A 40783-nucleotide genomic window follows, 5' to 3' on the forward strand; every position below is an offset into this window, starting at 1 on the left:
ATAATGGAAACGTAACGGTAAAGGAGGGAAGAACTTGAACAAATCCTCAAATATTCGAAATTGGATATTCAAGAGCTTTTTGATGATGTCTGTCATGGCTATTCTGCTATGCTTTATATCACTGCAAGTCTACCTGTATTTTTCAAACGATCCCAGTATCTCTCTTGAACTTTCCATATATATGACCATCTGGTTGGCCGGCATTCTATTAGTATTAAGCATTTATTTCGGGTTTCGTACTGGGTATACATTCAAAGGCAGGATCGATGATATTTCAACCTTCGTCACCTTATTGAGAAGAGGAAAGTTCTCTGCGAGGGTGGACCGATATGAGCATGACGAACTAGGGATATTATCAGACGAATTGAATCAGCTTGCCGTATTCATTCAGGAGCAGGTGAAGTCCCTTCAGCGCCTGGCAGATGAAAAATCTGAGCTTGCCGATCAGGCTCACCAGGCTGCTGTCATGGAAGAGCGTCAAAGACTTGCGAGGGACCTCCATGATTCTGTCAGCCAGCAATTGTTTGCATTAAATATGCTTTCTTCTGCGGCGCAAAAAAGCATCGGGACTGACTATGAAAAGGTGGAAATCATCGTCAAACAAGTAGCCGATATCGCGGGGAAAGCTCAGGGTGAAATGAGAGCACTTCTTCTTCATCTGCGTCCGATTGATTTAAGGGGTGAAAATCTTCGTGAAGCGTTATCAACCTTAATAAGAGAATTAAAGGAAAAAACGCAAATCGAGATCGAGGCCACCCTGGACGGAATGGATGAACTATCGAAAGGAACCGAAACTCATATGTTCAGAATCATCCAGGAGAGTCTTTCGAATATCCTTCGTCACTCTGAGGCTACCAAAGTAAAGATTATGACGGAGAAAAAGGGGGGCTATATCACATTGTATATTAGTGACAACGGCAAAGGGTTTAATATAAATGAAAACAAGATGACGTCTTACGGGCTACAAACGATGAGAGAAAGGGCAGAGGAAATAGGGGGATTATTTCAGATTCGATCCAAAGAAAAAGAAGGAACGTATATCGATCTCCGAATTCCGGTTTAATTCAAAGGGGGAAGACATTTGGAAAAAATTAAAGTGATGATTGTTGATGATCACGAGATGGTACGGTTAGGCATGAAAACCTATTTGTTGACAGAAGAGAGAATTGACTTTCTTGGAGAAGCGAAAAATGGTAATGAAGCGGCTCAGTTGGCTAAAGTATATATGCCTGATGTGATATTAATGGATTTATTAATGGAAAATGGGAATGGTATCGAAGCAACAACGAAAATTCTATCCTTTCATCCACACTGTAAAATTATCATTCTTACAAGTTATTATGATGATGAAAAAGTGTTTCCCGCCATCGAAGCGGGTGCTCATAGTTACTTATTGAAGACGGCAAGTGCGGAAGAAGTAACAGCAGCGGTTTATAAAGCGGTGAAGGGGGAATCTGTCATTGCCTCCAAGGTAGCTGATAAGATGATGAACCGATTCCGTCCGCAAGAAAGGAAGCCTCATGAAGAGTTAACGTCAAGGGAATTGGATGTCCTGAAAAGTTTGGGAGATGGGATGACGAATCAGGAAATTTCCGAAGAGTTATTTATCGGGATCAAGACAGTTAAGACCCATGTGAGTAATATTCTCAGTAAGCTTGGAGTCGCCGATCGAACCCAGGCAGCCATTTATGCGAATCGAAACGGAATCCTGCATAAGTCTGGCAAAGAGTAGAGACGTTTTTTATGATAAGAAGACGTATTGGAAAACGCAGAAGGGGCTTAGTCAAAGGGAATAAGACATTCACCTTGACTAAGCCCCTTCTGCTTAGAGCAGACAGGTTTATCAAAAAATAACCGGCTTGCTTAATTTCAATCTCGAGGATAGCAGGGATTCGGTTGAAGAGATGGTGGCAAATTCATGGTGTAGATTTGCCAGGGACAAGCCATGAACGATTTCAGCTGAAAATAGGGAGCCGTCATATGAATATGTTTCAAAACATGCAGTGGCGTCATATGGAACGGTTACATCATACCCCAGGTCAGCAGCCATACGAACCGTTGTCGATATACCATGGTTCGTCGTAAATCCCATAACCACGAGGGACACAAACTTTTCCCGTTTTAAATATAAATCCAGATCCGTATCGATAAACGCGCTGTTAACGTGTTTAATGATGTGCTTTTCATTTCGTAAAGGTCTGAAATCGTCTATAAAATCAAATCCTGCAGAGCTTGAATGCAGTGGTGAATCCATATTGAAAGAAGAATGTTGCACATGCACAACCGGCCAGTTTTTTTCTCTCCAACCGTGAAGAAGCTGAAAAGCGTTGGTTTCCATACTTGGATTATTTCGCTTTCCCCATGAAGGATCACTAAATGCCTTTTGAAAATCAATCAGAATCAGACATGTTTGACTCATCGGAACTCATCTCCTTTCATTCAGGATATTAGTGGCCAATACGATAAAGTATACTGTTAATTATTTGTAATTATGTATGTACACTTTAACTGTAATTGTTAAGATTGAATAATAAAGAAAGCTGCCGGAATTCAGGCAGCTTGTCCTTCAGGATTGACCCGATACGTAGTATTTACTTACATAGGAAGCTCGTGGAAAGATATCCTTTTGGTTATCGATCCCTTCTTCTGTCCCCCTCTTGGCATGGGCTTTCTCGTATTGCTTAGAGTCCTGCCAGTTAAGGAAGCTCTTCTCATCTTCCCACTGGGTCATGATCACATATGTATCGCTGTCTAGAGGTCGAAGGACCCGAATGGCTGTAAAGCCCGGTACTTCTTCAATCAATCCCGCGCGATTTTTGAAACGGTATTCAAATAACGGCCTGCCTTCGTCTGATACAGGGATGTTATTGAATACCACGTAACCTTTGCTTTCAAGTTCGCCTGATTGATCGACGATTTCATACCTGCGTGGAGACTCAAAGATACTTTCCCCACTGGATTCATGTAAAAGCAGCGCATCCTCTCCCTGCATTAAGATCATCTTTTCACCCGAATGCTGATCCAATATTTTCTGCAGGAAATTGTGGGTACCTGTCGTCATGTATAGCTTCATCCAAATCACCTCAATAAAGTAGTTACTTCTATTATACTCTTCCCTTTTCTTTCTCTCATGTAACATGATTTATGGATATTTTTTCTTTCCTTTTGAAAATCGGCAAATTTATGACATTTTCCCATGATAACTATACAATTCTTCCTAAAACGTCTATAGTTTAAAAGGGTTACAATTCGGACGGTCATAACGAAAGGCTTAATTCGGAAAAAGTTCTGCATAAGGCTATGTCAATTAGTGTGTGGTAGATGTTGAGGAGAACCGGTTTGCTTTCTGCGATGGATCATACAGCTAATATAAATGACAATTTTAGAATCTACTCAAATTAGTTTACAATAGGATTAATGGAGTTACATAGAAAGGTGGACGAACAAAGGTATGAAACAGATGAATGATACTTTTTTACGAGCGGCAAGGGGAGAGAAGACAGACTATACTCCGGTATGGTATATGAGACAAGCGGGTCGTTCACAGCCTGAATACCGTAAAATCAAGGAGAAATATTCTCTGTTTGAAATTACACATCAGCCTGAACTTTGTGCATATGTGACAAGGCTTCCAGTTGAACAATATGATGTGGATGCCGCTATCCTCTATAAGGACATCATGTCACCACTTCCTTCAATCGGTGTGGATGTAGAAATCAAATCAGGGATCGGACCTGTCATCGATAACCCTATCCGTACAACCGCTGATGTTGAAAGGCTGGGGGAGATCAACCCTGAACAGGATGTTCCTTACGTATTGGACACCATAAAATTATTAACAAATGAACAATTATCCGTTCCGTTAATCGGGTTTGCCGGTGCACCTTTTACTATGGCAAGCTATATGATTGAAGGCGGACCTTCCAAAAACTATAATAAAACCAAAGCGTTTATGTATGCAGAACCTCAAGCCTGGTTCGCTTTAATGGATAAATTGGCAGCGATGACAATCACCTATGCAAGGGCCCAAATCAAAGCCGGGGCTTCTGCCTTTCAAATATTCGATTCGTGGGTAGGTGCACTGAATGTCCAGGACTACCGCACATTCATCAAACCAGTCATGGAAAGAATATTTAATGAACTGAATGAAGAGAACGTTCCATTGATCATGTTTGGTGTAGGCGCAAGTCACCTGGCGAATGAATGGCATGACCTCCCTCTTGATGTGGTTGGTCTAGACTGGCGCCTGCCGATTAGCGAGGCAAGAGACAGAGGCATTTCCAAAACGGTAATGGGAAATCTGGATCCTGCGATTCTATTAGCCCCTTGGAACGTCATTGAAGAAAGAGCGAAGGCAATCCTTGATCAGGGAATGGAACTCCCAAGTCACATATTCAACTTGGGACATGGTGTTTTCCCACAAGTAAATCCCGATACATTAAAGCGACTAGCAGCCTTCGTACATGAATACAGTGCCAGGTAGAGCACATTAACAAGTGTCTATGAATGGATTCTATGAAAGAAACATGGCACAATGATGGAATGTATGAAACTGACAATGAGGTGAATTGATATGTCTAAGAAAAAAATGGGTCTGCTGGTTATGGCCTATGGTACGCCATATAGAGAAGAAGATCTGGAACGCTATTATACACATATCCGCCATGGAAGGGTCCCTTCCAGTGAATTACTAGAAGACCTGCGGGGACGGTACGAGGCAATCGGCGGGATTTCCCCACTGGCGAAGATTACGCTGGATCAGGCAAAAAGCCTTGAGGAACATCTGAATTCGATTCAAGACAATATTGAATTTAAAATGTATCTTGGGTTAAAGCATATCGAACCATTCGTAGAAGACGCGGTGGAACAAATGCATAAAGACGGCTTGAAAGAAGCGGTTTCGATCGTACTCGCCCCCCATTTCTCAACATTCAGCGTTAAATCTTACAATGGTCGCGCGAAAGAAACGGCGGAAAAGCTCGGTGGACCAAGGATCACATCGGTTGAAAGCTGGTATGATGAACCTAAATTCATCCAATACTGGGTGGATCAGGTAAAAGGAACTTACGAAGATATGTCCGATGAAGAGCGCAGCAAAGCTGTTCTGATCGTCTCTGCACATAGTCTTCCAGAACGCATCCTGCAATCCGGCGACCCTTATCCTAAGCAATTAGAGGAAACAGCGAAGATGATTGCAGAGGGAGCAGGTGTGACGGAGTATGCGGTAGGCTGGCAAAGTGAAGGAAATACACCAGACCCATGGATAGGTCCTGATGTACAGGATCTGACAAGGGACCTATATAAAGAAAAGGGCTACACTACTTTTGTCTATACACCAGTAGGTTTTGTAGCTGATCATCTTGAAGTACTCTATGACAATGATTATGAATGTAAAGTCGTAACAGATGAGGTTGGAGCTTCTTATTATCGTCCCGAAATGCCAAATGCCAAACCGGAATTCATCGATGCTATGGCAGATGTCGTGTTAAAACACCTTAAAAAATAATTTCTCGTTTTTTTGCTGCACAGAAAGGACTGAAGCAAATGAGTTGACCCTCACCGCTTTAGTCCTTCTCTATTATAGGAATGAAGATATTTTGTTAAAGAAGGCGATGAACGTGTTGGAACAACAAACCAAAAAGGTTGTAGTCGTTGGCGGGGGGATCACTGGATTAACGACGGTCTACTATCTGCAACAGGAAATAAAAGAAAGAAACCTCCCCATCGAAGTAAAGCTTGTGGAAGCCACCCATCGATTAGGAGGGAAAGTCCAAACCCTCCAAAAGGACGGCTATGTCATCGAAAAGGGACCGGATTCATGTTTATCAAGCAAAACGGAAATCTCCCGTTTAGCGGAAAATCTGGGTATAGCGGACAGGCTCGTTCGAAATCGTAAAGGAACATCCTACTGTATAGCCGGTGGTGAACTTTACCCTATACCTGGTGGATCCATTGTAGGGATTCCAACCCAAATCGCTCCTTTCATTACAACAAGTTTATTTTCACTATCAGGAAAAATGAGGGCTGCGGCAGATTTCATCCTTCCCCGCTCACAGGAAAAAGAAGATCAATCCCTTGGGAAATTCTTTAGAAGAAGAATGGGGGACGAAGTGGTTGACCATTTAATCGAACCGCTCTTAACAGGTATATTCGCCGGGGATATCGATCAATTAAGTTTAATGTCTACATTTCCACAACTTTATGAATTGGAACAGAAACACCGCAGCTTAATAGCCGGTATTAAGAAGAGCGGACAAGGAGCAGACTCAAAGGAAGAAGGGAATTTCCTGACCTTCACTGGGGGGCTCGAATCTCTGATTGACGCCATGGAGGCAAGCTTGGAACCACACACGGTATACAAAAGCATGAAGGTAACGAACATAGAAAAAGAAGCCGGAGACGGGTATACGATAACCTTCACGAACGGGGATCAGATGGAAGCAGACAGCGTAATCGTCACCACCCCCCATCATGTATTACAATCCATGTTTACCCCGTATCCATTCTTAACCTTTTTAAAGGAGATGCCTGCTACGTCAGTGGCGACCGTTGCTATGGGATTTTCACAAGAAGCCATAAAAAGAGACATCGCCGGAACGGAATTCCTGGTATCCAGAAACAGTGATTACTCTTTAACTGCTGGAACGTGGACCCATAAAAAATGGCCGCACACTGCCCCTGAAGGAAAAGCACTTCTCAGGTGCTACCTTGGCAAGTCCGGTGATGAAACCATCGTGGATTTATCCGATGACCATATCGAGCAAATCGTCCTGGATGATTTGAGTAAGATAATGGAAATTGAAGGGCCCCCTGATTTCACAATTGTCTCCCGTTACAAAAACTCCATGCCTCAATATACGGTTGGGCACAGGGAGCGTATTCAGAATATGTATAATCAGGCAGAAGCCACTCTGCCCGGGGTATTTATCTCCGGAAGTTCATATGATGGATTAAGTATTCCTGACTGCATCGGACAAGGGGAAAAGACCGTATCGAAAGTGTTGGATTATTTGATTTAGTTTTTCGAAGACTGCCGGGAGACTGGTGGTCTTTTTTTTGTGAGTTATATAATATATTGTGAATTTACTTTGTCCCCATATACTCATAAAGAGAGCACCTCCAATGGAAGGCGTCATCCTCACTTCACCACCCGATACCTGGAATGCTGAAGAAGCCAGTTCTGGGGGAAAGCAGAACCTAGAACCCAATAGCTTAGACCTCTTAATTTATAATCGTCCAGCACTTTTTGCTTGGCAAGCATGCTTCTGGCATCTTCAAACCAGACTTCATGCTGCTGTCCGGTTTCATCCCAATACGTAAAGAATGGGGACTGATATTGATCATTATATTGAATCCGCACCCCGTACTTACTTGCCAGATCAATTGCACCCTGAGGGGAAACAGTTTTTGCGAAAGTGCCATTCACCCATGGAACTTTCCAGTCACGTCCATACAGCGGGGTACCCATCATGATTTTGTTACGTGGTATGATGGTCACGGCGTAGTCCAGTACTTTTTTGACTTCATTAATGGGGGCGATTGCCCAGGGCTTACCGCCTGCCCATCCCCACTCGTAGGTCATCAGGACAACAAAGTCGACAATTTCTCCGTGAGCCTTATAGTCATGAGCTTCGTATAATAGTCCTTTTTGATCACCCTTAATTTTCGGGGCGAGTGCCGTAGAGACAGAATAGCCTTTTGGTTTTAATGCAGCCACGGTCCTTCTTAAAAAGGAATTGTAATTTTCCCGGTCCTCAGGGTAAACGTATTCTAAATCAATATTCAATCCTTTATAACCCTTTGTTTCCATCTTCTTTAGGATGGAAGAAATCAACGTATTTTGAAGAGGTTCACTTCTTAAAATCGTTGCAACAAGATCAGAGTTGAATTTTCCATCCACATAGTTGGTCAGAACCAATAACGGATCGACATTTTGATTATAGGCAGCTGAAATAAGGCCGGCATCGTTCAGTTCTGTAATGGTGCCTTCCTTTGTAATGGAGTGGGTAAAAGGAGCAAGATACGTGAAGTAGCTTCCTAACCCATTCACTTCAGCTACTCCTTCCACATCCGTCTTGGTCGTGTAGGAATTCACCTCAATCACGGGTTTCGTGTTTGGGATCCGAATCTGTTGATTGGGGTAGATAAGGGATGGATTCGATATCGCATTGGAATGTAATATTTCTTGCATGGGCACTTTATAATTATATGAAATGGTATAGAGTGTATCTCCTGATCTTACGTTGTGAATGAAGGCAGGCATCACAATCAACTGACCAATAAATAGAGTGGAAGGATCAGAAATTTGGTTAAATGTCTGTAATTCATTCAGATCTGTTTGATACTGTTGACTGATTTTATATAACGTGTCCCCTGGTTGCACAATATACTCCTTTAATGGTTCCGGGATGAGAAGACTTTGTCCGATAACGAGTATATTGGGGTTCTTTAATTGATTTCCGTAAGCGATCTGGTTCACTTCAACCCCGTACCTCGATGCAATCGACCAGAGTGAATCCCCACTTTTTACTACATAAATATTCATATTCCACCTCCTGGCAAACCTTATACCTATAGCCTATTCAAGAGGGCTTATTCGATATGAAGAAACGATGATCAGGAAAATGAAAAATATCACTTGTGTCATACTTAAAGATGTGATAAATTTATCTATGTTAACAAAATGACTAAATTTCGAATATAGTCAAACGGTCAAGTTGAGGAGTGAGTTCATGGCGGTTGATCGAAAGAAACAAATATTGGAGGCAGCTACCAATTCGTTTTCATTGTTTGGGTATAAAGCCACTACGATGGATCAAGTAGCTAAATTAGCGAATGTGGGTAAAGGAACGATTTATACGTTTTTTAGAAACAAGGAAGAATTGTTCGATGAGATTGTTTCATCATTGATTAATGAAATGACGTATGAAGCGGAAGAAGTGATAGATCCGAAAGCTACATTTTCCGAAAATGTTCATCGCGCGCTGTTTCGATTGCTCGAATTTCGCAAAGAGCATAAACTGACGATCAAGCTATATCAGGAAGCCCGGGAGATGGGAACACTTGCTGTATCAGAGGTCATAGATCGCATGGAGAAAGTGGTCATTGAATTCTTGAGTATCCGAATTGAAAAGGCGATTGCCTCAGAAGCGATTAAGCCCTGCAACCCGGAAATGACAGCTTTCGTTCTGCTGAAGCTATACGTTTCTTTAATCTTCGATTGGGAACGTACTCATGGTCCACTTGATAAAGACGAAATAGCCAACTTGTTTGAACTGTATATCATTAAAGGGTTATCGAATTGATAGTCCTTCATTTTCAGTTAATAATGACTAAAATAATAGAATAGTCATTTATTTTTTGTTATTAAATGACCGTTTGGGTTTATTAGTCAATAGTTCAATTTTGAAAATAATAGGAGGAAAAACATGAAGAAATCATTTATTGGTTCAGAATTCAAAGCGATTTTTCGCAATAAGAAACTGCTCATCCCGATTCTTGCCGTGCTCTTTATTCCTGTACTATACAGCGGTATGTTCCTTTGGGCATTCTGGGATCCGTACGAGCAGCTTACAGACCTGCCGGTAGCCGTGGTAAACAACGATCAGGGGGCAGAGTTCGATGGGAAGGAATTGCATATCGGCTCGGATCTGGTTGATAAGTTGAAGGATAGCGAACAATTTGATTTTCACTTCGTCGAAAAAAAAGAGGGATATAAGAATCTGAAGAAACAGGATTATTACATGCTTGTAGAAATTCCAGAAGATTTCTCTGAAAATGGAACAACATTGTTAGAAGAAAATCCTCAGAAGCTATCTCTGAAATATGTACCAAATGAGAGTTTTAACTTCCTATCTTCTCAAATCGGGGATACGGCCATGAAAGAGATTAAAGCAAGTCTCTCTAAATCGGTTTCCGAAACGTATGCTGAAACGATGTTTGAAAAAATTCAAGAAATGGGAGACGGTTTCCAAACTGCAAGCGAAAAAGCGGGAGAAATCAATAATGGGGCCATTGATCTATCTCAAGGGGCCAATAAGCTTAAGGACAATTTAGCAGTTCTTGCTGAAAAAAATGTAGAGATGACAGACGGTGTGGCAAAAACCCGTGCAGGTGCTGAGAAACTGGCAAAAGGTTCTCAGGAATTATCTGACGGTGTCGGGGTCATGACGGATAAATCCCAACAATTATATAAAGGTACACAGGATATCCAAAAGGGAGTCAATTCCTTGGCAGCCGGTATCGATAAAAGCAAGGCAGGGGTGGAACAGGTCGATGCAGGGCTAGATAGTGCAGTAGACAATACCGCTAAATTACAGGCGGGATCTCAAAACCTTGCAGATAAGATCGGTGCCTTGAAAGGCGGTGCGGATAGTGCACAAGCAGGGGCAAAAGATATCGGAGCTGGTGCAACAAAGCTTGAAGACGAACTGGCCCCATTTATGGGAAGCCTGCCGAAAGATAAACAGGCTGAACTACAAGCTGCCATCGACCAAATCAAACAAGGTGCATCCGGACTTGAAGCGGGCACCGGGGCTATAAGTAATGGTGCCATTGAGCTTCAAAAAGGAGCGAACTCTCTTGCTGGGGGAATTGGTGCATTAAATGAAGGTCAGAAGAAACTGCAAGGTGGTGTCCATCAGCTTGCAGCAGGATCAGCTCAGCTGGATGAAGGTTCTAATCAGCTTGTAGCCGGTCAAAATAAAGTGGTGGAAAACTACGGTTTATTAAATGAGAAACTTGGAGAAGTATATCAAGGTACGATAGGTCTTGCTTCAGGAGCCGATGAACTAAGCTCAGGTCTCAATCGGGTATACGACGGCTCAACTCAGCTTGCTGACGGCTCCAAAAAGCTTGCCGACGGTTCAACAGAGTTGGCAAATGGATCTACGAAACTATCAGATGGAACAACAGAATATGAAACGAAATTAAAAGACGCCGCAAAAGAAGCAAATAGCGTCAAAGCGGATGACGATACGTACGACATGATGGCAGGTCCGGTAGATGTGAAAAATGAAAAAATCAATCATGTTCCTAACTATGGAACCGGATTTGCTCCTTATTTCTTATCTCTGGGACTATTTGTTGGAGCGTTATTGATTTCCATTGTGTATCCACTCCGGGAACCATCTGACCGTCCATCAAGCGGAATGAGCTGGTTCCTGGGTAAATTCACTGTCCTTACTTCAGTGGGGGTCATCCAATCACTGATTGCAGCAGCCATTTTACTCTTTGGATTGGGTCTTGAAGTGGAAAGTGTACCATTATTTTTACTTTCTACTATTATTACGAGTCTTACATTCCTGGCGCTGATTCAGATGCTCGTTACAACCCTTGGTGATCCGGGACGATTTGTAGCTATCATCATTTTGATTCTACAGTTAACAACGAGTGCGGGTACTTTCCCACTCGAATTAATTCCGACTGCTCTGCAACCGATCAGTGCACTGTTACCGATGACGTACTCGGTATCAGCATTCAAAGCGATCATCTCAAGCGGTGACTTTGCATTCATGTGGCAGAACCTCTTCATCCTTCTGGGGTACTTCATTGTGTTTGTTGCATTGACTGCTGTGTTCTTTGTAGGACTATTCAAGAAACAATATACGAAAACGTTAGAGGCTTAAGGAAAAAAACGGTAGATGTTACACACATCTACCGTTTTTTCTTCATGAAATGGACAAACCTTTCGTAAACATGAGTGTGTATACTTATTGGGGAGAGGTACATAATGGTGATACACTGAAAATAGAATGGTAGAAGGAGTGTGTATAATGAAGAAGACTAGCTTTTTTATGCTGGTAGGGTTTCTAGCATTGTTTATTGCTGCATGCGGTAATTCAAAAGAAGATAACGGAGCGAAGGACGACGAGAAATTAGAACCAATCGAGGCAAAATTAGACGTACCTGAAAAGGGGGAGAAGGGTCAAACCGTTTCTCTTTCCACGAAGGTCACACAAGGTGATGAGAACGTCGAGGATGCTGGTGAAGTGAAATATGAAATATGGAAAAATGATCATAAAGAAGAAAGTGAAATGGTCGAAGCGAAGCACGACAAAGGTGGTGTATACAAAGCTGAAAAGACGTTTGAAGAAGACGGAATGTATACAGTACAAGTTCATGTAACGGCCAGGGACATGCATACGATGCCTAAATCAGAAATTGCGATTGGCGAAGTGGAAGCAGGAGAGGATCATCAACATGGTGATCATGAAAGTACCGTGTCGATTCACCTGATGAAGCCTGACAGTGTTACAGCAGGTGAAGAAGCAGAAATGATGGTGCATGTTGAAAATCAAGAAGCTGCACTGGACGATGCCAGAGTGCGTTTTGAAATTTATCAAGACGGTCAGGAGAAACATGAGTGGGTGGATCTGGCTCCTGGTGAAGCCGGCAAGTATAGCGGTTCCTATACATTCCCGGAAAAAGGTTCATATAATGTACAGGTCCATGTAACCAAAGGAGAAGAAATTCACGAACACACAATGGAAACAGTAGTAGTACAATAACATAAAAGGATGCTCTTCAAGGGAAGAGCATCCTTTTTATTAACCCTTGATTCACCTGTTTTAGTATTCGTAGTCAGTCGTACATTTCTCGCAATAAATGCCGTAGCATTCATGTTGTTCCTCAATTGTATCTCCACATTGTGCACAAGACTTAGGCGGCAAATTTCGAAAGAACTCAACAATATTTTTTACCATGTTCATCACCCTCCGTAAATTTGTATTCACCCATCAATTGTTTGTGTTATATAACTGATGTGTTAATTTATTTTATTGTATTATAACAGTATAAGTTTCGTCAACAATTAATTCTAAAATGGGCGGAAAAAATGAAAAAATAGGCACAATGAAGTATAGTAGGGGTGTACATACTAAAGTGAAAGGCGATGTTCAAAATGAAGCTTACCGTTATTGGCCAATGGGGCGGATATCCGAAGGCAGGAGAAGCAAGCACCGGGTATTTACTTCAGCATAATGACTATAACCTCCTTATAGACTGTGGCAGTGGCGTACTGTCCCATCTGCAGCATCACGTAGAGGCAACAGACCTGGATGCGGTCCTCTTATCTCACTATCATCCGGATCATGTGGCAGATATCGGTGTACTACAACACGCTTTGTTGATTCAATATTTCCTTGGGAAGAATAAAGGTACATTACCCGTATATACCCATAGGGAAGATCAGCGGGGGTTTGAAACGATTACATATAAGGATTTAATGAAAGCCCATGAATATAAGGAAGATTCATCACTATCGATTGGCCCCTTCACCGTAACATTTGTGAAGACCATGCACCCTGTTCCATGCTACGGAATGAGAATCCAAGCAGACGGTAAAGCGCTGTTTTATACAGCAGATTCTGCTTACAGAGAAGAATTCGTTTCATTTGGACAGGATGCTGACGTGCTTCTGTGTGAATGTAATTTTTATGGGGGAATGAATTCCTCGAACGCTGGTCACATGACAAGTCTAGACGCAGGGAAGCTGGCTCATAAAACCAATGCCGGGAAGCTCATCCTCACTCACCTGCCTCATTTTGGAGATCTCTCCAAGCTCGTGACTGAAGCGAAAAGTGTTTACAACGGGGAGGCAGTATTAGCGGAAAAAGATATGGTAGTAGAAATGTAGGAGGAAGAACAATGTTATTTATTGATAATAAAGGGATCACAGATCCGCGGATCAATCTTGCTATAGAAGAATATGCACTGAAGAACCTTGATATTAATGAGAGTTATTTATTGTTTTACATTAATGAACCATCCATCATTATCGGGAAGAACCAAAACACGGTTGAAGAAATCAATACAGATTATGTGGAGAAGCAAGGTCTCCATGTTGTTCGCCGCCTTTCTGGGGGAGGAGCAGTTTATCATGACTTGGGGAATCTTAATTTCAGTTTTATCACGAAAGATGACGGTGAGAGCTTCCATAACTTCAAAAAATTCACAGAGCCTGTTGTAACAGCTCTTCATAAGCTTGGGGTAAAGGCAGAGCTGAGCGGTCGTAACGATATTATCGCAGAAGGCAGAAAGATTTCCGGTAACGCCCAGTTTTCCACTAAGGGACGCATGTTCAGCCACGGCACACTTCTGTTCGATTCGGAAATGGAGAACGTCGTTTCCGCTCTTCGTGTGAAAAAGGACAAGATCGAATCGAAGGGAATTAAATCCATTCGCAGCCGTGTGGCCAATATTTCCGAATTCCTCAATGAACAAATGAGCATAGAAGAATTCCGCTCAACCCTGCTCGATTATATCTTCGAGGGAAGCGACGTAGAAGAATATGTCCTGACAGAAGACGACTGGAAGAACATCCATAAGCTTTCAAAGGAACGCTATCAGAACTGGGATTGGAACTACGGTAAATCACCGAAATTCAATCTTCAGCATTCTCACCGATTTCCGGTCGGATCCATCGATGTACGTCTGGAAGTGAACAAAGGGAAAATTGATAACTGTAAGATTTTCGGTGATTTTTTCGGAGTCGGGAATGTAGAGGACATTGAAGAAAAGCTGACAGGTACCCGCTATGAACGGAAAGACATCGCCGGGGTTTTAGAGGGTGTTGATATTCAACACTATTTCGGAAATGTGACGAAGGATGAATTTGTGGACTTGGTGTATTAAAAAATAAATGGGAAAACCGTCCAGAATGGGCGGTTTTTTTATATCAAGATACTTGTATTAATACTATTCTTTATATAAAATATATTTTGAATACTTTTAATAGTGTGATGAATGACCATTCATTCAGTTTTTCGGAAAGGGGAGGGATACAATTGAATATCGCAACACGGTTAGATCATATCGCTCAAGAGAATGCAGATAAAACAGCCTATCATTTCTTGAATACCTCAAGTACATATGGGGAATTGAATGATGCTGTATCAAAATTTGCAAGCGGCTTAGAGCAATTAGGTCTGAAAAAAGGTGATCATATCGCGCTTGTATTAGGGAATTCTCCACATTTTGTCATCGGATTATATGGTGCTTTGCGTCTGGGGTTGAAGGTCATTCCGATCAACCCGATCTACACGCAGGATGAGATTGGCTACATTCTGAATAATGGTGACGTGAAAACAATAGTTACACTGGATTTGCTTGTACCATTGATTGGGGAAATGCAGCATCTATTAAAGGGTGTTGAGCACTTCATTCTGTGTGAATCAGGGGATGATCGGGCAAAGGATATTGATTTAGAAAAGATTTCTCTTGCTTACCCTAAAATGAAATCGTTTACAGGCGTTTTGGGGAATGGGAATCCTGGATTTCAAGGGGAGACAGTGGATGAAAATGAAGTAGCCATCATCCTCTACACTTCCGGAACGACAGGGAAACCGAAAGGCGCCATGCTCACACATAAAAATATTTACTCCAATGCGACCGACGTCGGCAGCTATTTACGAATGAATGAAGACGACACCGTCATTACAGCTTTGCCAATGTTTCATGTCTTCTGTTTGACCGTTGTCCTGAATGCACCACTTTTGAGAGGAGCGACTTTATTAATCGTTCCCCGCTTCAGTCCTAAGACTATTTTCGAGTTATCGAAGACCTATCAGCCCACCGTATTCGCAGGTGTACCGACCATGTACAACTTCCTGTTCCAGTATCCAGAAGGAAATCCAGAAGATTTATCATCTCTCCGTCTCTGTATTTCAGGCGGCGCTTCCCTGCCGGTGGCCTTATTGAAAAACTTTGAGAAAAAATTCAGCGTTATGATTTCTGAAGGCTATGGACTATCAGAAGCGTCACCCGTGACATGCTTCAACCCATTGGATAGACCAAGAAAGCCAGGATCAATCGGAACATCGATTATGAACCTTGAGAATAAAGTCGTCAATGAAATGGGGGAAGAAGTTCCTGTAGGACAAGTCGGTGAACTGATTGTGAGAGGACCAAATGTCATGAAAGGCTATTACAAAATGGAAGAAGAAACCGCCGCGACGATTCGAGACGGCTGGTTATACACCGGAGATCTTGCCCGTATGGATGAAGAAGGGTATTTCTATATTGTAGACCGGAAGAAAGAGCTGATTATCGTAGGGGGTTACAACGTTTATCCACGTGAGATTGAAGAAGTGCTGTACGAACATCCTGGTATCATGGAAGCGGCAGTCATCGGTGTTCCACATCCCGAACTGGGTGAAGCTGTCAACAGCTATGTTGTAAAAAACGATCCATCTCTAACAGAACAAGACGTGCTGGAGTATTGTAAAGAACATCTTGCGAAATATAAGCTTCCCGCTTCCATCGAGTTCCTCGATGAACTGCCGAAAAACACCACTGGTAAAATTTTAAGGAGAGCGCTGAAAGAGCAAGTGCTTCAATCATAGAAAAAAAAGATGTTCAGTGGATCACTGAGCATCTTTTTGTTCCATTTCAGGTACTGTTGTAGATGCAGGAGGTCAGTATGGGTAGGCTGATTCACAACCGCAAAAAAAATCGGCTGTTAATACTGAAGGTATTTATTTGTCTATTTCAGGAACCTGCGCTTAGAAAGTTGAATGGAGCGGAAATCAACCTGCACTATTCTTTTAAAAACAATAAAGTTTACGAATACAGCCTAAAAAATGAAAGGGTTTTCTCGATTCTTGTCGAATCATACATAAGGAGGAAACACTTATACAAAGGGGAGAACAAACATGGAATCCATTTTACTAGAACAAAAGGGTCACGTTGCAACGGTTACCATCAACCGACCGGAGGCAATGAACGCCTTTAATTACGATACTCTGAATGAACTCCAGCAAGTAGTCGAAGCCCTGCGCATCAACCCGGACATCAGAGTCGTCATCTTCACAGGAAGCGGAGAAAAAGCCTTCTCGGTCGGTGCCGACTTAAAAGAACGAAAGACCCTTACGGAACAACAAGTCATCCGCAACGTCTATAAAATCGGCGAAGTCTTCCAATCCGTCGCCACCCTCCCACAACCTACCATTGCTGCGATGAACGGCTACGCATTTGGTGGAGGGATGGAACTGGCCCTGGCTTGTGACTTCCGAATTGCTGTAGCAAGTACGACAATGGGACTGACTGAAACAAGCCTTGCCATCATCCCGGGAGCAGGGGGTACCCAGCGTCTTCCAAGATTGGTTGGCGAATCCAAAGCCCTCGAGCTTATTTTGACGGCTAAGCGATTAACTTCAGAAGAAGCGTTGAACATCGGACTTGTTACAAAAGTAGTAGAAAAAGAGAATTTCTTGGGTGAAATGCATGCATTCGTGGAACCGATGTTAGTGAACGGGCCAATTGCCTTGCAACAGGCAAAGTTTGCCGTGAAGAATGGGATGAATACAGATCTGCAGACGGGTTTGCAGATTGAAAGAAAAGCATATGAAATCACGATTCCCACTGAAGACCGGGTGGAGGCTTTATTGGCATTCAGTCAGAAGAGGAAGCCGGAGTTTAAGGGGAAGTGAGAAGATTGGTTCAAAAGAACTCCTTTGAGGGTTCTTTTTTTTTAATAGCTTTTCCATTAAAATTCATGAAAGGGAGGATCACATGATACAAACAGTACTTGAACTCAAGGCAAAAAAGACATGGAAATGGACCACCAAAACCATACCCCCACTAAAAGAAGATGAAATTCTAATTAAAACCGTTGCAGGAGCCATCAGCATCGGGGCAGAACTTCCTCAATATAATGAAACCGATCTTACCGATGATCCACCGTCGTACCCTAAAGAAACAGGATATGAAAGCTTTGGGAAAGTGATAGCCATTGGGGAGGCAGTCAAAGGCTTTAAGATTGGTGACCTGGCGATTGCGTTTTATGGGCATAAGGATTACGGGGTTGTAAAAGAGAGTAAGGCCATTTTTGTGCCGGTTGGTATCCATCATGCTGATGCTTTGCTCGTCATATTGTCATGTGATGCAGCGAAAGGATGTCTCAAGTTGAACCCGAAAGCGACTGATCGTGTGGCGGTTACAGGTGCCGGCACTATGGGTCTATTGGCTGTCTATTTTTTGAAAGAGTATATGAACGTAAGGCACATTGATATGATAGAACCTCGTGGTACCAGAGGCAGACTAGCAAGGAAACTGGGTGCAGAAACCATTTATCATAATGTAAATGCATACCCAAGTAACTACTATGATTACGGGTTAGTGTGTTCAGGTTTTAATAAAGGATTCAAGTTTCTTCAAAAATCCCTTAAGCAGGAAGCTGAAATTTGCATATTATCCGACGGAAATAAGGAGCCTTTTGTACTGCAACCTGACTTTTACCGTAAAGAACTTAAGGTTGTTGGTTCAAGTGATGGCTGGGATTATAAAAAGCACTCGAAATGGTATTTTGAACAGATCAAAGATAAGAGTTCCGGATTACGCGAGTTGTTTGAGAAAACGATTAACTTTGAGGAGCTACCCGAGTGTTTTGAAGAGTTGGATACAGGAAACAGTTCTCCTATAAAGGTTCTGGTGAATTATCCCTAGAATCATTCTTTCAAAAGAGGTTTTGAAACGGTGCCACTTTATTTTCGAGAGTCTATATAAAACCAATAATCATGTAAAATACAATCATAGCAAACTACACAGGAGGACTCCCGTGAAAATGAAAAAGCTTAGATTAAGTACCCTTATCATCCTCTTTGTCTGTGGTGTTGTCCTTATTTCCCTTGTCATAACCGACCTGCTTATTTCAAGGACCATCAATGACAATATTGAAGCAAATATTGAAGAAAAAGCCAAGATCGTTTCAAGGACAGTGGCTCACTCAACCATTGTAAAGAGTGGTCTTCAGAAACAAGAAAGTGAAGAGAGCATTCAAGAATACGCACTGGATATTCAAGAATCAGCAGACGTCTTGTTTGTTGTGGTGATGAATATGGAGGGCATACGTAAATCCCACCCTGATCCTGAACGAATTGGCAAGCACTTTGTCGGCGGGGATGAAAAAGACGTTCTGGAAGGAAAAGAAAGCTTGTCCATTTCCGAGGGGACTCTTGGTAAGTCTGTCAGGGCATTTTCTCCCGTTTATAATGAGCAGCATGAACAAATCGGAGCAGTGGCAGTCGGGATTTCCCTGAATAGTGTAGAGGAAGCATTGAATCAAAGCCACTCGAACATTTTATTGGGATCGGTCATCGGAGTTGCTGTGGGGATCATTGGAGCTATTATCATTGCGAAGTACATAAAGAAAATTTTATTCGGGCTTGAACCTATAGCAATCGCTAAGATTTTGGAGGAACGGAACACGATGCTCCAGTCTGTTCATGAAGGAGTGGTGGCTGTGAATAAGGATACTACCATTTCCCTGGTGAATATATCAGCACTGAAAATTTTCAATGAAGCTGGTCTGAACTCAGATCCGATAGGAATGCCCATTAAGGAATATATGCCTTATACAGGGCTTGAACGTGTCATGGAGACGGGAAAATCTGAGCTAGATGAAGAGCAGACAATCAATGGGGTAGCTATACTCGTGAACCGGGTTCCATTAATCGTTAACGATGAGGTAGTTGGAGCGATCTCTACTTTCCGGGATAAGACGGAAGTAAATCAATTGGCGGAGCAACTAACAGGTGTAAAATCATATGCGGAAGCGCTCCGTGCCCAGTCCCATGAGTTCATGAATAAATTGCATGTGATCCTGGGATTACTTAAGATGAAGGATTACACCCATTTAGACCGGTATGTGAAAGAGCTTGTTTCCTTACGTGTTGATGAAGTGAGCATGGTGACGTCGAAAGTGAAAGACCCTGCCCTTGCCGGTTTTATTATGGGGAAACTAAGCTACGCCAGGGAAAAGAACGTATCATTAACCATTGAATGCCATGACGTCATTCCAGAACCCTCGGATCCAGGCGTTACCCATAAGCTGATTACCGTGATCGGAAACCTCTTGGATAATAGTATTGAGGCAACCATGGAATGTGATGAAAAGGAAGTATTGATGGAGTTATTTTATCGGGAGGATCAGTTTGAAATGGTTGTAACCGATACAGGAATCGGAATGCCGGATGATATGGTAGAGGATATTTTCACCAAAGGGTTTTCTTCCAAGGGGGAAGAACGGGGGTATGGCCTTTTCTTAGTGAAAGAGTGCCTCGGCAAACTCAATGGGAGTCTTCATGTTGAATCAAAGGTAGGCTCAGGAACGACACTGATTGTTCAAGCTTCATATAAGGAGGGGAAGAAAAGTGATTAATGTATTGATTGTAGAAGACGATCCCATGGTAGCCCGATTTAATCAAAGTTATCTGGGGGAAATCAAAGGGTTTCAATTAATCGGGATTTCGAATTCGATTGAAGATGCCATGGTGAAATTGAAGGAATGTAAGATTGACCTGATTTTATTGGATGTTTATATGCCCGGGGAACGAACAGGAATGGATTTATTGGAGCAAATACGCAAGGAGCAGAGGGAGACAGATGTCATTCTCATCACAGCCGCATCAGAAGCCGATAATATCCAGAGTGCTCTTCGCATGGGGGTAGTGGATTATTTGATCAAGCCTTTCGAGTTTGAACGGTTTAAAAAAGCATTGACGACTTATCGGGAGAGTAATCACCTGCTCCAAAGACAATCTACTGTCGATCAGAGTGAGTTGGATTTACTTTTACTCAGGGATGTACAAGAAACCTTAGAGAAAGTGTCCCTTCCAAAAGGATTGACGAGAAGCACGTTGGCGTCTATCTATGAGGAGATTGTGAGTTTTGAAGAAGAGTCTTTTTCGACAGATGATATTGCAGACGTGACGTCTATTTCAAGGGTGTCAATCAGAAAGTATCTCAGGTTTTTGAAAGATATCGGTATTGTGGATGAAACCCTGGTCTATGGAATCGGAAGGCCGGTCTATCAGTATACCTTGAATAGAAGGAATATCTCCAGAATGGAAAGTTATTTATAAGCAGCTACGAGGCTGCTTATTTTAATTTCAAAAAACAAACAATAGTTTCATAATCTATGAAACGGTTAAACGGTTCAATAAAATGAGCATATAGTGTAAGCGGTTACGAAATAACAAGTAAGGGTGCTGGATAAAACGGCACAGTAAATAGTTCGGTCGTACTTTTTATTACAATAAAGGGGATGAGGAAATGGGACAAGCAGCGTCAACACTCTCATATAAGAATGAGGAAACGAAAGAGAACGTAACTCTTGCGAAAGGACGTTCTCTACAGATTTTTAATATGCCGATCCTTTGGTTCCTGGTCTTTACGGGAATAACGCTTGCGAGCTTGTATACGGGAAACCTTCCGGGAGGAATGATTGGAAGTCTTCTCGTCATGATGGTTCTTGGTGAGTTATTTGGATGGGTAGGGGACCGCACGCCGATTGTAAAAACGTTTCTCGGTGGTGGGGCGATCATTGCCATATTCGGATCTGCATTTATGGTCTATTCTGGTATATTGCCGGAGACAACGGTTACATCCATGACAGACTTTATGAAATCAGGCGGATTTCTGAATTTCTATATTGCTGCCTTAATTACCGGAAGTATTTTAGGAATGAACTCAAAGGTTTTGGTTAAAGTGGGACTGCGCTATTTCCTTCCGATATTTGGAGCGGTAGCCGGAGCCGTGGTTGTTGCAGGAATATTTGGGTCTCTTGTCGGATTTACCCTACAAGAATCCATACTCGTCATTACGATGCCGATCATGGGGGGAGGAATGGGAGCAGGAGCTGTTCCCATGAGTCAGATTTATTCTGAAATGATGGGGAATGAGCCGAGTTATTATATTTCCATGCTTGTACCCGCTTTGGCATTAGGAAATGTATTTGCTATCATTTTAGCAGCGGTCCTTGATATTATCGGAAAAAAAGTCCCTTCCCTGAGCGGAAACGGACAGTTGATGAAAGGTTTCACTTATGAGAAAGCAAAGCAAAAGTATAATATTGACAAGATGGGAGTAGGATTACTTGCTGCCCTGACATTCTTTACGGTTGGTTCCTTGCTGGGCTCCATTCTCCCGCTCCATCCTTACGCGATCATGATCATTCTTGTAGCTGTTGCTAAGATTTCAAACCTCATTCCTCAAAATGTAGTAGAGGGAGCGAGTCAGTGGTATCAATTTGTTGCGAGTAACTGGACCTTCGCTTTATTATTTGGAATCGGTGTCGCGTACACGGATTTGAATACGGTCCTTGAAGCTTTGACTCTTCAATATATCCTGACCGTACTCGGAGTGGTATTAGGGGCGATTATCGGTGCGGGAATCCTTGGAAGATTGGTTGGTTTCTATCCGATCGAAGCAGCAATCACTGCGGGACTGTGCATGGCGAATATGGGAGGAACAGGGGATGTGGCCGTGTTGTCAGCCTCCAAACGAATGGAGCTTATGCCATTCGCCCAGATTTCCTCCCGACTTGGCGGTGCGCTGATCCTGCTCCTCGCAGGTTTGATTATCCCATTGTTGTGAATATGGTACACTTAGGCTTGACTCGAGTAGTCAAGTCTATCTTTCATTTTAATAGATTGTGGTGACATAAATGGACGTAATATTAATCGTACTGCCCGCATTACTAGTCTTTCTCGTTGGATTTATCGGCCAAAAGAAACTGGGATTCGAGATCAACTCGATATCCAAGATGGCCATCTATTTAATGTATCCATTTCTCGCATTCAAGACCTTTTATGAGAATGAACTGAATTTGGATTATCTTTATATCTTTCTTTTTTGTATTGCCCTTTGTATGATATTGATTCTTTCTATTAAAATAGTAGCGGGGATCAGGAATTATTCAAAACCGAGAGCATCGGCTATGATTCTTTCAGGGGTATTCATGAATTCCGGTAATTACGGCGTACCGATCATCCTGTTCGGGTTCGGGGAGATCGGTTTCCGCTATGCGGTTATCATGATGGTGATTCAGTCGTTTCTTATGAATACGATCGGCCTGTATTATGCCATCAGTGGGAGTGACAAAGCGAGGGACTCGAAGGAAATCTGGATGAAGATCCTTAAAATGCCGATCCTTCATGGAGCGTTCATCGGGCTTGTTTTTCAGGTTTTGCACCTGAAGGTTCCTTTGTTCTTAAGTCAAACCATCGACTTGATTTCACAAGCGACGATTCCTACGATCATGGTGGTTCTCGGAATGCAGCTCGCCACTCTTGGAGGGAAGAAAGTGGAGAAAAGTGCATTATCTTTCATTGTGATCATGAGAATGGTGGCTTCACCCATCCTGGCAGTGGCTATCGTTTCCCTGCTGCCTATTTCCTCGACACTGGGTTCAATCCTCATCATATTGGCCAGCATGCCGACTGCAGCGAACACGACGATGTTTTCCCTGCAATTCAATACAGAACCTGATTTAGTGTCGGCAAGTACTTTGGTCACGACCCTTCTGAGTATCGTGACGATTCCTGTCATGTTGGCGCTTGTTTCGTGATTAAAAACCGCTTTCTCAAGCGGTTTTTTTATTGGAAACTATTTTTTTTGACAGATGTCATAGAATCTATTACGATTGTAAAATAAATTCCAACCAAATCAATAAGATTAAGGAGGATTATTTATGGCTGGCTATGTTCAACCAATCAATGAACAAAAAGGACCGGAGAAAGCGAGTACCGAATTGGACTCGCCTCAGACTTCACTAGTGGCCGGTGGGATCATCGTCACAGCGGTTCTTGGCATCTACCTGCTCATTACACAAGAAATGGCCCAAACCGTGCTTCTTGTTCTTGGACTGCTGTTAGGCTATACATTATTTCATGCGCGATTCGGATTTACTTCTGCCTTCCGCAGGGTGATGTCTGTAGGGAACGGGCAGGCAATGCGATCCCATATGTTGATGCTTGCCGTTGCCGTGACTTTATTTGCGCCCCTCCTTGCCACTGGCTACACATTTTTTGGCGGGGAAGCCACTGGCTATGTTTCACCGGTCGGTGTCAGCCTGATTATTGGGGCTTTCCTGTTCGGAATCGGTATGCAGCTGGGAGGTGGATGTGCTTCTGGCACCCTTTATGCGATTGGAGGGGGGCGTTCAGTCATGTTCATCACACTTTTATTCTTTATTGTGGGTGCAACAGTGGGAGCGGCACATCTTCCATTCTGGACGGAGGAGCTTCCTTCCTTTAAGCCGATCTCGTTAGCGACGTCCACTGGATTAGGTTATTTCGGGGCATGGGTCGTTTCCATGTTATTCTTTGGGCTGGTTGCGTGGGTCACTATGCGAATCGAAAAGAAGAAGAATCCACCACAGATGGCGCAACTTCCCTCAGTAAAAGGCTGGAAGCGGATCTTCCGTGGATCCTGGCCTCTTATCGGAGCTGCCATCGTGCTTGCGGTATTAAATGCCCTCACTCTCATGACGAGGGGGAATCCATGGGGAATTACATCGGCCTTTGCCCTATGGGGATCAAAGTTTGCCGGAATGTTCGGAGTCGACGTTGCAAGCTGGGGTTATTGGTCAGGAGCCAATGCAGAGGCCCTTCAAGCGTCAATCTTTGCTGATTCCACCACCGTTTTGAATTTCGGTGTCATCCTTGGAGCGTTTCTTGCCTCCGCTGCAGGTGGATTGTTCCGCTTCAATAAGATCACCGGAAAAAATGCCTCAGCATCCGTCATTGGGGGACTGTTGATGGGGTACGGTGCCCGCCTGGCATTCGGATGTAACATCGGTGCTTACTTCGGGGGAATTGCTTCCTTCAGTCTTCACGGTTACATCTGGGGAGTCCTGGCCCTTGCCGGCACGTTCCTAGCACTTTATCTTCGTCCACTGTTCGGCTTGTCCGTTCCAAAACCGAAGGATACGTTCTGTTAATCCATGGTACTGCTTGGGAACATCTTGTTTCCAAGCAGTATTTTTTTTAGTTAAAGATACTTTAATTCCTGTCTCAGGAAAGCACTGCGATCTTCAATGAACTGAAAGATGAAAGAAGGTTCTTTGTCATACAAATCAACATCTTTTTGAAAATGAGGATCCATAAGAACATAGGGCCTCAGGGATGAATGTAAACTCAAAACCTTATCTTCAAAGTATTCCATATTAAACTTCGTTTCAAGTATCTCTTCCAAAATATCTTTATATAATTTCCGAAATCCGGATCGTTTCATTAGTTGTGTGGTAAGTTTGTTTTTGGTTTTTCCAGTAATCGGTACATAATCCCATTCCATGACGTCTCCATTTACTTTTCGTCCAAACGTAGCATCGTAATCCCAGGGAATGATGGAAAATAGCTGATCGCGCCGGTTTAAATATAAAGCGTAGTTGTGAGTGAATCCATCATTGTTCATCGTACAAACAGCTCCAGCGAGCCACCTCAAGTAGTTCTCCATGTGTAACCATTGGGGGATTTCCCGTTGGAAGGTTGAAGGTGCATTGATTCTCTTGATGAAGTGAATAAGTAGATGGTCATCTTCCATTTTTCCAAGTTTTCGTTGATAACCTGATGTAAGACCTCTTTTCCTTTTTTGTGAAAAATCAGCTTTGTCGCTGACTGCATAATAAATCGTTCCGGGGGGAAGCTCTCTCTTTTTCAGGTACATTTCATCCACCGACTCGAGTTGAAGGTATAAACCTAGGGGTTCTCCCTCCTGGGTAAGAAATACATGCTGACTATTCGGAGTGTGAATCCCCACATCCCTCATGAAATCAAGGGAAAGTTTGTTTCGGAAGTGAGAAGGATCGAATGACTCTGCATTCAAATGTATTTCTGAGGAAGCGTCCCATCCGGGTGGATTATCAAATTCTACATGATATGATTTCTTTTTCAATTCCCGTGTGTAAGACCCCCTGTACCGGATATGGATGTCATACATGGTATTCTCTATCTCTAAACGGGCCGGCACAGGTGAGGTACTCCATACATCACGTTCCAGTTCCCTTAAATCAGTACGATCGATTTGGAGGTCAAATGAGGGTAAGGAAGGAGTCATGTTCATTATTCTCCTCTCAACTTTTTTAATAGATGTAATAGTATATTGGTCAGATCCACGTATTGACACGCTTTGCATGAAGAAAAAAGCTGCCATGGAATGGGATCACCATTCCATGGCAGCTTTACTCTTCCCCGTAATATATGACCATCTGGCAGACAGCCACCTGATCTGACTCGTTGGAATATTCATGACCGGAGTCCCCGGCGAACCGAATCGAGCTTCCTTCAGGCAATACATATTTTTCCTCAGCTATCTTGAGGGAAACACTTCCAGAGAGGACCGTGATGTATTCCTCTACCCCCTTCGTATGCCCTTCATTACAGTAGGCACATCCAGGCTTCATCTCCACTCGATAGCTTTCCCATTTTTTCAATGGGTCGAAAGGAAAGATCGGGTACACGACATAGTTGCCGTCATCTTCAAGCACAGGCTGGACGTCCTCATAATGAATGATGGACACTTGTTTGTTTGGCTTTTCGATGAGGGAAGAGAAAGAAACCTTCAATCCATTGGCTATTTTCCACAGTATCGCAACAGTGGGGTTCGAGTCACCCCGTTCAATCTGGCCGATCATTGCTTTGCTGACTCCTGTTCTCTCAGCCATTTGTTCCAGGCTGAAACCGCGTTCTCTACGGATCTTTCTAATATTATCACCAATTTGTATCGGGAAATTTTCCATGCTCAAAACTCCTCTTGTATACTATAGCATCTGTATGTATAATATAATAAATTATCGAAAAATAAAAATAGTACTGACTTCTATTATAAAGGATGTGAGAGGATGGAGGCACTTCTTTCAACGAAAAAAGTAAGTGATTTTCGCCTTGGCCTGCAGGGTGGTCTTAGCATTGCGATCGGATATATGCCCGTTGCCCTGACCTTTGGATTATTGGCACGGACAACCGGATTAACCGTGACGGAGACAATCCTGATGAGCATGCTCGTGTTCGCCGGGGCCGCTCAGTACATTTCATTGAGTCTGATTGCGGTGGGGACCGGGATTTTTGAGATCATTCTCACAACGTTCATCGTGAACATCCGCCACTTTCTGATGTCTGCTTCGTTAAGTGAGAAGCTTGAGGAAGACCGTTTGTTTAAAAAGCTTTTCTATGCGTTTGGCATCACGGACGAAACCTTCACGGTCATCAGTGTCAAAGAGGGAAAGGTACGGACGGGTTTTGCCGTTGGTGTCATACTCATCTCATACGGAAGCTGGGTCGTGAACTCCGGGATAGGGTACTTTATCGGGGAGATCCTTCCTGCATTCCTTCAGGCCAGCATGACGATTGCGCTTTACGCCATGTTTGTCGGACTTCTCGTTCCGTCCATGAAAAAAAGCGTCAAGGTCACGTTTTTGGCTGTGGTAGCTGGTACTCTGAATAGTATCCTCCTGTTTACCACGACCCTTTCAAATGGCTGGTCGATTGTGGCCGCTACCATTGTTTCAGCGGTGATTGTGGAAGTGGTGGTTTCGGTAAAAGAGAGGGGGAAGATCCGATGAATAGTACGATTGTATGGATGATCATCGGAATGGCAATAGTGACGTACATTCCGAGAATGCTTCCTTTCATTGTGTTTAAAGGAAAAGAGCTCCCTCCATTTCTTCAAGGTGTGTTAAAAAATGTCCCTTTTGCTGTATTGGGAGCGTTAATTTTCCCGAGTATCGTGTTGATCCAGGAAGGGAACCTCCTGTTTGGAGCGGTAGGGACGGTTGCCGCCTTTGTCATTGCTTTTCTTGGTGCCAACGTAATCCTTGTGGTGATCGGGGCGATTTCCGTTTTGTCGCTGTATTCGATATTCTTAATGTAGGTGCAAGTGAGTCGCGATTCTCTGGGTCGGGGCTTTTTTTACACATAAAAACTCCAGAAGGGTATATAAACGATTTATCACGTCAAGCCGGGTACTTTTACTGAGATGTGTTTAGGTTCTAAAACTTTGGACAGGGTATTACATATAGTAGTGAAGACGAGAAGGGAGGAAACATGTTGGCTAGAAAATGGGCGTTACGGTCGATATTTGCTTATTTGCTATTAGGCTTATTTTTATATGTGTACTTATTTTTCCTGGCGGATTCCACTTTACCTGAAATGTATAAGGGAAGCAGTGCGGACCCGGCTACTTTTATGAACAATAAAGAAATCATGTTGAGTGAGGACTTTTCGAAAATCAAGAATCTCTTGTTCTTCTTATCCACTCCGTATGAATGGTTATTTTATTTCTTGATCATGATTTTCGGTGTATCCCGTGTGTTTGAGAAGTGGGCGAGGGGGACAGTGAAGAACGGTTTTCTTCAAACGGGCATTTACTTGTTCTGGTTGTCGATCGCTTCTTTTGTCGCAATTTTCCCATTGCAGTACATTTCATTTAAAATTTCAAAAAGCTACAATATTTCCACTCAGACATTTTCCATGTGGATGAAAGATGAAATCACGGATTTCTGGGTGAATTATCTTTTGATGTTCATCATTGTCTCGGTCCTGTATGCCCTGATGAAGCGCTTCAAACAGCGCTGGTGGCTTGCGGCATGGGCTTTGTCTGTGCCATTCACGATTTTCATGATGTTCGTACAGCCTGTCCTGATAGACCCCCTCTATAATGACTTCTATCCATTGAAGGATAAAGCGTTGGAGGAGCAGATCCTGTCCCTTGCAGACAGGGCGAAGATCCCTGCAGATCACGTATTTGAAGTCGATATGTCCGAGAAGACCAATTCCCTTAACGCGTATGTCACCGGAGTGGGATCCAATTCCAGGATCGTCTTATGGGACACAACCCTTGAAAAGCTGACAGACAAGGAAATCCTCTTTGTCATGGCCCATGAAATGGCGCATTATGTGGAAAAGCACATCTACATCGGGATCGGGATCTATCTCGTTCTGTCCTTCTTCGGACTATTCCTGACAGCCAAGCTGATGAGGGGGATCGTGGCGAATCATAGTGATGATTTGAAAGTATCGAGCGTCTCGAACTTGAGCTCACTTCCTTTATTTTTAATGATAACGTCCATGCTTTTGTTTACGATCAGTCCACTCAGTAACTGGATCTCCCGGTATCAGGAAACGAGGGCAGACCGCTATGCCATCGAAATGACCAGTGACAAGGAAGCGGCCATTTCGTCCTTCCAGAAGTTATCGAAGGTAGGACTATCCCAAGTGAACCCGCCTCTTTTAGTGAAAGTTTTCCGTTACGGACACCCGACCATGCTTGAGCGTCTGTCGATGCTTGAACAATATGAAGCACAAAAGAAAGAAGAGTAAAGAGAAAAGGCCGAGTCAAATCTAAAATTGACTTGGCTTTTTTATTTTTGAATGAAAGAGGGGAAGAATACACATTCAGCTATGACTTGAAAACAGAAAGGCTGAGTAATTATTTATCGATAAATTATAACTAATATGGTAAAATAAGTAATATTATTAAAATTGGATGGAGAGGCGGTTGGGGATGGAAGTAATCATGAACCAAAAACTATTGTTGTTTTTTAGCAAGATTGCTTTTACTATGTTGGTGTTAGTGGGATTGCCATTTTGGAGTTATCTTGAAACGGGCCGCCCAATGATGGAGTGGTCATTGATCATTGGAATATTGATCACTTTGACCATCATTTATGCGTACGGAGATGGTTACCGGTATCAAAGAATCCAACATATGATAAAAGGGAAACAAAAGAGTTTTTATCACTCGATTTCATTCTGGACAGCCTTAATTTATACTGTAGTGGTATTCTATTTAACAGTAAAAGCTTACGGGAACATTTTCTACTGAACTCTTGAAGTAACATAAAGAGAAAAGGCCAGTCTAGGCCTTTTCTCTTTTGCTGATGACGAGATTCTTTGCTTTTTCCGTCATATAGGCGAAGATCACATCTTTGTGATGCAGGTTGGAATTGGTTAGTTGAGTTTCCAGCCATTCCCTCGATTTCCCCAGGAGTTTCAAATTCCTGGTTTGAATCTTACCGTCCACTATGACTGAAATCGGCAGACCTTCATCGTCGATTTTTAACTTGAGATGTTCTACGGTGACCGGAGTATTTTCTACCTTTGGGATGATGCTCACCTCACCGATCGGCTCGAGCATCGCATAGTCCACATCTGAAATCTTGGGGTATCCTTGAGATCTGAGGATGGACGTTAATTGAATGAGAGAGATTTTTGATTTTTCCAAATTATCTTCTAATATTTCACCATTTTTTATTAACAATGTCGGCTCTCCCAGGAAGAACCGGTTTCCCCATTGACTTAACGTAAGGAAGGAAAACAGCACATGGAGCCCCACAAGGAAGACGAGGGCTGTGATGGTCGGCCAGAATTTTGTTGAAATCAATGGCTCAGAGGCGATGGTCCCGACGATGATGATCGCCACCAGGTCATACGGGGTCATTTGAACAATCGTTGATTTTCCCATCAGTCTCATAGCCGCAATGGTGATCAGGTAGAGGACAAGAACTTTTATTAGTAGGATCATGATGATTCGCTCCATCGTATTAAGGATAGCTATTAGGATTTGCCATTGGGGAGGAAGTCATGCATGAAGAGATAAGACGGGCCCGTCCATTAAAAAGGGAATGGCTGACTCGAGAGATGGAGTCAGCCATTTTTATTATGATCCGTAGCTTACGTTCAGGTCATTTAATTCTTTTGATAATTTCATGAACAGTACTTTATCTTTTGTATCCAGGGCAGAATCAATGTCAGTTAGAAGTTTGGTTTTCTGCGTCATTAGAATGCTTTCATGCAACACCATATCAATATAGATCTCCATCACGCTTTTTTCAACGGCTTTCTTCCGGGTCATGGCAGCGGCTTTCATCATTTCTGTATAGGACTTTTTGCTTTCCATATACCTCACCCCTGAATTCTTTTTATTAGTATATGGGGTAAGTAGTAAAAATTCAACTAAAAAATTAAATATTCTGATAATTTTTTATTCATACATGAGCGGAAGAAGATAAATATCAGAATTTTTAAAAATATAGGAGACAACCCTCGAAATTTATGGTATTATTTTGGTGAAAAATGTAAATGGAGGCGATGAAATGAGAGAAAAATCTCGAATTATAGAAGAATATGAAGTGAATCCCCATACGATGATCCTTCAGCCTATGGAATATGGCGCCAGGACATTTACGAAAATAATTGAGGTGGACGACGTATTAATTTCTCCGTTCAAACCCTTTGATATCCTGAAGAAAAGTTGTGAATTCTTTGGCTGCTCCTATGAAGGCAGGAAAGAAGGAACGAAAAAACTTACGGGTATCATCTACAAAGCCCCCATCATGGTTAACCCTGATATGTCCATTTATCTATTCCCAACATCATCTCCAGTGAAGCAGGAATGTGCCTGGATCTCCCACTCCCATGTCCGGGGATATGAACGATTGACAAATGGGTCAACACGAATCTTCCTTCAAAACAATGAATCCTGCACGGTTCCCATTTCATACAGTTCCTTTGAAAATCAAATGCTCCGCACCTCGGATTTACGTATTGCCTATACACAGCGAATCGCAGAAATGGAAAGTAAATATAATACAAAGATCATGATTGATACGAATAATATGAAAACGTTCTATCTTAATCGACATATCCACAAAACCGACGCGTGAGCAATGCATCACGCTTCTTTTGTTGTATCGGTCTCCGTTTCCGTGAAGCGGCGGTACAAATAATGCCTCATTAAATCCTCCACCCGGTTCCGGAGTCTCGGATTGAAGTAATTATGGTGTTCTTCATACCCCTTATACAAAAACATATACATCGTAAAAGAATCATCCGTTTGAATCCGTTCAACCTTCATCTTATTCGTCCTAATATACTTTTTAACATGGGCGAGTTCTCCTTGGATGACCTTCATCGTCTCTTCGATCATTTCTAAATAAGGTCGTTTCAACTTAAACGGGCTGCTGTTGACGATTTGCAGGTCACGATTCAATATCGTCAGCACCATGGGCAGATAGATCGCCTGCTCCAAAATATTCCGATCACTCTCCGGGATTCTTGTCATAAGAAAAGACTCCTTCTCATTTTGATTTGGGTTAGAACGTATGTTCGTATTATTTATTTTACGTTGCTTTCAATATACTTTCAATAGGGAAAATTGTAGAATTTAATTTTATTTCTATTATGAAGGGGGTTGAAGGTTTTTATCCACGAAGGGAATATCGTTTCCAGTGTCGAATCATATAGGGGACAGAAAGAAAGGAAGGTGCCGGTACATGAAGAAAGGCATTACGATAAAAGATCTCTATGAATTAAAGGCCGTCTCAGATCCAAGGCTTTCACCGGCGGGAGATGAGGCTGTGTTCGTTCAAACGGTGATGTGTGAAGAAAAAAATGAATATTTTTCTACCTTACATAGTATCGATTTAAAAGAAAAGTCCACTCGTCAATGGACCTTTGGGGAACAAAAAATTTCATCACCAAGATGGTCTCCTGATGGAAGGAGGATTGCTTTCATCTCAAATCGAACCGGTGTCAATCAGCTTTATCTGATCAGCCGGGATGGCGGGGAAGCGGAGGCAGTCACAGATTTCGGGAAAGGTGTTTCGAATCCTGTCTGGTCTCCATGCGGTGAACAAATTGCCTTCTCGATTCGTTTAGAAAAAGGCGAAACATTCAATCGAAAGGAAGGCGAAGACGAAAGAATAAAGCCGTTCGTAACAACAAGTATGAAATATAAAAGTGATGATCGCGGCTTACATGATGATGCCTATTCACAAATAGTATGGGTGGATATAGGGACGAAAGAATTGAAAAGGGTGACGGATGATACGTACGATTATAGCCTTCACTCCTGGTCACCGGACGGAACATTTCTAACCTTATCAGCCGACAAGACAGCAGGTAGAGACTTCTCGTTTCAATCCGATTTATATCTCTTTAACCTTGAAACGGAAGAATACGAACAAATAAACGGTGAACAGGGATACTACGGAGAAGCGAGCTGGTCCCCGGACGGCAAGCACCTTGCGTTTATAGGTCATAATCGTGAATTTGAAAACGCAACTCATAATAAGATATGGGTGCACGAACTTGAGACAGGGCACTCCGTTTGCCTGACAGACGGGATGGATGTTCCGGTAGGGGATTATCTTAATAGTGACAGCATCCAGGGCTCTTCCCAAACGGGAATACATTGGTCAAAGGATAATGAAAGTTTTTATTTTCTAGCATCGGATTCGGGGAATACGGTTCTGTACTATGCTCATATCGAAGGTGCCATTTATCCTGCACTCCTTCAGGAAGAGCAGCACGTTTATGGATTCGATCTCTATTCAGATCGTCAAACCATCCTGATGGCCATGAGCAAGCCGACAGAGCCAGGCGAATTGTATGAACTTCATGTCCCGACAGGAGATCTGACTAAACTCACCAACCTGAACGGGGACTGGCTTGCTGCTCGTGAATTATCCTCTCCCGAATCGTTCATGTACAAGGGGGCGAAAGATTGGCCGGTTCAAGGCTGGATCATGAAGCCTGCAGGATATGAAGACGGGAAGAAATATCCACTTATTGTCGAAATCCATGGCGGTCCGCACACGATGTACGGAAACACGTTTTTCCATGAGTTTCAGGTGCTGGCAAGCAGTGGCTATGCTGTCTTATACATCAACCCCCGGGGAAGTCACGGATACGGCCAGGAGTTTGTTGATGCCGTAAGGGGCGATTACGGGGGCGGGGATTACGAGGATATCATGAAGGCAGTTGATTATGCTCTGAAGGAATTTCCGTTCATTGATGAATCCCGTCTTGGGGTTACCGGCGGAAGCTACGGTGGCTTCATGACCAACTGGATCATCGGTCACAGTGACAGGTTCAAAGCTGCGGCTACCCAGCGTTCCATCAGTAACTGGATCAGCTTTTATGGAGTCAGCGATATTGGCTACTATTTCTCAGAGTGGCAGATCCAAAGCGATCTTAGCGACATTGAAACTCTGTGGAAGCACTCGCCACTAGCCTATGTGAAGGATATGAACACTCCTCTATTGATCCTTCACAGCGAGAAGGATTACCGCTGTCCAATCGAACAGGCCGAACAGTTATACATCGCTTTGAAACGGGAGAAAAAAGAAGCAAGATTCGTCCGCTTCCCGGAATCCAATCACAATCTTTCGAGGATTGGAAAGCCTTCCTTGCGGGAAGCTCGTTTACAAGAAATAGTCGATTGGTTTGGGGAGCATGTATAAAGGGGGAACTGTCATTTCCTTAGGGGGATGGCAGTTTCTTGTGTTGCGGGTGATTTGCGGGTGATGGGGAATAGGGAAGCTTAATTGGCAAAGTCGATAATATGCGGGAGGAAGCCGTTAATGACGCATATAGGTTTATCTACAGACTGGGTCCGCCATCCCGAAAAAATTAACCTTCATCAAAAGGTTTACAACCCCAGACTTTGGGCAACCTTGTATTAATAAAAACGACGCGGGAGATTACAATATGGAAATCCTGTTCTGGTGTGATATGATAAAAATAGTAAGTAGTGAAGACTAAATGAGTTTATCTGTTCATTGTCGTTTAAGGGGAAACATATAATATGAATATCAATACGATAAAAGATTGGTTTACGCTTGAAAATATGATGGATTTAATCCAGCAATATCGTTCGTTTGGACCGATCCCGGGAATCCTGCTTCCATTGTTGGAGGCATTCCTCCCGTTCCTTCCGCTGGTTGTGTTTGTGACGGCGAATGCGAATGCATTTGGATTGTGGTGGGGCTTCCTGTTCTCATGGATCGGAGCTACGCTTGGCGCACTGATTGTATTTCTGTTGGTAAAGAGATACGGGGAGGCACGTGTTTTTCGATTCTTAAGAAAGAGCCGCCAGGTGAATCGTTTGACGAATTGGGTAGACAAGCATGGGTTTGGACCATTGTTCATTCTATTATGTTTCCCGTTTACACCTTCTGCAGTTGTAAATGTAGTGGCAGGTCTATCCTCTATCAGCATCGCTCAATATATGCTGGCGGTGGTAACAGGGAAAATGGTGATGATATTCACCATAAGCTTTATTGGGTATGATATTATATCATTAATTAAACAACCAATTCGTACAGTAATCGTTGTGGCTATTATATTCGTATTATGGTTAGTAGGAAAACGAATTGAGATACATCTGAATAAGAAAATGGAATTGGACCAACGAATAGAACGGAAAAAGCAGGAGGAATCAAATTGAGAGAAGAGGTAAAAAGAGAAGGACTTGAATGGATCAAAGCCTTGGGAATTGGATTAATCATCTTTATCATCATTCGAACCTTTCTCTTCTCCAACTATGTGGTGGAAGGCGAATCCATGATGCCGACACTGCAAGATGGAAATAAATTGGTTGTCAATAAAATCGGCTATCATATCGGTGAATTGGACCGCTTTGATGTAGTGGTGTTTCACGCAAATGAAGAAGAAGATTATGTGAAGCGTATCATTGGCCTGCCAGGTGACAAAATTGTTTATAAAGACGACAAACTGTATGTGAATGGGGAGTATTATCCAGAACCCTATTTAGAGAAATTCAAGCAGGAGTTCATTGGGAGTAAGCTGACGGGTGACTTCACCCTTCAAGAGATCACTGGTGAAAAGGTAGTTCCGAAGGGGAAGATATTTGTCCTAGGGGATAATCGACGGGGAAGCATGGATAGCCGTTACTTCGGATTTGTCGACCGTGAACAGATTGTCGGGAAAGTGGACCTTCGCTATTGGCCGATTAATGAGTGGGATGTACAATTTGGAAAATAATGATTGAAAGGAGACGACTCATGAGAGGGTCGTCTTCTTTTTTTTGCAAAATATGTACTAGTTGTGCTCCTTTGCCCAATATAAATATGATAGAATAGTAAGAAAATTCGTTCGTTTCGAGGGTGGTTGTATGACAACAGAAATTCCGATTATTGAAACCAAGTTTGTGCCGCCTGTTGTCAAGCATTCATATATTAGGCGTCCAAGCTTAATGAAAAAAATGAGAGCGGTTACAGAGTATAAACTGGTGATTGTTCATTCTGGGGCAGGCTATGGCAAAAGTACGGCAATCAGCCAGTTTTTGCAGGATGTGAACATCAATTATTGCTGGTACTCCATCACGCAAAACGATGATGGACTGGTCCCTTTCGTCACAAATATCGTTTATGCCATTCAAAAGCAAATTCCTCATTTTGGCGAAGAACTATGGGAAGCAGTCCGGTCCATGGGACAATATATGAAGGAGGATGATATCCATCGGTTGAGTGCGCTGTTTATAAACGAATGTATGAAAATCCCCCACTCATTCACCATTATAGTGGATGACTATCACCTTGTGGATCATTCCTTTCTCATTAATCAGTGGATGGAGAAGATCCTGGAGCATTTACCCGGTCATATCCATTTCATTCTTTCTACTCGGACTAAACCATCCTGGTCCTCGTTTATACAGCTGAAGATCTCCGGCCAATTGATGGAAATATCAGAAGTTGATTTGTGCCTCACGAAAGAAGAGGTGGAATTACTTCTGACAGACTTTCATGAAAACGTCATTCCTGACTCCCAGCTCCATACAATTTTTGAATTAACTGAAGGATGGGTCATTGCCATAAGTATGATTCATTCACAGCTTCGGGAAAATCCAAACATTCTTTTGGTGGAAAAGCAGCATTCGTCCCTGGATGAACTCTTTCATTACTTGGCCCAGGAAGTGTTTTCCAAACAAACACCAATCGTGCAGCAGTTCTTGAAACAGATATCGATTCTTGATGAAATCAGCGGAAGTACATGTGAAGCTATTTTTGAACTGCCAGGATCCGGGCAAATGCTGAAACAGCTCTCTGAGAAAAATGCCCTTCTTCAGGAAATGAAAGGGTCCCGTCATTTTCGACTCCATGCCTTGTTCCAAACATTTTTAGAACGGAAATTAAAAGAAGAGAGCCTGGGATTGTATAAGGAACTCCAGTTGAAGTGCGCCAGATTCTTTGAAGGAAAGGGGAAGTGGGAGAAAGCAATCTTTCATTATATGAAAATGGGAAACATCGAGGCTGTATCTGCCATCCTGACCCGTGAAGCTGAAGGGATGATGAAAGGAGGACAACTCGAAACGCTGGGGGATTATTTAAGCGGGATACCCGAACTTTTAAAGGATCAATATTACTCCCTGTGGTTTTATCAAGGGGAGTTCTTTCGCTATCGGTCGTTTTATGAAAGAGCGGAAAAAGCCTATAGCAGTGGAATCATGCATGCAGAAAGAGACCCCGTCATGCTGAGTAAAGCCTATGAGGGAATCGGACGTATCTATTTAGATACAATTCAACCGGGGAAAGCGCAGCGGTTTTTACTTAAGGCCATTGATTGTCTGGAATCCGGAGAGCATGAATATATGGAGGAAAAGAACCATCTGTATGTATTGATAGCGGAAAACCTGGTGAACTCAGGGAAAGCAATACAGGCAAAGCTTTGGTATGACAAAGGGAAGAGGAACGGGTCCATGAAGGCAGAAGGCAATCTGGAGGCAAGGATGCTCCTCCGAACAGGAAAGCTTCAGGAGGCAAAGCAGGTCCTTCACTACAAGGGAGGGGAAGATCAGCTTCCTCAATCTCACCGGGAAAAAGAATTGTTATTGTCCCTCATTCAATCATTCATGGGAAATGGAAGCGAAGCCAAATCACTGGCACAGCAGGGAATCAGTCAGGGGGTCAAAGGGAAATCCCCATTTGTGGAAGCCTGCGGTTGGATCAGGATGGGCCACGCAGTACAGCTGATCACCGACTATGACACATCCCTTGCAAAAAACTGCTATGAAACGTCGCTGGAATTAATGAGTCAGATCAATGTCTCGAGGGGAAAAGCAGAGCCGTATATGGGACTGTCGATTCTTTATGCAAGGTTAGGAGAGTTTCAAAAAGCGAAGGAACTGGCTGAAGAGGCGCTGCATGAAACGGAAAAGGTAGAAGACATGTGGCTGTATTCCCTTATTCTTCTGAGTGTTGGAATCACGGATTACTACCGGGGGGAATTCGAAGATGCCGGGAAAAGCTTTAGACGAGCGGAGAGACAATTTGATTCCTGTGGTGACCGTTATGGCAAAACCATGACAAAGTTGTGGAAAAGCGCAATTGCTTATAACACAGATGATACCGATTCGTTCACGGAAAGCATGACCTCCTGTTTAAATGAAATCCAGATGGGAGAGTATGAATTTATCTTTTTCAAGCCGACGATATTCGGACCTAAAGATTTGCAAAGCCTGATTCCGTTAATAGTGAAAGCATATCAGGAGGGGATCCATGCCACGTACTGTCACCAGTTATTAACCAGATTAGGATATGATTCCATTCCTGCCCATCCAGGTTACACCATCAAAGTTCAAACCCTGGGACGTTTTGAAATCCATTTAGGAGATCATAAAGTACTGGAGAAGCAATGGCATAGAGAAAAGGCAAAGGAGTTATTTCAATACCTCCTGATCCAGAGGAACAACCTAAAGAGAAAGGAAGAGATCATTGAAGAGCTGTGGCCGGAGGGGAGTGGTTCAGATCGAGATTTCAAGGTTGCGCTCAACGCCTTGAATAAAGTATTGGAGCCCAAACGACAAGCAAGGGAAAAGGCTTTCTTCATCGGCAGGCAACAGGAAGGATACGGGCTGAATCCAACGGCGAATATCGAATACGATGCCGAACAATTTACGGCCTGGATCACGGAAGGGTTAAAGGAGAATGATGTGGAGAAATCCATTCAATATCTTGAACGGGGATTTCACTACTACAAAGGCGAGTTCTTACCTGACAGAAAAGGCACATGGTGGACCGGGAAAGAAAGAGAGAGACTGCAGCTCCTGTACCTGAGGGGGCTGGAGAAACGGGCACAGCTGGCAGTGAGAATGGAACAGATAGACGCAGCCATTGACTATTGTCTCGAAATCATCGAACACGATCCCCTCTGGGAGGAAGCCTACAGGCTCATCATGTATGGCTATTATCAAAAAAATAATCGCCCCCATGCTGTAAAATGGTTCAGGCGTTGCAAGGGAATTCTTGAGTCTGAACTCGGCGTCGAGCCGATGACCGCAACGCGCCATATGTATGAAATGGTCATTGGTGGCTTGGATGGAACTAAAGAGCGTGAATAGAAAAAGGATCCGATATGTTTCGATCGGATCCTTTTTTTGGCCTGGAGTGACAGGTTTCACCCTGTCATTTTATTAACCTCAGTCTCCATTTTCATTTTCTTCAGAAAGGCATCCACAAATTCCTTGTCCCATTGTGTACCTTTTCCTTCATGCAGGATGGAGAATGCTTTCTCATAAGGCATCCCTTTTCGATAAGGGCGGTCAGACGTCATGGCGTCAAAGGCATCGGCGACAGCGATCAACCGACCGAACACGGGGACTTCGTCGCCTTTCAATTGATCAGGATAACCGAAGCCGTCCATCCGCTCGTGGTGATGTTTAATCCCCGGTAAGATGGGCAGGAGTTCTTCCGTCATCTGGACCCCTTTGACAATTTCTTCTCCGATCACAGGGTGACGCTTGATCTGATCAAACTCTTCATCTGTCAATTTACCTTCTTTTAAAAGCACGTCATCACGGACCCCAATCTTTCCGATGTCATGAAGAAGAGCCGATTTATTGAGTAAATCGATGTCCTTCAGAGACCATTTACACTGTTTGGCAATCAAAACGGAATATTCCGCAACGCGCTTGCTATGCCCTGCAGTATAAGGGTCGCGAGCATCCAATGTACCTGCCACCACTGCGAAAAATTGGTCGAGGAGCTGCTGGTTTTTATGGTCCCTTAGATTGATGGCTTCTACCATATGGTTAAATCCCGAGAAGAGATGGGAGAACTCGTCCGTATACGTATTTATGGCGGGGGCAACATGACCCTGTTCCACTTTTTCAAAACGATTGACCAGTTCCATGACAGGTCCTTCAATGCTTTTGAAAATAAGGAGAGCACCATAGAAGGCAAGTACCGTTATGATAAAAATCAAGGTACCTGCCCATTTCCAGTAGTCTACTAACAGAGAAGAGTCCGCAATAGATAAGCGGATCTGTGATGCGAGTGAAAAAAGCAGGATCGGAAACAGAGCAAGAAATAAAGAAGCAGCCAGAATCTTTTGCTTTAAACTGATAAATAAAGTGGTCTGGTTGGAGGGATTGACTCCATGTTTTTCAATCGCTTTCCGGATCAGATCCCCCTGCAGCTGATGACAAGCCTTAAAGGTTAAGAAGAATTCAATCAACGCATGAAGGATCGCCACTAAAAAAGCACCGCACCAGGCGTAAAGAATGTACGAGTACGGAATGGATAGAGAGCCTCCATGGATAAAGGAGACTGTCAAAAGGGTCGATGGGAGGGCAAGCCCCAGGAAGTGGGGAAACATGATCCGTTTAACCGTTAATAAGGGGAATCTTTCTGCTTGATTATAAGCTGTAAGGAGAAGCTCCAATTCAATGGTGGAGTTCTTCTTACGATAAACGTCTTTTATTGGGCGAATATGCTTTTGAAATACGAGGAATTCAAAGCTGAACATCGTGACAATCGAAACGAAGATAATGCCTCCCATAGTGATGAATTCGTCTTCCTTAAGGGAAAGGGTTTGGAAAATGAACACGGATCCAACGCCGAACACAGCTATGATACTGCCTAATAGATAATTTTTGATGATGGTACGCTGAAATTGCTGAAATATCTCCAAGGATGAATCCTCCAATTTCACTAACATTTAGTAGATTCATTATATAGGAAAAAGGGCTGCGGGAACATGATAGTTTTAAAGATTTGTGTGAGAAATGGGGACAGTATTGAATCCTATTTTCCATTTTGGTGGATTCAGTGGAATATACGGTTCTTTTTTTCGATCATCCAGCCGTTTTTCAGTATACACCATTTGGATTTGTTCCGAATCCATACCCAGTAGCTTTCCAAGCAGCAAAAACCCATAAATACAGTCTATCACCTTTTTTTTATCCGAATTTATCTCAGAACCCC

Annotated in this window: 39 protein-coding genes (1 of these 39 running past the window's edge); 28 read left to right on the plus strand and 11 right to left on the minus strand. The window is 43.0% G+C overall.

The window, feature by feature from the left end; translation table 11 throughout:
• The 3 genes in view from liaF to BAA9072_RS14640 are tightly spaced (at most 30 nt apart) and all read left to right on the plus strand, a layout consistent with a single transcriptional unit that may run on beyond the window.
• Window positions 1–4 carry the 3' end of a cell wall-active antibiotics response protein LiaF gene (gene liaF / locus BAA9072_RS14630; RefSeq protein ID WP_201715420.1) on the plus strand. Its footprint begins 809 nt before the window's first position, so the window shows 4 of its 813 coding nt (coding positions 810–813); the start codon falls outside the window, past its left edge; it ends in the stop codon at window positions 2–4.
• A gap of 30 nt (window positions 5–34) precedes the next feature.
• The gene (locus tag BAA9072_RS14635; protein ID WP_230980877.1) at window positions 35–1063 is read left to right on the plus strand and encodes a sensor histidine kinase; all 1029 of its coding nucleotides are present in this window, start codon (window positions 35–37) and stop codon (window positions 1061–1063) included.
• Window positions 1064–1081: 18 nt separating this feature from the next.
• On the plus strand, window positions 1082–1732 hold the full coding sequence (locus tag BAA9072_RS14640) for a response regulator transcription factor (protein WP_330999297.1): 651 nt from the start codon (window positions 1082–1084) through the stop codon (window positions 1730–1732).
• A 111-nt stretch (window positions 1733–1843) separates the two neighbouring features.
• On the opposite strand, the gene BAA9072_RS14645 is transcribed toward BAA9072_RS14640, so the two are convergent.
• Together BAA9072_RS14645 and BAA9072_RS14650 are read right to left on the minus strand one after the other, a co-directional pair.
• Complete coding sequence (locus BAA9072_RS14645; protein ID WP_201715421.1) at window positions 1844–2419, minus strand: cysteine hydrolase family protein; 576 nt, start codon at window positions 2417–2419, stop codon at window positions 1844–1846.
• 147 nt (window positions 2420–2566) lie between these two features.
• Window positions 2567–3073, minus strand: a complete 507-nt coding sequence (locus tag BAA9072_RS14650; protein WP_201715422.1) for an antibiotic biosynthesis monooxygenase family protein — start codon at window positions 3071–3073, stop codon at window positions 2567–2569.
• Window positions 3074–3451: 378 nt separating this feature from the next.
• On the opposite strand from BAA9072_RS14650, the gene hemE reads away from it, so the two are divergent.
• The 3 genes from hemE to hemY all read left to right on the plus strand — a co-directional run bounded on the left by hemE (window position 3452) and on the right by hemY (window position 7019).
• On the plus strand, window positions 3452–4483 hold the full coding sequence (gene hemE / locus BAA9072_RS14655) for a uroporphyrinogen decarboxylase (protein WP_201715423.1): 1032 nt from the start codon (window positions 3452–3454) through the stop codon (window positions 4481–4483).
• Between the two features lie 90 nt (window positions 4484–4573).
• Window positions 4574–5506, plus strand: a complete 933-nt coding sequence (gene hemH / locus BAA9072_RS14660) for a ferrochelatase (protein ID WP_201715424.1) — start codon at window positions 4574–4576, stop codon at window positions 5504–5506.
• 115 nt (window positions 5507–5621) lie between these two features.
• Window positions 5622–7019, plus strand: a complete 1398-nt coding sequence (gene hemY / locus BAA9072_RS14665) for a protoporphyrinogen oxidase (protein WP_201715462.1) — start codon at window positions 5622–5624, stop codon at window positions 7017–7019.
• A gap of 119 nt (window positions 7020–7138) precedes the next feature.
• On the opposite strand, the gene BAA9072_RS14670 is transcribed toward hemY, so the two are convergent.
• A complete protein-coding gene (locus tag BAA9072_RS14670) occupies window positions 7139–8545 on the minus strand; it encodes a LysM peptidoglycan-binding domain-containing protein (protein WP_201715425.1) in 1407 nt (468 codons plus the stop codon).
• Between the two features lie 187 nt (window positions 8546–8732).
• On the opposite strand from BAA9072_RS14670, the gene BAA9072_RS14675 reads away from it, so the two are divergent.
• The 3 genes from BAA9072_RS14675 (at window position 8733) to BAA9072_RS14685 (ending at window position 12509) form a co-directional block, all read left to right on the plus strand.
• A complete protein-coding gene (locus tag BAA9072_RS14675) occupies window positions 8733–9305 on the plus strand; it encodes a TetR/AcrR family transcriptional regulator (protein ID WP_201715426.1) in 573 nt (190 codons plus the stop codon).
• A 123-nt stretch (window positions 9306–9428) separates the two neighbouring features.
• The gene (locus BAA9072_RS14680; RefSeq protein ID WP_201715427.1) at window positions 9429–11627 is read left to right on the plus strand and encodes a YhgE/Pip domain-containing protein; all 2199 of its coding nucleotides are present in this window, start codon (window positions 9429–9431) and stop codon (window positions 11625–11627) included.
• A 147-nt stretch (window positions 11628–11774) separates the two neighbouring features.
• A complete protein-coding gene (locus BAA9072_RS14685; RefSeq protein ID WP_201715428.1) occupies window positions 11775–12509 on the plus strand; it encodes a FixH family protein in 735 nt (244 codons plus the stop codon).
• Between the two features lie 60 nt (window positions 12510–12569).
• Here the strand turns inward: BAA9072_RS14685 and yhfH are convergent, their stop codons facing one another.
• Window positions 12570–12704, minus strand: coding sequence for a protein YhfH (gene yhfH / locus BAA9072_RS14690; protein ID WP_079533738.1), 135 nt, complete (start codon window positions 12702–12704; stop codon window positions 12570–12572).
• 197 nt (window positions 12705–12901) lie between these two features.
• Between yhfH and BAA9072_RS14695 the strand changes: the two genes are divergently transcribed.
• The 10 genes from BAA9072_RS14695 (at window position 12902) to BAA9072_RS14740 (ending at window position 24721) form a co-directional block, all read left to right on the plus strand.
• On the plus strand, window positions 12902–13636 hold the full coding sequence (locus BAA9072_RS14695; protein WP_201715429.1) for an MBL fold metallo-hydrolase: 735 nt from the start codon (window positions 12902–12904) through the stop codon (window positions 13634–13636).
• Between the two features lie 11 nt (window positions 13637–13647).
• Entirely contained in the window at window positions 13648–14634 is a 987-nt protein-coding gene (locus tag BAA9072_RS14700) for a lipoate--protein ligase (protein ID WP_201715430.1), read from the plus strand.
• 152 nt (window positions 14635–14786) lie between these two features.
• Window positions 14787–16343: a fatty acid--CoA ligase family protein gene (locus BAA9072_RS14705; protein ID WP_230980878.1), complete on the plus strand. Its 1557-nt coding sequence runs from the start codon at window positions 14787–14789 to the stop codon at window positions 16341–16343.
• Between the two features lie 309 nt (window positions 16344–16652).
• Window positions 16653–17429 carry an enoyl-CoA hydratase-related protein gene (locus tag BAA9072_RS14710; protein WP_201715431.1) on the plus strand — a complete coding sequence of 259 codons (777 nt, stop codon included), beginning with the start codon at window positions 16653–16655 and terminating at the stop codon, window positions 17427–17429.
• An 82-nt stretch (window positions 17430–17511) separates the two neighbouring features.
• Window positions 17512–18444, plus strand: a complete 933-nt coding sequence (locus BAA9072_RS14715) for an alcohol dehydrogenase (protein WP_201715432.1) — start codon at window positions 17512–17514, stop codon at window positions 18442–18444.
• A gap of 118 nt (window positions 18445–18562) precedes the next feature.
• A complete protein-coding gene (gene dcuS / locus BAA9072_RS14720) occupies window positions 18563–20158 on the plus strand; it encodes a DcuS/MalK family sensor histidine kinase (protein ID WP_230980882.1) in 1596 nt (531 codons plus the stop codon).
• On the plus strand, window positions 20151–20861 hold the full coding sequence (locus BAA9072_RS14725) for a response regulator (protein WP_201715434.1): 711 nt from the start codon (window positions 20151–20153) through the stop codon (window positions 20859–20861). Before dcuS ends, BAA9072_RS14725 begins: the two co-directional genes overlap by 8 nt.
• A gap of 190 nt (window positions 20862–21051) precedes the next feature.
• Window positions 21052–22374 carry a 2-hydroxycarboxylate transporter family protein gene (locus BAA9072_RS14730; RefSeq protein ID WP_201715435.1) on the plus strand — a complete coding sequence of 441 codons (1323 nt, stop codon included), beginning with the start codon at window positions 21052–21054 and terminating at the stop codon, window positions 22372–22374.
• A 70-nt stretch (window positions 22375–22444) separates the two neighbouring features.
• A complete protein-coding gene (locus tag BAA9072_RS14735; RefSeq protein WP_201715436.1) occupies window positions 22445–23347 on the plus strand; it encodes an AEC family transporter in 903 nt (300 codons plus the stop codon).
• A 123-nt stretch (window positions 23348–23470) separates the two neighbouring features.
• The gene (locus BAA9072_RS14740; protein ID WP_201715437.1) at window positions 23471–24721 is read left to right on the plus strand and encodes a YeeE/YedE family protein; all 1251 of its coding nucleotides are present in this window, start codon (window positions 23471–23473) and stop codon (window positions 24719–24721) included.
• A 50-nt stretch (window positions 24722–24771) separates the two neighbouring features.
• On the opposite strand, the gene BAA9072_RS14745 is transcribed toward BAA9072_RS14740, so the two are convergent.
• Both BAA9072_RS14745 and BAA9072_RS14750 read right to left on the minus strand, forming a co-directional pair.
• A complete protein-coding gene (locus BAA9072_RS14745) occupies window positions 24772–25836 on the minus strand; it encodes a CotH kinase family protein (RefSeq protein WP_201715438.1) in 1065 nt (354 codons plus the stop codon).
• A 124-nt stretch (window positions 25837–25960) separates the two neighbouring features.
• Window positions 25961–26518, minus strand: a complete 558-nt coding sequence (locus BAA9072_RS14750) for a helix-turn-helix domain-containing protein (RefSeq protein ID WP_201715439.1) — start codon at window positions 26516–26518, stop codon at window positions 25961–25963.
• A gap of 102 nt (window positions 26519–26620) precedes the next feature.
• On the opposite strand from BAA9072_RS14750, the gene BAA9072_RS14755 reads away from it, so the two are divergent.
• From BAA9072_RS14755 to BAA9072_RS14770, 4 genes are all read left to right on the plus strand, one after another.
• A complete protein-coding gene (locus tag BAA9072_RS14755; protein ID WP_201715440.1) occupies window positions 26621–27340 on the plus strand; it encodes an AzlC family ABC transporter permease in 720 nt (239 codons plus the stop codon).
• Window positions 27337–27648 carry an AzlD domain-containing protein gene (locus BAA9072_RS14760; protein ID WP_201715441.1) on the plus strand — a complete coding sequence of 104 codons (312 nt, stop codon included), beginning with the start codon at window positions 27337–27339 and terminating at the stop codon, window positions 27646–27648. The genes BAA9072_RS14755 and BAA9072_RS14760 overlap by 4 nt, the downstream gene beginning before the upstream one ends.
• Before the next feature lie 176 nt (window positions 27649–27824).
• Entirely contained in the window at window positions 27825–29096 is a 1272-nt protein-coding gene (locus tag BAA9072_RS14765; protein ID WP_201715464.1) for a M48 family metallopeptidase, read from the plus strand.
• A 196-nt stretch (window positions 29097–29292) separates the two neighbouring features.
• Complete coding sequence (locus BAA9072_RS14770; RefSeq protein WP_201715442.1) at window positions 29293–29601, plus strand: hypothetical protein; 309 nt, start codon at window positions 29293–29295, stop codon at window positions 29599–29601.
• A gap of 33 nt (window positions 29602–29634) precedes the next feature.
• On the opposite strand, the gene BAA9072_RS14775 is transcribed toward BAA9072_RS14770, so the two are convergent.
• Together BAA9072_RS14775 and BAA9072_RS14780 are read right to left on the minus strand one after the other, a co-directional pair.
• Window positions 29635–30300 (minus strand): DUF421 domain-containing protein, encoded by a 666-nt coding sequence (locus BAA9072_RS14775; RefSeq protein WP_201715443.1) that lies wholly within the window; start codon window positions 30298–30300, stop codon window positions 29635–29637.
• A gap of 135 nt (window positions 30301–30435) precedes the next feature.
• Window positions 30436–30675 carry an IDEAL domain-containing protein gene (locus BAA9072_RS14780; RefSeq protein ID WP_201715444.1) on the minus strand — a complete coding sequence of 80 codons (240 nt, stop codon included), beginning with the start codon at window positions 30673–30675 and terminating at the stop codon, window positions 30436–30438.
• 196 nt (window positions 30676–30871) lie between these two features.
• Between BAA9072_RS14780 and BAA9072_RS14785 the strand changes: the two genes are divergently transcribed.
• Window positions 30872–31441 (plus strand): competence protein ComK, encoded by a 570-nt coding sequence (locus BAA9072_RS14785; protein WP_201715445.1) that lies wholly within the window; start codon window positions 30872–30874, stop codon window positions 31439–31441.
• An 8-nt stretch (window positions 31442–31449) separates the two neighbouring features.
• Here the strand turns inward: BAA9072_RS14785 and BAA9072_RS14790 are convergent, their stop codons facing one another.
• Window positions 31450–31839 carry a hypothetical protein gene (locus BAA9072_RS14790; protein WP_201715446.1) on the minus strand — a complete coding sequence of 130 codons (390 nt, stop codon included), beginning with the start codon at window positions 31837–31839 and terminating at the stop codon, window positions 31450–31452.
• Between the two features lie 211 nt (window positions 31840–32050).
• Here BAA9072_RS14790 and BAA9072_RS14795 point away from each other — a divergent pair, with 211 nt between their 5' ends.
• The 4 genes from BAA9072_RS14795 (at window position 32051) to BAA9072_RS14810 (ending at window position 38919) form a co-directional block, all read left to right on the plus strand.
• Complete coding sequence (locus BAA9072_RS14795; protein ID WP_201715447.1) at window positions 32051–34021, plus strand: S9 family peptidase; 1971 nt, start codon at window positions 32051–32053, stop codon at window positions 34019–34021.
• 344 nt (window positions 34022–34365) lie between these two features.
• Window positions 34366–35007: a TVP38/TMEM64 family protein gene (locus BAA9072_RS14800; RefSeq protein WP_201715448.1), complete on the plus strand. Its 642-nt coding sequence runs from the start codon at window positions 34366–34368 to the stop codon at window positions 35005–35007.
• The gene (gene lepB / locus BAA9072_RS14805) at window positions 35004–35564 is read left to right on the plus strand and encodes a signal peptidase I (protein ID WP_201715449.1); all 561 of its coding nucleotides are present in this window, start codon (window positions 35004–35006) and stop codon (window positions 35562–35564) included. Before BAA9072_RS14800 ends, lepB begins: the two co-directional genes overlap by 4 nt.
• A 130-nt stretch (window positions 35565–35694) precedes the next feature.
• Window positions 35695–38919, plus strand: a complete 3225-nt coding sequence (locus BAA9072_RS14810; RefSeq protein ID WP_201715450.1) for a BTAD domain-containing putative transcriptional regulator — start codon at window positions 35695–35697, stop codon at window positions 38917–38919.
• Window positions 38920–38975: 56 nt separating this feature from the next.
• On the opposite strand, the gene BAA9072_RS14815 is transcribed toward BAA9072_RS14810, so the two are convergent.
• Window positions 38976–40490, minus strand: a complete 1515-nt coding sequence (locus BAA9072_RS14815; RefSeq protein ID WP_201715451.1) for an HD-GYP domain-containing protein — start codon at window positions 40488–40490, stop codon at window positions 38976–38978.
• Window positions 40491–40565: 75 nt separating this feature from the next.
• On the minus strand, window positions 40566–40783 hold a 218-nt coding region (locus BAA9072_RS24280; RefSeq protein ID WP_230980879.1), incomplete at its 5' end, for a hypothetical protein.

It is taken from the genome of Rossellomorea arthrocnemi, assembly GCF_904424705.1.
GTDB classification, from domain to species: Bacteria; Bacillota; Bacilli; order Bacillales; family Bacillaceae_B; genus Rossellomorea; species Rossellomorea arthrocnemi.

Excerpts from the sequence above, each read along its gene's own strand:
- BAA9072_RS14645 (WP_201715421.1), bottom strand. The coding sequence starts at position 2,419 with ATGAGTCAAACATGTCTGATTCTGATTGATTTTCAAAAGGCATTTAGT.
- dcuS (WP_230980882.1), top strand. The coding sequence starts at position 18,563 with ATGAAAAAGCTTAGATTAAGTACCCTTATCATCCTCTTTGTCTGTGGT.
- BAA9072_RS14670 (WP_201715425.1), bottom strand. The coding sequence starts at position 8,545 with ATGAATATTTATGTAGTAAAAAGTGGGGATTCACTCTGGTCGATTGCA.
- BAA9072_RS14685 (WP_201715428.1), top strand. The coding sequence starts at position 11,775 with ATGAAGAAGACTAGCTTTTTTATGCTGGTAGGGTTTCTAGCATTGTTT.
- BAA9072_RS14780 (WP_201715444.1), bottom strand. The coding sequence starts at position 30,675 with ATGGAAAGCAAAAAGTCCTATACAGAAATGATGAAAGCCGCTGCCATG.
- BAA9072_RS14775 (WP_201715443.1), bottom strand. The coding sequence starts at position 30,300 with ATGATCCTACTAATAAAAGTTCTTGTCCTCTACCTGATCACCATTGCG.
- BAA9072_RS14790 (WP_201715446.1), bottom strand. The coding sequence starts at position 31,839 with ATGACAAGAATCCCGGAGAGTGATCGGAATATTTTGGAGCAGGCGATC.
- yhfH (WP_079533738.1), bottom strand. The coding sequence starts at position 12,704 with ATGGTAAAAAATATTGTTGAGTTCTTTCGAAATTTGCCGCCTAAGTCT.
- hemE (WP_201715423.1), top strand. The coding sequence starts at position 3,452 with ATGAAACAGATGAATGATACTTTTTTACGAGCGGCAAGGGGAGAGAAG.
- BAA9072_RS14650 (WP_201715422.1), bottom strand. The coding sequence starts at position 3,073 with ATGAAGCTATACATGACGACAGGTACCCACAATTTCCTGCAGAAAATA.
- BAA9072_RS14795 (WP_201715447.1), top strand. The coding sequence starts at position 32,051 with ATGAAGAAAGGCATTACGATAAAAGATCTCTATGAATTAAAGGCCGTC.
- BAA9072_RS14800 (WP_201715448.1), top strand. The coding sequence starts at position 34,366 with ATGAATATCAATACGATAAAAGATTGGTTTACGCTTGAAAATATGATG.
- BAA9072_RS14760 (WP_201715441.1), top strand. The coding sequence starts at position 27,337 with ATGAATAGTACGATTGTATGGATGATCATCGGAATGGCAATAGTGACG.
- BAA9072_RS14785 (WP_201715445.1), top strand. The coding sequence starts at position 30,872 with ATGAGAGAAAAATCTCGAATTATAGAAGAATATGAAGTGAATCCCCAT.
- BAA9072_RS14745 (WP_201715438.1), bottom strand. The coding sequence starts at position 25,836 with ATGACTCCTTCCTTACCCTCATTTGACCTCCAAATCGATCGTACTGAT.
- BAA9072_RS14675 (WP_201715426.1), top strand. The coding sequence starts at position 8,733 with ATGGCGGTTGATCGAAAGAAACAAATATTGGAGGCAGCTACCAATTCG.
- BAA9072_RS14810 (WP_201715450.1), top strand. The coding sequence starts at position 35,695 with ATGACAACAGAAATTCCGATTATTGAAACCAAGTTTGTGCCGCCTGTT.
- BAA9072_RS14715 (WP_201715432.1), top strand. The coding sequence starts at position 17,512 with ATGATACAAACAGTACTTGAACTCAAGGCAAAAAAGACATGGAAATGG.
- BAA9072_RS14770 (WP_201715442.1), top strand. The coding sequence starts at position 29,293 with ATGAACCAAAAACTATTGTTGTTTTTTAGCAAGATTGCTTTTACTATG.
- BAA9072_RS14680 (WP_201715427.1), top strand. The coding sequence starts at position 9,429 with ATGAAGAAATCATTTATTGGTTCAGAATTCAAAGCGATTTTTCGCAAT.
- BAA9072_RS14740 (WP_201715437.1), top strand. The coding sequence starts at position 23,471 with ATGGCTGGCTATGTTCAACCAATCAATGAACAAAAAGGACCGGAGAAA.
- BAA9072_RS14700 (WP_201715430.1), top strand. The coding sequence starts at position 13,648 with ATGTTATTTATTGATAATAAAGGGATCACAGATCCGCGGATCAATCTT.
- BAA9072_RS14695 (WP_201715429.1), top strand. The coding sequence starts at position 12,902 with ATGAAGCTTACCGTTATTGGCCAATGGGGCGGATATCCGAAGGCAGGA.
- BAA9072_RS14735 (WP_201715436.1), top strand. The coding sequence starts at position 22,445 with ATGGACGTAATATTAATCGTACTGCCCGCATTACTAGTCTTTCTCGTT.
- BAA9072_RS14755 (WP_201715440.1), top strand. The coding sequence starts at position 26,621 with ATGGAGGCACTTCTTTCAACGAAAAAAGTAAGTGATTTTCGCCTTGGC.
- BAA9072_RS14730 (WP_201715435.1), top strand. The coding sequence starts at position 21,052 with ATGGGACAAGCAGCGTCAACACTCTCATATAAGAATGAGGAAACGAAA.
- BAA9072_RS14750 (WP_201715439.1), bottom strand. The coding sequence starts at position 26,518 with ATGGAAAATTTCCCGATACAAATTGGTGATAATATTAGAAAGATCCGT.
- hemH (WP_201715424.1), top strand. The coding sequence starts at position 4,574 with ATGTCTAAGAAAAAAATGGGTCTGCTGGTTATGGCCTATGGTACGCCA.
- BAA9072_RS14710 (WP_201715431.1), top strand. The coding sequence starts at position 16,653 with ATGGAATCCATTTTACTAGAACAAAAGGGTCACGTTGCAACGGTTACC.